The sequence below is a fragment of the Pseudomonas sp. G2-4 genome (assembly GCF_030064125.1).
In the GTDB taxonomy this organism is placed as follows: domain Bacteria; phylum Pseudomonadota; class Gammaproteobacteria; order Pseudomonadales; family Pseudomonadaceae; genus Aquipseudomonas.
Map to the genome: position 1 here is coordinate 801297 of NZ_CP125957.1, position 57671 is coordinate 858967.

The 57671-nt window shown below is 57.6% G+C and carries 49 protein-coding genes, 1 other RNA gene and 1 pseudogene; 22 read left to right on the forward strand and 29 right to left on the reverse strand.

Annotation, left to right across the window (positions count from 1 at the left end):
• Positions 1-63 precede the first annotated feature (63 nt).
• Both QNH97_RS03410 and mdeB read left to right on the forward strand, forming a co-directional pair.
• On the forward strand, positions 64-522 hold the full coding sequence (locus QNH97_RS03410; protein ID WP_283555607.1) for a transketolase: 459 nt from the start codon (positions 64-66) through the stop codon (positions 520-522).
• A 12-nt stretch (positions 523-534) separates the two neighbouring features.
• Positions 535-3231 (forward strand): alpha-ketoglutarate dehydrogenase, encoded by a 2697-nt coding sequence (mdeB, locus tag QNH97_RS03415; protein ID WP_283555608.1) that lies wholly within the window; start codon positions 535-537, stop codon positions 3229-3231.
• Positions 3232-3612: 381 nt separating this feature from the next.
• On the opposite strand, the gene QNH97_RS03420 is transcribed toward mdeB, so the two are convergent.
• From QNH97_RS03420 to QNH97_RS03450, 7 genes are all read right to left on the reverse strand, one after another.
• Positions 3613-4767, reverse strand: coding sequence for a M20 family metallopeptidase (locus tag QNH97_RS03420; protein ID WP_283555609.1), 1155 nt, complete (start codon positions 4765-4767; stop codon positions 3613-3615).
• Positions 4764-6188, reverse strand: coding sequence for a M20 family metallopeptidase (locus QNH97_RS03425; RefSeq protein WP_283555610.1), 1425 nt, complete (start codon positions 6186-6188; stop codon positions 4764-4766). Before QNH97_RS03425 ends, QNH97_RS03420 begins: the two co-directional genes overlap by 4 nt.
• Entirely contained in the window at positions 6185-7174 is a 990-nt protein-coding gene (locus tag QNH97_RS03430; protein WP_283555611.1) for an ABC transporter ATP-binding protein, read from the reverse strand. Before QNH97_RS03430 ends, QNH97_RS03425 begins: the two co-directional genes overlap by 4 nt.
• Positions 7171-8187 carry an ABC transporter ATP-binding protein gene (locus QNH97_RS03435; protein ID WP_283555612.1) on the reverse strand — a complete coding sequence of 339 codons (1017 nt, stop codon included), beginning with the start codon at positions 8185-8187 and terminating at the stop codon, positions 7171-7173. The genes QNH97_RS03430 and QNH97_RS03435 overlap by 4 nt, the downstream gene beginning before the upstream one ends.
• 33 nt (positions 8188-8220) lie before the next feature.
• A complete protein-coding gene (locus QNH97_RS03440) occupies positions 8221-9123 on the reverse strand; it encodes an ABC transporter permease (protein WP_283555613.1) in 903 nt (300 codons plus the stop codon).
• A 9-nt stretch (positions 9124-9132) separates the two neighbouring features.
• Positions 9133-10050 (reverse strand): ABC transporter permease, encoded by a 918-nt coding sequence (locus QNH97_RS03445; protein ID WP_283555614.1) that lies wholly within the window; start codon positions 10048-10050, stop codon positions 9133-9135.
• A 104-nt stretch (positions 10051-10154) separates the two neighbouring features.
• Positions 10155-11675, reverse strand: a complete 1521-nt coding sequence (locus QNH97_RS03450; RefSeq protein ID WP_283555615.1) for an ABC transporter substrate-binding protein — start codon at positions 11673-11675, stop codon at positions 10155-10157.
• A 186-nt stretch (positions 11676-11861) separates the two neighbouring features.
• On the opposite strand from QNH97_RS03450, the gene QNH97_RS03455 reads away from it, so the two are divergent.
• Positions 11862-12779 carry a LysR substrate-binding domain-containing protein gene (locus QNH97_RS03455; RefSeq protein ID WP_283555616.1) on the forward strand — a complete coding sequence of 306 codons (918 nt, stop codon included), beginning with the start codon at positions 11862-11864 and terminating at the stop codon, positions 12777-12779.
• Between the two features lie 79 nt (positions 12780-12858).
• On the opposite strand, the gene QNH97_RS03460 is transcribed toward QNH97_RS03455, so the two are convergent.
• From QNH97_RS03460 to QNH97_RS03485, 6 genes are all read right to left on the reverse strand, one after another.
• Positions 12859-13542 (reverse strand): helix-turn-helix transcriptional regulator, encoded by a 684-nt coding sequence (locus tag QNH97_RS03460; RefSeq protein WP_025211743.1) that lies wholly within the window; start codon positions 13540-13542, stop codon positions 12859-12861.
• 125 nt (positions 13543-13667) lie between these two features.
• Complete coding sequence (locus QNH97_RS03465; RefSeq protein ID WP_283555617.1) at positions 13668-14732, reverse strand: DUF8838 domain-containing protein; 1065 nt, start codon at positions 14730-14732, stop codon at positions 13668-13670.
• Positions 14719-15927: an SDR family oxidoreductase gene (locus tag QNH97_RS03470; protein WP_283555618.1), complete on the reverse strand. Its 1209-nt coding sequence runs from the start codon at positions 15925-15927 to the stop codon at positions 14719-14721. Before QNH97_RS03470 ends, QNH97_RS03465 begins: the two co-directional genes overlap by 14 nt.
• Positions 15924-16358, reverse strand: a complete 435-nt coding sequence (locus tag QNH97_RS03475) for a hypothetical protein (protein ID WP_283555619.1) — start codon at positions 16356-16358, stop codon at positions 15924-15926. The genes QNH97_RS03470 and QNH97_RS03475 overlap by 4 nt, the downstream gene beginning before the upstream one ends.
• 24 nt (positions 16359-16382) lie before the next feature.
• Positions 16383-17312, reverse strand: coding sequence for a permease (locus QNH97_RS03480; RefSeq protein ID WP_025211747.1), 930 nt, complete (start codon positions 17310-17312; stop codon positions 16383-16385).
• 43 nt (positions 17313-17355) lie between these two features.
• On the reverse strand, positions 17356-18204 hold the full coding sequence (locus tag QNH97_RS03485) for a long-chain fatty aldehyde decarbonylase (RefSeq protein ID WP_025211748.1): 849 nt from the start codon (positions 18202-18204) through the stop codon (positions 17356-17358).
• Between the two features lie 158 nt (positions 18205-18362).
• Between QNH97_RS03485 and QNH97_RS03490 the strand changes: the two genes are divergently transcribed.
• The 9 genes from QNH97_RS03490 (at position 18363) to QNH97_RS03530 (ending at position 29216) form a co-directional block, all read left to right on the forward strand.
• Entirely contained in the window at positions 18363-19241 is an 879-nt protein-coding gene (locus QNH97_RS03490) for a phosphate ABC transporter substrate-binding protein (RefSeq protein ID WP_283555620.1), read from the forward strand.
• Positions 19242-19271: 30 nt separating this feature from the next.
• The gene (gene pstC, locus QNH97_RS03495; RefSeq protein ID WP_283555621.1) at positions 19272-20168 is read left to right on the forward strand and encodes a phosphate ABC transporter permease subunit PstC; all 897 of its coding nucleotides are present in this window, start codon (positions 19272-19274) and stop codon (positions 20166-20168) included.
• Positions 20165-21040 carry a phosphate ABC transporter permease PstA gene (gene pstA, locus QNH97_RS03500; protein ID WP_283555622.1) on the forward strand — a complete coding sequence of 292 codons (876 nt, stop codon included), beginning with the start codon at positions 20165-20167 and terminating at the stop codon, positions 21038-21040. The genes pstC and pstA overlap by 4 nt, the downstream gene beginning before the upstream one ends.
• Complete coding sequence (locus tag QNH97_RS03505; protein ID WP_283555623.1) at positions 21041-21895, forward strand: phosphate ABC transporter ATP-binding protein; 855 nt, start codon at positions 21041-21043, stop codon at positions 21893-21895.
• A gap of 80 nt (positions 21896-21975) precedes the next feature.
• Positions 21976-23541 (forward strand): AMP-binding protein, encoded by a 1566-nt coding sequence (locus tag QNH97_RS03510; RefSeq protein ID WP_283555624.1) that lies wholly within the window; start codon positions 21976-21978, stop codon positions 23539-23541.
• 10 nt (positions 23542-23551) lie between these two features.
• On the forward strand, positions 23552-26764 hold the full coding sequence (locus tag QNH97_RS03515; protein ID WP_283555625.1) for an outer membrane lipoprotein-sorting protein: 3213 nt from the start codon (positions 23552-23554) through the stop codon (positions 26762-26764).
• A gap of 9 nt (positions 26765-26773) precedes the next feature.
• Positions 26774-28018 (forward strand): hypothetical protein, encoded by a 1245-nt coding sequence (locus tag QNH97_RS03520; protein WP_283555626.1) that lies wholly within the window; start codon positions 26774-26776, stop codon positions 28016-28018.
• Between the two features lie 251 nt (positions 28019-28269).
• Positions 28270-28740, forward strand: coding sequence for an arsenate reductase ArsC (locus QNH97_RS03525; RefSeq protein WP_283555627.1), 471 nt, complete (start codon positions 28270-28272; stop codon positions 28738-28740).
• 179 nt (positions 28741-28919) lie between these two features.
• Positions 28920-29216 (forward strand): hypothetical protein, encoded by a 297-nt coding sequence (locus QNH97_RS03530; protein ID WP_283555628.1) that lies wholly within the window; start codon positions 28920-28922, stop codon positions 29214-29216.
• 293 nt (positions 29217-29509) lie between these two features.
• Here QNH97_RS03530 and QNH97_RS03535 read toward each other — a convergent pair.
• From QNH97_RS03535 to QNH97_RS03570, 8 genes and pseudogenes are all read right to left on the reverse strand, one after another.
• Positions 29510-29755: pseudogene (locus QNH97_RS03535) on the reverse strand (CopD family protein); the annotation flags it as partial.
• 286 nt (positions 29756-30041) lie between these two features.
• Complete coding sequence (locus QNH97_RS03540) at positions 30042-30482, reverse strand: DUF411 domain-containing protein (protein WP_283555629.1); 441 nt, start codon at positions 30480-30482, stop codon at positions 30042-30044.
• A 27-nt stretch (positions 30483-30509) separates the two neighbouring features.
• On the reverse strand, positions 30510-30782 hold the full coding sequence (locus QNH97_RS03545) for a heavy-metal-associated domain-containing protein (protein WP_283555630.1): 273 nt from the start codon (positions 30780-30782) through the stop codon (positions 30510-30512).
• Between the two features lie 111 nt (positions 30783-30893).
• Positions 30894-33164, reverse strand: coding sequence for a heavy metal translocating P-type ATPase (locus tag QNH97_RS03550; protein ID WP_283555631.1), 2271 nt, complete (start codon positions 33162-33164; stop codon positions 30894-30896).
• 90 nt (positions 33165-33254) lie between these two features.
• Positions 33255-33506: a DUF2933 domain-containing protein gene (locus QNH97_RS03555; RefSeq protein ID WP_283555632.1), complete on the reverse strand. Its 252-nt coding sequence runs from the start codon at positions 33504-33506 to the stop codon at positions 33255-33257.
• A gap of 125 nt (positions 33507-33631) precedes the next feature.
• Positions 33632-34033 (reverse strand): hypothetical protein, encoded by a 402-nt coding sequence (locus tag QNH97_RS03560; protein ID WP_274116606.1) that lies wholly within the window; start codon positions 34031-34033, stop codon positions 33632-33634.
• A 98-nt stretch (positions 34034-34131) separates the two neighbouring features.
• Positions 34132-34527, reverse strand: coding sequence for a hypothetical protein (locus tag QNH97_RS03565; protein WP_283555633.1), 396 nt, complete (start codon positions 34525-34527; stop codon positions 34132-34134).
• A gap of 149 nt (positions 34528-34676) precedes the next feature.
• Positions 34677-34994, reverse strand: coding sequence for a chromate resistance protein ChrB domain-containing protein (locus tag QNH97_RS03570; protein ID WP_283555634.1), 318 nt, complete (start codon positions 34992-34994; stop codon positions 34677-34679).
• A gap of 1040 nt (positions 34995-36034) precedes the next feature.
• Between QNH97_RS03570 and QNH97_RS03575 the strand changes: the two genes are divergently transcribed.
• From QNH97_RS03575 to QNH97_RS03620, 10 genes are all read left to right on the forward strand, one after another.
• Positions 36035-37441 (forward strand): YfjI family protein, encoded by a 1407-nt coding sequence (locus QNH97_RS03575; protein ID WP_283555635.1) that lies wholly within the window; start codon positions 36035-36037, stop codon positions 37439-37441.
• Positions 37428-37781 (forward strand): hypothetical protein, encoded by a 354-nt coding sequence (locus tag QNH97_RS03580; RefSeq protein WP_283555636.1) that lies wholly within the window; start codon positions 37428-37430, stop codon positions 37779-37781. Before QNH97_RS03575 ends, QNH97_RS03580 begins: the two co-directional genes overlap by 14 nt.
• A complete protein-coding gene (locus QNH97_RS03585) occupies positions 37765-38745 on the forward strand; it encodes an integrase domain-containing protein (RefSeq protein WP_283555637.1) in 981 nt (326 codons plus the stop codon). Before QNH97_RS03580 ends, QNH97_RS03585 begins: the two co-directional genes overlap by 17 nt.
• Positions 38742-39011, forward strand: coding sequence for a hypothetical protein (locus QNH97_RS03590; protein WP_283555638.1), 270 nt, complete (start codon positions 38742-38744; stop codon positions 39009-39011). Before QNH97_RS03585 ends, QNH97_RS03590 begins: the two co-directional genes overlap by 4 nt.
• A gap of 486 nt (positions 39012-39497) precedes the next feature.
• Complete coding sequence (locus QNH97_RS03595; RefSeq protein WP_283555639.1) at positions 39498-40925, forward strand: 4-hydroxyphenylacetate 3-hydroxylase N-terminal domain-containing protein; 1428 nt, start codon at positions 39498-39500, stop codon at positions 40923-40925.
• 113 nt (positions 40926-41038) lie between these two features.
• Positions 41039-42259 (forward strand): M24 family metallopeptidase, encoded by a 1221-nt coding sequence (locus QNH97_RS03600; RefSeq protein ID WP_283555640.1) that lies wholly within the window; start codon positions 41039-41041, stop codon positions 42257-42259.
• Positions 42260-42279: 20 nt separating this feature from the next.
• The gene (locus tag QNH97_RS03605) at positions 42280-43311 is read left to right on the forward strand and encodes a pyridoxal-phosphate dependent enzyme (RefSeq protein ID WP_283555641.1); all 1032 of its coding nucleotides are present in this window, start codon (positions 42280-42282) and stop codon (positions 43309-43311) included.
• Between the two features lie 55 nt (positions 43312-43366).
• Entirely contained in the window at positions 43367-43873 is a 507-nt protein-coding gene (locus QNH97_RS03610; RefSeq protein WP_283555642.1) for a flavin reductase, read from the forward strand.
• Positions 43874-43938: 65 nt separating this feature from the next.
• Positions 43939-45795, forward strand: coding sequence for an asparagine synthase (glutamine-hydrolyzing) (asnB, locus tag QNH97_RS03615; protein WP_283555643.1), 1857 nt, complete (start codon positions 43939-43941; stop codon positions 45793-45795).
• Between the two features lie 135 nt (positions 45796-45930).
• Positions 45931-47064 carry an MFS transporter gene (locus QNH97_RS03620; protein WP_283555644.1) on the forward strand — a complete coding sequence of 378 codons (1134 nt, stop codon included), beginning with the start codon at positions 45931-45933 and terminating at the stop codon, positions 47062-47064.
• A gap of 384 nt (positions 47065-47448) precedes the next feature.
• Here the strand turns inward: QNH97_RS03620 and QNH97_RS03625 are convergent, their stop codons facing one another.
• The 8 genes from QNH97_RS03625 to QNH97_RS03660 form a co-directional block, all read right to left on the reverse strand.
• Positions 47449-48705: an integrase domain-containing protein gene (locus QNH97_RS03625; RefSeq protein WP_283555645.1), complete on the reverse strand. Its 1257-nt coding sequence runs from the start codon at positions 48703-48705 to the stop codon at positions 47449-47451.
• A 186-nt stretch (positions 48706-48891) separates the two neighbouring features.
• Positions 48892-49288: a transfer-messenger RNA gene (gene ssrA / locus QNH97_RS03630) on the reverse strand.
• 96 nt (positions 49289-49384) lie between these two features.
• Complete coding sequence (locus QNH97_RS03635) at positions 49385-49675, reverse strand: PA2433 domain-containing protein (RefSeq protein ID WP_283555646.1); 291 nt, start codon at positions 49673-49675, stop codon at positions 49385-49387.
• Positions 49676-49772: 97 nt separating this feature from the next.
• Positions 49773-52640, reverse strand: a complete 2868-nt coding sequence (locus tag QNH97_RS03640; protein ID WP_283555647.1) for an FAD-binding and (Fe-S)-binding domain-containing protein — start codon at positions 52638-52640, stop codon at positions 49773-49775.
• A complete protein-coding gene (locus tag QNH97_RS03645; RefSeq protein ID WP_283555648.1) occupies positions 52637-53308 on the reverse strand; it encodes a LutC/YkgG family protein in 672 nt (223 codons plus the stop codon). The genes QNH97_RS03640 and QNH97_RS03645 overlap by 4 nt, the downstream gene beginning before the upstream one ends.
• On the reverse strand, positions 53305-54762 hold the full coding sequence (locus QNH97_RS03650) for a LutB/LldF family L-lactate oxidation iron-sulfur protein (RefSeq protein WP_283555649.1): 1458 nt from the start codon (positions 54760-54762) through the stop codon (positions 53305-53307). The genes QNH97_RS03645 and QNH97_RS03650 overlap by 4 nt, the downstream gene beginning before the upstream one ends.
• A complete protein-coding gene (locus tag QNH97_RS03655; RefSeq protein WP_283555650.1) occupies positions 54759-55583 on the reverse strand; it encodes a (Fe-S)-binding protein in 825 nt (274 codons plus the stop codon). Before QNH97_RS03655 ends, QNH97_RS03650 begins: the two co-directional genes overlap by 4 nt.
• A 151-nt stretch (positions 55584-55734) precedes the next feature.
• On the reverse strand, positions 55735-57429 hold the full coding sequence (locus QNH97_RS03660; protein ID WP_283555651.1) for a lactate permease LctP family transporter: 1695 nt from the start codon (positions 57427-57429) through the stop codon (positions 55735-55737).
• Between the last annotated feature and the right edge of the window lie 242 nt (positions 57430-57671).

Here is a 57671-nt window from a genome sequence, read left to right on the forward strand (position 1 = left end):
GGCCTCCTCGTCGGCTCGCCGCTCGGAGCAAGCTGCTGCAATCAAACCGCCGGGAGTACCGCCATGCATGCGATATCGCAATCCGCAGTCTGGATCAAGGAACCTTCGGCGGAAGCCGGAGTGGTCATCGTGACCAGCGCCGCGTTGCCCAAATACATGATCGACAAGCTGCACGTGACGATAGATGACTGGGACCAGGTGGCTTATCTGGCCGTCCAGCAATCCGAGGTGTTGATGGCCGACTGGTTGCGGGTCGGGTCCAGCCCGGAGCCGTCTGCCGGGGGCGACGCGTGTTATGCCAGCCAACTGTTGCGCTCCGTCCCCCACGACAGCTTTTTACTGGAAGTCGGCACGGTGCCTGGCCTGACTTGGCTGGGGTCCGTCTGCGGCCACCCGCTGCGCGTTGTCGAACTCGGAACCATAGCCTCATCCACTGCGGCGATGGATCGACAGGTGGAAGAGGTGCTATCGGCGACCCGGAGCCTGGCGAAAAGCGTGCTGCAGGCGCGTGGCGTCATTTAACAGGAGTTGCCTATGAACCAGTCCGATCTCCATGCCCAATGGCCGGCCCAGGCTGTCGAGGATGAAGAAATGGCCGAGTGGCGCGAGGCTTTGCTCTCGGTCGCAGCCCATGGCGGCACGGGCCGAGCCAAACAGATCCTCGACATGCTGCTGGCCGTGGCTAGCACTTCGGGCATCGATTGGCGGCCCAGCCATGGCACCCCCTACATCAATACCATCAGCGTTGAGCAGCAACCGGTGTTTCCCGGGGATCTGGCCATGGAGGAGCGTCTGGCATCGATCATGCGCTGGAATGCCCTGGCGATGGTTGCCCGGGCCAATCACGCCTACGGCGAATTGGGTGGACACATCGCCAGTTATGCCAGCGCCGCGGACCTGTTTGAAGTGGGCTTCAACCACTTCTTCAAGGCGCGCACCCCAACCGGCGGCGGTGACCTGGTGTTCTACCAACCGCACTCGGCGCCAGGCGTCTATGCCCGGGCGTTCCTCGAGGGACGCCTGGAAGAACAGGATCTGCAGCACTATCGGCAGGAGATCGGCGCGCGTGCCAATGGCGCCCGGGGTTTATCGAGTTATCCGCATCCCTGGTTGATGCCGGACTTCTGGCAGTTCCCGACGGGCTCCATGGGGATCGGTCCGATCAGCTCGATCTACCAGGCGCGTTTCATGCGCTACCTGGAGCACCGCGGCCTGCAAAACACCTCGGGGCGAACCGTCTGGGGGGTGTTTGGCGACGGTGAAATGGATGAGCCGGAAAGCATGTCGGCGTTGACCCTGGCGGCGCGCGAAGGGCTGGATAACCTGGTCTGGGTGGTCAACTGCAACCTGCAGCGGCTGGACGGCCCGGTGCGTGGCAACGGTCGCATCATCGACGAACTTGAGGCGTTGTTTGGCGGTGCGGGCTGGAACGTGATCAAGCTGGTCTGGGGTTCCGACTGGGACAGGTTGTTTGCCCAGGATAAGGATGGCACGTTGGTCCGGGCCTTGTCGGCCACGGTCGATGGCCAGTTCCAGACGTTCGCGGCCAAGGATGGGCGCTTCAACCGTGAGCATTTCTTCGGCCAGGACGAAGCCCTGGCGCATTTGGCCCAAGGCCTGACCGACGAGCAGATCGACCGCCTCAAACGCGGGGGGCATGACCTGGTGAAGATCTTTGCCGCGTATCAAAGCGCAATGCTCGAGGGCAAGAAACCTACGGTGATCCTGGCCCAGACCAAGAAGGGCTTCGGTATGGGCGACGCCGGGCAGGGCAAGATGACCGTGCACCAGCAGAAGAAACTCGACAGTGAGGCGTTGATCGCGTTCCGCAACCGTTTCAACCTGCCATTGACCGATGAACAGGCCACCTCGCTGAGCTTCTTCAAACCGAGCGACGACAGCGCGGAAATGCGCTACCTGCATGCACGCCGCCGGGCATTGGGCGGCTACCTGCCTGCGCGCTCTTCGGCCTGCGAGTCATTGGCCGTGCCCGATCTAGACCGCTACGCCGGATTTGCCATCGCCGCCGAAGGCAAGGAAATGTCCACCACCATGGCCTTCGTGCGGATGCTCAGCGGTTTGCTCCGGGACAAGCAACTGGGGCCGCGCATCGTGCCGATCGTGGCGGATGAAGCGCGTACGTTCGGCATGGCCAGCCTGTTCAAGCAGATCGGCATCTACTCCAGCGTGGGCCAGCGTTATGAGCCAGAGGACATTGGTTCGATCCTCAGTTATCGAGAAGCCCTGGACGGGCAGATTCTCGAAGAGGGCATCAGCGAAGCCGGCGCCATCAGTTCCTGGGTCGCCGCCGCGACCAGCTACTCGGTGCATGGCCTGCCAATGCTGCCGTTCTACATCTATTACTCGATGTTCGGCTTCCAGCGCATCGGTGACTTGATCTGGGCCGCGGCGGATCAGCGGGCCCGCGGTTTTCTGCTCGGTGCCACCGCAGGCCGCACGACATTGGGTGGCGAAGGTCTGCAGCATCAGGACGGCAACAGTCATCTGATGGCGGCGATGGTCCCCAATTGTCGGGCTTACGATCCGGCATTCGCCGGCGAGTTCGCGGTGATCCTGGATCACGGCATGCGCCAGATGCTGGAGCGTCAGGTGGACGAGTTTTATTACGTCACCTTGATGAACGAGAACTACCCGCAGCCCAACCTTCCTGAAGGTGTAGAACAGGCCGTTATCAAGGGCATGTATCTGTTTGCCCGGCATGAAGTCGAGGATGCGCGTGGACGTGTTCAGTTGTTGGGTTCCGGGGCCATCCTGCGCGAAGTGATTGCCGCCGCCGAATTGCTGGCGAGCGATTGGGGCATCGACAGTCAGGTCTGGAGCGTCACCAGCTTCACCGAGCTGGCCCGGGAGGCACGGGAAGTGGAGCGCTGGAATCGCCTGCATCCCGGACAACCTGCCAAATGCAGTCATGTTCAAGAATGCCTCCACGACTCGGCGCCCATCATTGCCTGTACCGACTACGTGCGCGCCTTGCCCCAGTTGATCGCCAGTTATCTCAATGGCCATTACACCGTGCTCGGCACCGACGGATTTGGCCGCAGCGATACCCGCAACCAACTGCGCAGGTTCTTCGAAGTGGACCGCCACCAGATCGTCCTGAGTGCACTGACCTCGCTGGTGCATGAGGGGCGTCTGGACGCCAGCGTCTGTGCCGAGGCCATTGAACGCTACGCCATTGATGTTGACGCGGTGGCCCCTTGGGACGCTTGAAACCGGCTCCATCCTGTGAGAGCGAGCTTGCTCGCGATAGCGGTGGATCAGTTACATGGATGTCGGGCTTGCTGGCCTCATCGCGAGCAAGCTCGCTCCCACAGGTTTTTGTGTTGTGTGCAGAGGCTGTGAGCCCCCGCGAGTCCATGTGGGAGCGAGCTTGCTCGCGATAGCGGTGGTTCAGTCGCAGGGATGTCGAGCTTGCTGGCCTCATCGCGAGCAGGCTCGCTCCCACAGGTTTTTGTGTTGTGTGCAGAGGCTGTGAGCCTTCACAAATCCATGTGGGAGCGAGCTTGCTCGCGATAGCGGTGGTTCAGCTACATAGAGACTGGAGACGTGTCCTGCTCTTGCTTTGGACTTTGATCTCGACGCGCCAATACCTCAACTGCTCTCACCAACAGCCAGGATGGTTGCCACCAAGGCCTGGGCGCGAGGCACCAGCGTGTCCAGTTCCAGGTATTCACGATCGGTGTGGACCTTGCCCCCCACCGGCCCGAGGCCACACAGGGTTGGAATGCCCAGGCTGGCGGTGAATCCGGAGTCGGCGCAACCGCCGGTGAACTCGCCTTCGACGCTGAAACCCAGCGCCAGCGCTTTTTGTTGGTAGATGTGCAGCAGCCGTTCGCTGTGATGGGCCTCCATCGGTAGAAAGGTCGTCGCTTCCTTGAGGATGGCGTGGGTGCCGATCAGTTCTTCTTCGGCGACGATGGCCTGGATGGCGCTGAAGATCCGGTCCCAGTGCTTGAGTTCGATGAAGCGCACGTCCAGCCGGGCGGTGGCGCTCGGCGCGACCGTGTTGCTGGACGTGCCCCCGGATATCAGGCCAACGTTAGTGGTGATGCCTGCCGGGTAATCGGTCAAGGCATGCAGCTTGACGATCTTGCGTGCCAGGGCCTCGATGGCGCTGGCTCCGTCGGCATGGTTGACCCCGGCATGCGCCGCGCGACCGCTGACTTCGATGATCAGCGTGGCACCGCCTTTGCGTGCGCTGACCACGTTACCGCTGGCCCGGCCGGGTTCGGTATTGAGCACGGCGCGGGCGGCAAGGGCGGCGTTTTCGATATGGGTTCTGGCGCTGCCGGAACCGATCTCTTCGTCACCGGTGTACAGGACCTGCACCGGATAGGGCAACGGACCGGCGCGCTTGAGTGCCCTGAGAGCGAAGCAATTGAGCACCAGGCCGCCTTTCATGTCGGCGACGCCGGGGCCAAAGGCGAGGTTGCCATCGCAGCTGTAGCCGCGCGTCGCGGTGGTGCCTTTGGGGAACACCGTGTCTCGATGGCCCAGCAGCAACACTGGCTTTGCAGATTCGCCTGGCACTTCGGCCAGTAGCACGTCGCCAAAACCCTCCACCGGCATGCGCTTGAGCAGGATCCCGTCGGCTTCCAGTTCCGCCGCGAGCAGCGCGCCCACCGCGTCGACGCCCGCCTTGTCATAGCTGTTGGAGTCGGTGTCGACGATACGCTGCAGCAGCGCCTCCATGGCTGGGCGCTGGTCAGCAAGCCAGTCCAGCGCCTGTTGTGCCGTGGCGCTCATTGCGCCTGCTCCCGCAACTGATGTTCCTGGGTCAGGCGTGCCGCGTCGTTGCCCAGGTCCCAGAACAGCCCGGCCATGATTTGCAGGCTTTCCTTGACCACCGGTGCCAGCAAGTGCTCGTTCGGTGCATGTTGCGAGCAGGCCGGGTACGAATGCGGCACCCATAATGTTGGCAGGCCGAGCACGTCCGCGAACACATCGTTGGGCAGCGAGCCACCGAGGTTTGGCAGCAGCGCAGGTTTTTTGCCGGTGGTCTGTGCCAAGGAGCTGAGCGCCCAATTGACCCATGGGCTTTGCGGGTCCAGCCGCGTGGCATGCATCACATCGATGCGGCTTTGCTTGACCTCGACATTGCTGAAACCATGGGCATCCAGGTGGGCGCGCACCGCCGGGATAAAGGTCGTGTAGTCGCTGTTCACTACGAAACGGATATGGCAGTGGGCGTTGGCCTTGCCGGGGATTGCATGCACGGGGGCGTCCGGGTTGCCGGTCTTGAAGGCGATGACGTCGAGGGTGTTCCAGCCGAACACTTTTTCGCTCAGCGAGAGCTCGGGGTTACCCCAGTTGGCGTCGATTTCCGGATCGCCCGGTCCGCCACCGACGTCAATGTCGGCCAGTGCCTGGCGAACCGGCTCAGGCAGTGTCTCGGGCATCAGCCCCGCCACTTTTACCCGACCGTGTTCATCGACCATGCTCGCGATGGCATTGGCCAGAATGATGCCAGGGTTGGCCAGCAACCCGCCCCAATTGCCAGAGTGATGAGCGCCTTCGCGCAAATTGACCACCAGCTCGAAGTTGAACACCCCGCGTGAGCCGAGAAAAATCGTCGGTCGTGAGGCCGCCAGGCGCGGGCCATCCGAGGCGATGAAAATATCCGCGGCGAGCTCTTTACTGTGCGCGGCACAGAATGCATTCAAGCCCGGCGAGCCTTCTTCTTCACCCATTTCCAGCAGCAATTTGACGTTGAACCCCAGCTTGCCGTTGCGCGCCTTGAGCGTTTGCTCCAGCGCGGTCAGGTTGATCAGGTGCTGGCCTTTGTTATCCGCCGTGCCGCGGCCGTACCAGCGATCGCCTTCAGCAATGACTTGCCACGGCGACAGGCCTTCACGCCATTGCGCTTCATAGCCGCGCACCACATCACCGTGGCCGTAGCTGAGCACGGTCGGCAGTTCCGGATCCTCAATGCGCGTGGCGATCATGAAAGGGCCGCGCTCTGCCACCGGGTTGTCATAGATCTTGACGCTGAAACCCATCGCCTCGACATGGGGGGTGATGAAGTCATTGAGGTAGCGATACAACTCGGGCCGGCTGTCCGTTGCCTGGCTTTCGGTGTGCAAGGCGACGCTACGTTCGAGCAGATTGAAAAAAGCGCCGTTATCAAATTGCTCGGTGGTGTTGCTGATGGCCAGTGAACGACTCATGAGTGGACAAGCTCCAGTGTTTGGGCAGGAATGTCGTGAAGGTGGCAGCGCACATTGCCGCCGATAATCGGATCATTGGCCGGGTAGGCCGTTTTGCAGGGGGCGAAGCAGCTCGGGCAGCGCGGATGAAAGGCGCAACCGGACGGCGGTGACATCGGATTGGGGAAGGACCCGTGCAGGCCGATTTCGGGAATGCCCAGGCGCGGATCGGGCGTGAGCACCGAATCCAACAAGGCGCGGGTATAAGGGTGGCCGGGTTTAGCGAATAACGATTCGCGGGTGCGTTCTTCGACGATGCGCCCCAGGTACATCACCGCGACCCGATCGGCGAGGTGTTCGATGACCGCCAGGTTATGGCTGATCAGTAGATAGGTCAGGCCGAATTCGCGCTTGAGGTCTTGCAGCAGGTTGAGAATCTGCGCCTGCACTGAAACGTCCAGCGCCGAGGTGGGTTCGTCGCAGATCAACACATCAGGGCGCATGATCAACGCCCGGGCAATGGCCACCCGTTGCCGCTGGCCGCCGGACAGTTGGCTCGGATAGCTGTCGATGACCCGTTTGGGCAGGCCGACCACATCGAGCATCTCCTCGGTCTTCTTGCGCCGCTCGGCGGTGCTGCCAATGTCATGCACGATCAGCGGCAGGGTCACGATTTCGCGCAGCGTTTTGCGTGGGTTCAGCGAGGAATACGGGTCCTGGAATATTGGCTGGATGTGCCGGGACATTTCCTTGCGATCAGTCGCCGCCAGATGTTTGCCATTGACCAGCACATCGCCGCTGGTTGGCGGCAACAGACCGAGCAGCATCTTTGCCAGGGTACTTTTTCCGCAACCGGACTCGCCTACCAGGCCAAGGGTCTCGCCACGCATCAGGCGCAGGGAAACACCATCGACGGCCTTCAGGGTGGCGGCGGGTTTGAAAAAGCCCTTGTTGATCCGAAACTCGCGACGGATGTCGCACAGCTCCAACGCGATGTCTTTTTTCATGACCGTGCCCTCTCTTGAAGGCGAATCGGTGCCGGGGCCGGAGCGGCGAACAGGCAGCGCGCCATGTGGCCGTCCTGTTCGATTTCGGGGATGTTTTGCGCGCAGGCCGCTATCGCCTGAGCGCAACGATTGCGGAATGCACAACCTTGCTGTTCGCCCACCAGGCTCGGCACCAGCCCTGGAATCGAACCCAGTGCCTCACCCGGTTGGGTCCGGCCAGGGATTGGAATACTCGCCAGCAGACCACGGGTGTACGGATGCTGCGGGTTCTCGAACAGTTGCAGGGCAGGGGCGGTTTCGACGATTTCCCCGGCATACATCACCGCGACCCGATCGGCGATCCGAGCCACCAGCCCAAGGTCGTGGGTGATGAAAATCACCGCCAGGCCGAATTCTTTCTGGATGTCGCGGATCAAGCGCAGGATCTGCGCTTGGATGGTCACGTCCAGGGCCGTGGTGGGTTCATCAGCGATGATCAGGTCCGGCTCGCACATCAACGCCATGGCGATGATCACCCGCTGGCGCAGACCTCCAGACAGTTGATGCGGATACTGGCGCAAGCGCTCGGTGGCATTGCTGATTCCGACTTTCTCCAGCATCTGCGCGGCGCGTGCCAGGGCATCCTTGCGTGACACCTTGCGATGCTGAGTCAACACTTCGCTGAGCTGATCGCCAATGCTGTAGGCCGGGTTCAGCGAGGTCATCGGTTCCTGGAAGATCATCGCCAGACGGTTACCGCGCAGGTCGCACATGCGCCGTTCGCTCTGGCCGAGCATGTCGATGCCGTCCAGTGTCAGCCGGGACGCGGTGCGTTTGGCCTTGCGTGGCAACAGGTCCATGAGCGCCAGCGAGGTCAGGGATTTACCGCAGCCGGACTCGCCGACGATACACAGCATTTCACCGCGCTCGACTTCAAAATCCAGACCGCGCACGGCATGCAGCATGTCATCTGGCGTCGGGCTGTTGCCCATGGGGATGTCCACGCGCAGGTTTTCAACATGGAGTAGTGCCATTGTTCGGTACCCTCTATCAGTTACGGCGGTCTATCAGTTACGGCCGTCGGGCAGGATCAGATCGCGCAGGCCATCGCCGACCAGGTTGATGCCCAGCACCAGAATCATCAGGGCGACGCCGGGAATGGCGATGACCCACGGGGAAAAGAACATGTAGGGTTTGCCTTCAGCGATCATCAAACCCCAGGACGGCGTCGGCGGCTGCACGCCAACGCCGAGGAATGACAGGGCCGACTCCAGCAGGATCGCGTGGGCCATTTCCAGCGTCGCGACGACGATCAGCGCGCCGACCAGGTTGGGCAGGATTTCACTGACCAGAATGCGCAGGGTCGAGCAGCCAAGTGCCTGGGCCGATGCCACATATTCAGCGTCGCGAATCTGTTGCACCGAAGCCCTGACCACCACCGCGAAGCGATCCCATAACAGGCAGCCGAGCAGCACGATGACCACTTTCAGTGAACCGCCCATCAGCGAGGCCGAGGCCAGCGCGACCATTACGACCGGCATCGCCAGCCGGGTGGTGATCAGGTAGCTGATAAACGCATCGACCTTGCCGCCGTAGTAACCGGCCAACAGCCCCATGACGGTGCCGATAAAGCCGGAAATCAGCGCCGCCGCAATGCCGATGAACAGTGAAATACGGGCGCCGTAGAGCAATCGCGACAGGTAATCCCGGCCCAGTTTGTCGGTGCCGAGGACGTATTCCCAGGTGCCGTTGGCCATCCATACCGGCGGTTTCATGCGCAGCATCACGTCCTGCGCATAAGGGTCGTAAGGTGCCAGCCACGGCGCGAACAGTGCACCGGCGAAGATGATCAGCAACAACGCCGCGCCGATGGCGAAACCACGGTGACGAAAGCTCTTGCCAAGGACTCGGCCCAGGCTGCTCGGGGGTGGCAGGTAGTCATTGATCGCGAGGGTCGTGGGGGTGCTCATGTAAACCTCCTAGCGCACGCGAATGCGCGGGTCGAGCAGTGCGTTGAGCACATCGGCCAGCAAGGTGAGGATGATGTAGATCACCGCAATCAGCAGGACCACGGCCTGTACCACCGGAAAGTCGTCACGGGCGATGGCGTCCCAGGCGAGTTGTCCGATGCCTTGCAGGGAGAACACCGTTTCGATCACCACCGAACCGCCGAGCATGAACCCGAACTCCACCGCCGCCAGCGCGACGACCGGAATCAAGGCGTTGCGCAGTGCGTGCTTGAACAGCACGCGGGCAGGGCGCAGGCCCTTGGCGCGGGCGGTGCGGATGTAATCGGAACTGAGCACATCAAGCATGCCGGCGCGGGTCAGGCGCATGATTGCCGGCGTCGCGTAGTAGCCCAAGGCAATGGCCGGCATGACGAAGTGCAGCAGGGTCGAGTTGCCGGACACCGGCAGCCACTTGAGCGTCACCGCGAATACCACGATCAACATCAGCGCAAACCAGAAACTAGGCATTGCCTGACCCAGCACCGCAATGCTCAAGGCCAGTCGGTCAACCCAGGTGTCGCGCTTGACCGCCGCCAGCACGCCCAGCGGAATCGCCACCAGCAAGGCGATGCCCAGCGCCATGGCCCCTAGCCCGAGGGTAATCGGCAAGCGGCTGACGACGAGGTTGTAGACCGATTCCTGGAAGAAAAAAGAGTTGCCCAGGTCCAGCCGCAACAAATCACCCAGCCAGTTGAAGTACTGGGTCGGTAGCGGTTTGTTCAAACCGTATTGCACGCGGATCTGTTCGATCTGTTCGCTCGTGGCTTCCGGTCCGCCAATGGCCGTGGCCAGGTCGCCGGACAGGTGCAAAAGAGAAAAGCTGATCACCGACACGGTAATGGCAACGCAAACAGCGATGCCCAGACGGCGCAGAAGGAATCCAAGCATGGCAAGTTTCCTCATATCCAATGGATGACATGGGTGAGGAGGTGTCCTTGGTGCGGGTCAGTCCGCAGCCACGGCACCTCTCGATGAATCCGCTCGGTTACGGATTATTTCCAACTGGACTGGACGAAACGCGGCAGCTCATCCGGGTACGGCGTGAAGGCGAGTTCGGCGGTGTAGGCGTAGTTCATCGAGTAGTTGAACAGCGGCGCCCAGTACGCCTGTTCGCTGATGCGCTGCAACGCCTTGCGGTAGTTGTCCTTGCGCACTTGCGGGTCGAGGGCATTGTCGGCGGCCTGCAACCAGCCCTGGACTTGTGGGTCCTTGATGTTGTCGTCCGGGTTGCCCTTGAACCAGGTACCGGCCGACGCCGAGGTGTCGAGGATCGAGAACGAGCCCCAGGCCTGAAACGACATGGGTACCTTGCCGCCGCGTTGCTGATCGCGCAGGGCGGCGTACTTCAAGTAGCGGAGCTTGGCGTTGATGCCCACGGCGCGCAGGTTACCGATGATGGCTTCGACGTAATCACGGTCGCGATAAGCGAAGATTTCTGTCTCGAAGCCATTTGGGTAGCCCGCTTCGGCGAGCAGCGCCTTGGCCTTGGCCGGGTCATAGTTGTAGACCGTGGCCGCCGTGGTATCGCAGCCGAACTGGCCTGGATAACAGGCAACCTGCAAGGGTTTGGCTTCGCCACCCACCAATTGCGTGGCCAGCGCATTGCGGTTGATCGCATGGTTGATGGCCTGACGCACCTTGAGGTGCTTCATCGGCGAGTTTTCAGTGGAGGTGCCCCGGGCATCAAGAATCAGGAAACCGATGCGCATGGTTTCGCCGCTGGTCACGGTGAGATTCGGTATACCTTTGAGGTCGATTGCCTGATCCGAGGTGACGCGCCAGATCCAGTCGACACCGCCGGTCATCAACTCGGCCAGGCGGGTTTCTGCATCCGGGATTACCCGAAACTTGAGGTGAGCGATATGTGGCTTGCCTTGTGGGCTGTCCGGGAAGTAGTCCTTGTTGATCTCCATGCTCACGCCTTCGCCAGCCACCACCGACACGGCTTTATACGGCCCGGTTCCGATTGGTTTGCGACTGAATTCGGCCAGGCCGACTTTCTCGAAGTACTGCTTGGGGAACATCGGAACGGCGTTGGACAGGTATTCCAGTGCCGGAGGGAAAGGTTTCTTCAAGTACAGGCGGACGCTGTAGTCACCGGTTTTTTCGGCGCTCTTGATCCAGTCTACGTTTTGCACGGTAACGACCTTCGCTTCGGGCGACACCACGTAGTTGAGGGTGAACACCACGTCGTCGGCGGTGAAGGCGTCACCGTTGTGAAATTTGACGCCTTTGCGCAGCTCAAAGTCGATGGTGGTGTCGTCGACCTGTTTCCAGCCAGTGGCCAACATGGGTTGGTATTCGCCGCTGTTGGGATCGCGGTAGATCAGGTTGTCCCAGATCAGCCGGGCGAGAATCACGCCTTCGCGTAAATCGTTGTGATAGGGGCTGATGTTTTCAGGCTCGCTGTCGGAAGCGTAAACCAGGGTGTCGTTGGCTTTACCGGCATGAGCCGGAAAACTGCTGATGAGGCCCATCAGCGCAATACTGCAGGCGAAACCTTTGATGCCCATGCCGTCGTCTCCGTTGGCGAGAGTGGTTGAATCAAAGGGCAGCGAATCGCAAACGCGTAAAGGAGGATAAAAGGATCAGGTCGTGTTTTTTTTGATCTGGACACGAATGTAGGGAAAGGCTATCAATGCCACAAGAATAATATTTCGATACTTCCTTTGCCGAAAAGGCAAACCTTGGGGGCGCCGATGCAGCTGTATGGTGTGCAGTCCACGGCACTGCGCTATTTTCTTGAAGTGGCGCGATGCGGATCGATCAGCGAAGCCTCGGTACGGCTGAACGTCGCGGCGTCAGCGGTGAGCCGGCAGATTTCCAAGCTTGAGTTGGCCCTGGATGCCAGCCTGTTCGAGCGTCGTGCCCGGGGCATGGTGCTGAGCGAGGCGGGCGCGCGACTGGCGGCTTATGCGCGCAAGTCGCAGCTTGAGGCCGAGCAGGTGGTGCTGGAAATCACCGAGTTGCACGGCTTGCAGCGAGGCCATGTGCACGTTGCCTGCTCGGAAGGTTTTGCACTGGAATACATGCCCAGCAGTATTAGCGCGTTCCGGCGTGAGTATCAGGGCATCCATTTCACATTGGAGGTCTGTGCGCCTGCGGATGCGACTGAGAAGGTGCGTTCCGGCGAAGCCGATCTGGCGATGACCTTCAGCCTGACGCCGCAAAAGGAAATCAAGGTCGAACATGTCCTGGGCGGGGCGATTTTTGCCGTGGTCTCCAATTCCCATCCTTTGGCCGGGCGTGAATCTGTCAGCCTCGCCGAGTTGCAACCCTGGCCCATTGCGTTACCCAAGGCCGATACCACGATAAGGCAACTGTTCGACATCTGTTGCGGTGTTCAGGGGTTGTTGTTCGACCCGGTGTTGACCACGAATTACGTTGCCTCGCTCTACAGCTTCGTCCGCGAAGAGGGGGGGATCAGCCTGGCCAGCGAAATGACCTTGCACAAGCAGGTGGCAGACAAGGCACTCCAATGCTTGCCGATCCTGGATGAAGGCATGAAGGCACGGCGCATCGAACTGCAAAGCATGGCGGGACGCAATTTACCGGCGGCGGTTTCTGCGTTCAGGGATTTTTTGATTGCTGGGTTGGCGAAGGCGAAGCGTCGTTGAGAAGACGAGGTGGATTTCAGGCACAAAAAAAGACGTCCGTGGACGTCTTTAGATGATGAAGTGGTGGGCCGGGGTAATATCAAATCGTTGCGGCAACCCTAAGTGCCAACTCTGTTCGGTTTGTCACTTCTGCCTTGCGGAACAACGTATGGATCTGATTTCGGACCGTATTTGGGCTTGAGCCTAGTTCCCGGGCGATCTGCTTGTTGCTGATTCCGCTGGCGACTAGCTTCAGAATTTCAACCTCCCGGGTCGTAAACTGATACCAATCCAGCCCTGCGCCTATCTGCTCGAGTGGTACACAAGGTTGGAAATCGTCAGCTGCGTGAATTTGAGCTGCATGTTGAACAAGTACTGTGACCAGGCTTTTGGCAGTTTCAACGTTGTTCCAGCGCTTAGTCGAACTAACGACTGCAAAGAGAAGGTTGTTCTCGTCGAGGTGGGTGGCGTGGACGGCAAACCTTCTACCAAGGGTCGGCTCCTGTAGGAGCAAGCGGCGTCCTATACACGTGCATTTGCCGAGGTCAATCAAGGACGGCGCTCTCACTGCAGCCCATAGGGCGAGCAGCGAAGCACAGTGGCTCTGCAGCGTTTCGGGCTCTTCGTGAATTTCGCCTTCGAGAAAAAGGATTTTCTTGAAGTGAACGGCGGGGCCATTCACAGAGGCGATACCAATGGCAGTGCAGTCCACGTCCAGGTCTAGAAAGGATGGCGTTCTTATGCTTGTTTGAAGCCCTTGCCAGCTGTTCCTGTCGCTTTCCATATTCGCTCTCCCTGCCCGATGTAAGCACATCAGGAGCCTGGTTTCAGACACCTGATGTGCTTTGGACTTTGATTATATGGCCAAATGGTATCCCTCGCGACAGGCGTCGGCCGATTGGTACTGGTCTAACAACATCCGCTTTCTATGGGGCAGCAAGCAGCTGCCTGAGCGCCTTGAAAAGGAGCCAGCCCTTTGGTCACCTTCGGGTCTCGAAGAGCAGGTGTGTTGCAATCGAAAGGCGCGGCCTGACTCAGCGGTGGCTCGTTCACGCTGCGAAGTCCGAGGAAGGCGCCTTGGTAAGGAGCACGCATCATCAAGTCATATGTCTTTGCACATACAGCGACCCGCTCACCACGACGATACACATGTCCATCATCATCGCGCACTTCAAGCCAAGGACCGCGATAGATAACGGCCTGTCCTAACTCCCAGCACGGGCCTTGTTTACCTTTGTATGCCTTAACGGTGCACATGCGTACTTCAGCATCGCCAATTCTGTCGATAGCGCTTGCTGCCGTTGGCGACCAATGGACGGTGATGCCATGGAAACCGGCTTGTTCGAACGCAGCTATCACAGCCGTTTCTGACGGTAACCGAAGTGGCGCTCCGGCAGGTGCGGACCTGACGGTGTGGTGAGAGGTCAAAGGTTCATCGCCTACAAGTACTGCGCAGACCACGCAACCGGTTAGGTTCAGAGCACGAAATGCTTCCCTCAATACCTGTTTTTCATCCTCAGCATTCACGCGATTGAGGGTGAAGTCCATCAGGATTCGACTGGCCCAACCATCAGAAACAGCGGGCGAGCGCTCAACGCCAAATCGCAGTTTCTCCTCCAGTGCGATGTAACCATCGATGTCACGAATTAAGGCACCCTGGAGTAGTGGCTCAATAATGTTGGCATCACGCGATAAATCAGCAAGTGCCATTAGCCGCACGCAGCGAGCGTTGTCCATCATCGCTGCGCTTTTGCGTAGTTGGCGTGGGTCGCTATCAGCGATGATCAGTTCGCCGCGCATCTTGTCTACACACATAGACAGTAATTGAGAGTACGCACCTCCCCACCAAAGGACACGAGGTGGGGAGTCAGGCTGCTCATCAGCCTCGAGAGCGCCGTTCACTATGGCGGCGGTGTGGGTCAGTTCACGTTGCCAGGGCTCCAGTCGAGAGACCGCGGTATCAAGCATGTTCATTGGCAGAAACGTCCCAGGCATCGAGGTGGTCACGGTATTCAGTGTGAGCAGGCAGATCCGCGCCGAAGCGCTCAAGGTACCGTTGGATGGGCTGAGAGGAACGTATAAATCGGTCTTGGCAGATCTGCAGTGTGTTCAATGTCGTTTCAGTGAAGTTCAGGCCACGTTGGCTCAAAACCTTGAGCCACTGCCGGTCGAATTGCCAAGGGTAGGCACCGATTTCGAGGTTGGTCTGAGCGAACGTCAGGTAGCCTCGCTGGCGAATGTTGATGGCCTTTAGATCAACCGCTTGGAGGCTATCGTAGAAAATCACGGTCTTGGGGCGCGTGACTTTGCAGAACAGCCGCCATAGGTCTTTCATCGACGGACTGGTCTGATCGTCAACGACCAGGTTGACGTATTCACCTTCGGGCACCCAGCGAAACACGCTGGCGATGCTGGCTTGGAAAGCGTCCTGGTGCAGGAGGTTGAGCGCTTGGTCCGTAGCGACCGTATGCAGTTCGGCGTGATGGCGATCGGAGAGTAGCCTTTCGATACCCATCCATTGCTGATAGAGGCCATAGCGCTTACCGCTGTAGCGACCATCAGCAGAGCTACCAATCACGATGGATGGTCTGACGACAAGGAATGGAATGCCACATTCAGCAACTACGCGCTCAGCTGCCCGCTTGGTCAGCGTGTAGTTGGTAGGATCGCTCGGCGGCTCGTTCAGCGCCGTTTCTGGCACTACACCTCCAGAGTAGCCAGCGGAGTAGGCCGTGGAAACGAAGATAAAAAAGCTCACTCCTGCTTGTTTGGCTGCGACAGTAAGCCTTGCAGTGAAATCGACGTTCAGAGCTTGCAGCGCCTCATTATCGAAGTAATCGAGGCAACCTGCGCAGTGGACTACCGTGTCCACATTTCCTGAGCGAAGCATACTTTCCAGCAGCTCTACCGATGCGGTTTCAGCACCCTGCCAGTGAACAGTGGTCACCTTTTTCTCGAATTCGTCAGCACTTCTTCCCAATGCCAGCAGTTCCCGCTGCACTTCTTCTGGAATGCCAACGTTATGGTTACCTCGCCTGGTCGGGATGACCAAGTGATCTGCCCAGTCATCACTAAGCGCTTGAGCAGCCATGAGTGCGCCGAGGAATCCCGTGCCTCCTGTCAGGAAGACGCGTTTTCCGTGGCGTGGGGTCTGGAGAGGCGTTTTCATCGGACCTCGCCACTCGTGGGATTAAGGTTGGTTTCAGAAGCTGCAGCCAGTGCGTTATGAATCATCGTTTGGTCTGGCACTCCACCGTAGGAGATCAGCGTCTGGTCAACAATGACGATCGGGAATGCACTCAGACCATGAGTCATGAACAACTCCGTGACTTGCTGGGCTACCGCGCCTTCTTTTGCGTTCAGCTCTGCGGATAGCTTCGGAAGGATCGATTGCGCAGTAGTCACGGTAATCGTGAGTACCGGCCAGTCCAGCTTGGCCTGCGTCAAGGCGTCACGTGCTGCCGCTTCGATCTGTTCGTCAACCTGCGTAGTGCCGGGCATACAGCAACTTGCAGAGAGCACCACGATAGCTTCGGGCCCCAATGCACGTTTGACTTGGGTGATATCTGCGTCCGAAGTCTTTTTGAAAAAATTGAGCATGTCTTGCCCTCTTTATTTAGATGGTTACAGCACGAGTGCGACAGCCAGGCCAAGGACCAGAGCGCAAACAATGACTGTTAGCGTGTGGGCTATCACCAGGGGGAGTTTGAAAAGCCTGAACAGCAGCATGATCTCGGGAGGACTTGTGCCGATTGCCGCCACCAGAAAGGTCACAAGCGGTCCGACTGGAAACCCTTTCTCGATCAGGGCAAATCCGATTGGCAGCGCTGCTATGGGCGAGATGTACAGCGGTACGCCGACTAAGGCGCATGCCAGATACAGCCAGCCGGCCGGTAGTCGATCGACAAGGCTCATCAGTGTGTCTTTCGGTACGGCACCGTAGATCAAGCCTCCGATAAACAAGCCGATCAGCAGATACGGCGCGACCGTCCGCAACTCCTGCTTGGCCGCAAGCCAAGCGAATCGACTCGCAGGTTGCCAACCGGGCCAAGTTCGAATCCCCTGGCCCAGGAAGGCGGCACTGCTCTTGGGGGCAGGTGCTATCGTCACGTGTCTTGCCAGTCCGAGCCTTCCTGCTGCCACACCAGCAGCGGAAGTCAGTGCCAGGCCGCCGATGATGAAAACAGCGCCAGGGACAAACCCCACAGTGAGGAACAGCAGAATAAACACACCCTCGTTCACTACTGGCGAGGCCACCAGGAAAGCGAAACTGGGCACGAAGCCAACGCCTGCCCTGAGCATGCCGCTCAGCACGGGAATCGTGGAGCAGGAGCAAAAGGGCGTGATGACGCCCCCAACACTGGCGGCAAATGCCGACCGCCAGCCCGAGGACCCAAGTAGCGAGCCTTGTGTCGCTTGAAAGGGCATGCGTTGTTGCAGCATTACCACAAACCAGGTGACCAGCAGGAAAAGCCCAATGAGCAGGGCACCGTCCATGAGCAGAAACTCGAAGAAGGCTTGAATCCCCTGCGTTAACGTTGTGTTATCGGACATATGAGCTCCGCCGGTACTGATGAGAGCGGGCTGATGCAACGCGTCAGGCGTTGGCCAGCCCAGCGTTCATTGACGGGGTGCCGCCATAGGTTTGCATCGACTCGATCAGTGCCGCTGTGACAAGCGGATCGAAGTTCGCTTTATCGAGGGTTTCTACGTAGGTGTCCAAAGCTTCGATGCGAATTTCGTCGATGTCGGTCTTCAGGTCACCCAGTGAAAGAGCGCCGCAGTCAATGTTCAGTCGGTCGCAGAGGAAGTGGCAGCTGGTGCTCACCATGCTGAACAGCTCAGGCATTACACGATGGTGGGCCCATTTAAGGCTTTCATGAACACCTTCCGGGTCTTTGGCGATCAGGCCACGGATACGTGCCAGGCCGATTCCCAGATGCTCCAGTTCGTCTTCCAGAATCTTTCCGGCCAGTGCTGAAGTGTCCGGATCGCCCTGGCGCTGCAGGGTTCGGTACAGCACGATGGCCATGGTTTCGGTCATCAGGTCTTGAATGATCAGGCACGCAGCCAGATCCTTGTTTTGAACAGCCGCGCTGAAGTGGCGGCGGATGTTGAACCACTGCGGCTCCACGATCTCACGCATCACGATGTAGTCGTGGCGTTTGCCCAGGCTGGCCAGCATCAGAATGTGTTTTGATTCTTCGTAGGCTTGTTTGACGGTTTCGATCTTGCTTTCGGTATCTGGCATCAACGGCACCATTTCCGAATAGTTCTCTACCGCCATCACCTCTCCAGCGATTGCGTTTGAAGCGATGTACGCGATCAGGTTGAAATAACCGTCGCTTTTATTGTGCTCAGTGCTCAATTCTTCTCGGCGGTTTACAGCACGTAAGTCAACGGGTACGCGGTGATTGGGCTGGGTGCTGGCAGAAACTTCGTTCATTTTTATATCCTCCCATTAGGCTCAAGGACATTCCCTTGCCGCGCAATTGTCGGGAGGCTGCTGGCGTACAGCCATAGTACATAGCTTCTATTCAACGTTCGGTCCGTTCCGTCTTACGATTAGTCAGATATTGACGCATCGGTCACTCGGTGTGTCCCATGGAAATCGGGGAAGAAATGAATACAAGAACCTGGACGGCCCGGCACGTTGGTGTGCCTGTGCTGTGGATGCTGGGTGCGTTGCTTTGCCTGTCAGGCTGCAATCGTGAGACGGATCAAAAGACTGAAGCGAAGGCCGTGCGTGTCAGCGTCGTGGGGGCCAGTACCATCGCACCGTTGATAAGTGAACTGGCTAAAGCTTATGAGCGAGAGCATCCGGGCATTAGAATCGAGGTCCAGGCCGGCGGCAGTGCTCGGGGGATCATGGATGTGCGCAGCGGTACGGCTGTGCTTGGCATGGTCTCTCGTGAGCTCAAGCCTGAAGAGGGGGATCTGCAGCATGCGCTGATTGCCAAAGATGGCATCGGCATGATCGTTCATAAAAGCAACCCGATCACTGGCCTGACAAAAGAGCAGGTTGTCGGAATCTACACAGGCCGGATCACCCGTTGGAAAGACGTGGGGGGAGACGATTTGCCTATCACCGTCGTGAGCAAGGCAGAGGGGCGATCGACCCTGGAAATTTTCAGTGGGTTCTTTGGTATCCCCTACAAAGATATCCGCGCCCACGTGATTATTGGAGACAACCAGCAGGGTATTCAGACTGTTGCTGGCTCTCCCGCTGCAATCGGCTACGTGTCCATCGGTTCGGCTGAGTATGAAGCCGATCAGGGCGCCGCCATTCGGTTAATCCCTTTGGGAGATCAGATTCCATCGACAGCAGCGGTTGCGTCGGGCGAGTACGCGATCAGCCGGGACCTGAATTTGGTTTACAAAGCGCCTCTCACAGAGCCTGTCCAGGACTTCCTGGCGTTTGCCCGCTCCAATGAAGCAGCAGCCTTTGTGACTCGCATGTATTTCATTCCGGTGACGAAATGACGGCCAGGCGCTGCTGATCAGGCTCTCTCCATGACTTTATTGACAGAAGAGGTGGTCGCGAAGGCCCATCCCGCGAAGCTGCGTGGATGGGCGTTCTGGTCGGCCATGTCCATGCTCGCTCTGATAGGCGCGGCAATCGTGTTTTTGATTGTCGCTTTCTTGTTGAGTGAGGGTTTTCCACTGATCGCCCAGGGAGGGCTTGTAAGATTTTTTACGGACGAGGGGTGGTGGCCGCGGGACGCGAGCTACAACATGGCCCCAATGGTATTGGCGAGCCTTTACTTGACCTTGGGTGCGCTTGTCATTGCAACACCACTGAGCCTGGCCATTTCGCTGGTCACGACATTCAAGGCGCCGCCGCGGCTTGCTCGCGTGCTGCGCAATCTTGTGGAGCTCAGTGCTGCAGTGCCTACCGTGGTGTATGGACTTTGGGGCGTCAGTTCGATCGTTCCGATCGTGAACATCTGGAGCCCGCCAGGTGCGAGCTTATTGGCCGGTATCCTCATTGTTGCACTGATGATCATTCCAACGATCACGGTGTTGACCCAATCGGCCCTTCAGACTGTTCCGACAGCTTATGTACAGGGAGCTACAGCGCTGGGCGTTTCAACCAGCCAGACATTGCTTCGTATTGTTGTTCCTGCTGCCAGGCAGGGCATTTTTTCCGCAATGGTACTCGGTGCTGCCCGAGCAATCGGCGAGACAATGGTGGTGTTGATGGTCTGTGGCAACATTGTGCAGGTACCGACTTCGCTGTTTGATCCAGTACGAGCGTTGACGGCGAACATTGCCTTGGAAATGCCCTACGCGATGGGGGATCACCGCGCTTCCCTGTTCGTAGCCGGGCTGCTGATGTTGCTCTTGGTCAGCGCGTTGGTTGCAGTGGGCGAGTGGATCGGTATGCGTCAGAGGAAGATGACTTCATGAGGCGCTTTCAGGTGTTCGGTTTCGACTTCCGGGATTTCGTCTGGACGTTCGTGATGTATGGTCTGACGTTGACTGCAGTTGCGATGCTCCTGTGGCCGCTGCTAACGGTGTTCGGTAACGGACTTCAGGTGCTGAGCTGGGACTTTCTGTTGGCAAGCCCGGAAGATGCAGGCCGCAGCGGGGGGATCGCCCCCATTCTCGTGTCCACCCTGGGAATTGTATTGGTCAGCTTAACGGCCGCCTTGCCCTTAGCGTTTGGCGTCGCGGTCATGTTGACTGAGGGTTTTAATCCCGCAGGTTGGCCGGCTACGACACTGCGTTGCAGCCTCGACATACTGGCGGGCATTCCTTCGGTCGTATTTGGCTTATTTGGACTCAGCCTGTTCTGTCGGCAATTGGAGTTGGGGTATTCCATTCTGGCCGGCGGGCTGACCTTGGCCTGCATGATCCTGCCCACTTTGGCCCGTTCACTGGCATTTTCCTTGGAGTCCGCAGGTATTGCCCATCGTGCTGGCGGAGCAGCGCTCGGCCTCTCGAAACAGTCAGTTTTATGGCATGTGATGGTACCGGTAGCGCTGCCTGGCATATGCGCAGGTGTGGTGCTCGCATTGACCAGAGCCCTGGCGGAAACGGCTGTACTGCTCTTCACCAGCGGTTATTCCGACAGGATGCCCGAATCGGTTCTCGATTCCGGGCGCAGCGTCTCTGTTCATATTTATGACTTATCGACCAATGTGCCAGGCGGCACCCCTAACGCTTATGGCTCGGCCCTTGCGCTGCTGATGCTTCTGGCCTTGCTCAGCTTCACTGTGCACGCCTTGACTCGTTGGATGCAGCGACGCATGACTGGCAACACGACACGGAGTCTCTGAATGATGAGCAACGATAATAGAGCCATATCGCTTGAACCGTTTGTACGAGCAACATCAAGCGTGCATGGGGCGGTTACCCACTTGAGTACGGGCGCGCAAGGGCATATCGATATCCAAGATCTCTCCGTAAGTTATGGCAAGCGCACAGTCGTTGAGGGCGTGACGTTGCGCGTTCCACGCAATTCAGTCACCGCACTCATCGGTCCATCAGGGTGCGGGAAGTCGAGTTTGCTGTACTGCATCAACCGCCTGAACGATCTTGTGCCCGGCTGCTCGGTAGAAGGCTCGATCAACTTCAGTTGGATGGACAATAAGCGGCTGGCAAAAAACTCGACCCAGTTGCGGCGCCAGGTTGGGATGCTGTTTCAACGTCCCAATCCATTTCCATTTTCGATTCGCAAGAACCTTGAATTCGCACTCAGGCAGCACGGCATTCAAGCGCAGGCCGATATCAATAGCCGCATTGAGTCGTCATTACGGGAAGTGGGGTTGTGGGACGAGGTGCATGATCGACTCGACAGTTCAGCGATGGCGTTGTCGGGTGGTCAGCAACAACGACTGTGTCTCGCCAGGGCGCTGGTGTTGGATCCTGATGTTTTGCTGATGGTTGAACCATGCAGCGCCTTGGACCCGATCTCGACTCAAAAAATTGAAACGCTGATTCTTGGCCTGGCTCAACGACGAACGATCATTCTCGTGACCCATAGCTTGAGTCAGGCTCGCCGTGTAGCAGACCAGGTGGCTGTATTCTGGAAGCTTGGGGAGGTGGGCAAGTTGATTGAATGTGGCAAGGCCAGGGATGTGTTTGAGCGGCCACGCCATGAGCTGACTCAGACCTATTTGCAGTTCGCTTGAATTGAGCAACAGGCGCGTTGCAGTGCCATGGTACATCGGTTCCATTGTGGGGGGAGGGCGGCGATTTCTACTATGAACGCATGAACAAATACTCTCCTGACCCCGAGCAACACCCTACCGCGAGAGTGCAAGCGCTCTCGCTTCATGTCCACGACCTGCTCAAACATGCAGCACAGGTGCATGCAGCAGCAACGGTCACTTCTGTATCGCTGGAGGGTACGGTTGAAACTCAAACCTATGCTCAGCTGGCAAAAACTGCGCATAGCTGCGCCATGGAGCTTCACGCCATGGGGCTTCGGTCTGGAGAAGCACTTGTCAGTTTTGGTTTCAGTTCGCTCGATCAAATGGCTTGGCTTTACGCAGCACTACGCCAGGGCGTGGCCACTCATTTTCTAAACCCTCAACATCACCCAGAAGATCTCGGGCGCTTTCTTCAGCAACTGCGACCAAGCCTGTTGCTGCATGACGCTGTGACGGGGAGCGCTGCCCAGTCATTCGCAGCGTTGGTACCGGGTACCGCGATGCGCGAGATGGCACGGCGGGGCATCGGGAGTGGCAGCGAAAGCGTCGCCGTGGAGTTTGCGGAAAATACGGTATCCCATGTCTGCTACTCATCGGGTACCACAGGCGTTCCGAAGGTTGTTGAGTACACGCACCGTTCAACCGTGTTGCATGCCTGGGCCTGTGCCTTGCCCGACGCAATGGGCTTGAACAGTGCCGATCGGGTTATGCCGCTCATGCAGAATTTCCACGCCAGTGCATGGGGCGCTCCTTTTGTTTGCCCGCTAGTCGGTGCGTCATTGGTGCTCGTACCACCGCATCGCGATCCTGCGCAGTGGTTTCAATGGATCGAGACGCACCGCGTTACGGTCTTGGGGGCAGTCTCTGCACATTGGCTGGCGCTCGTGCGCTACATGCGAACCAACGGATTGAGCTTCAGCACCCTGCGCCGCACGGTTGTCGGTGGTACGCGACTACCTTTTGAAGTTGCTCAGTTCATCCAGGAAAAGCTTGGCGTCGAGGTATGCCATGCCTGGGGAATGACTGAGACATCACCCTTGGCCACTATCGAGCGCTTCGATAGCAGCAAGGCCTCTCTGCGTCACGGCAAACCTGTATTTGGCATTGAATTGGCCGTGCAGTGCGAAGGGGGTTTTTGCTCGACGCAGGGGACTGGTGAGCTGATGGCCCGTGGGCATTGGGTTGCCCACAGCACAGCAAATAGCAGTAGTTGGCTGGCAACCGGGGACTTCGCGACGCTGCACGAAAACTCGGAATTAGAGGTCATCGATCGCATGGAAGATTCGTTGATCGCCGATGGTATCCCCCTCAGTTCAGCCCTTGTGGAGCATCAGGCTCGATTGGTTCCAGGTGTTGCAGATGCAGCATTGCTGGTCACCGATGTTACTTCCGGCAGGAGCGTGCTTGCTTGGGTGGCTATGCCTGAGGTCGATTCCGATTCAGTCACTGCCGAGCTCGAACAAAACCTTTCCAAGACCTTCAACGGGTGGCGTCCGACGCAGTTCACCGTCGTGGATGCGTTTCCGTATACAGCGTCTGCAAAGGTCCAGAAACACCTTCTCAAAGATCACATCGCTCAGTTGTACAAAGGCGATGCGGCTTTGACTCCCACTTCCTCCTGCTGATGCCTGACTTATGACGCAAGTAACGAAAACTGCAGCGGTAGATTCTGTTCACGAAGCCGGCATCAAGAGTTCATTGCCCTTGGAGCGGTATGTGACCTGGGTGGTCGATCATCGGCGTTGGGTCATTGCCCTGATACTGGCTCTATCGGCGTTCTTCGGCTTTTTTGCAGCCAAACAACAAGTGATCATCAACCCTGCCGCAGTTGTTCCGCAGAGCCATCCATACATCAAGGCGACCAACACCATCGAGAGGATCTTCGGTTCGAAGTACCTCGTGGTGATCGGTCTGACCCCAGCTCAGGGCGATGCGCTGCAACCTCAGGTGCTCGAAGCCGTGAAGCGCATCACGGACAAGCTCTATGCCGCGCCATCGGTGACCAAACAGACGCTGCTGAGTCTTTCCTCGCGGCAAGCAAAGAGTATTCGTGGGAACGCCGAAGGGTTTGAGGCCAAGCCGTTGCTCGGTGATCAGATACCGACGACCGAAGAGCAACTGAGTGCCCTGAAGTCGGCCATCGATGCAAACCCGGTTTATCGGGACACCGTAATCTCCAGCGACTGGCGAACAGCTACGATCATGCTGGAGCTCAAGGAAAATCCCAATGGTTTTGGGGCAATGCTCTCGGATGTTCATCAAATCCTGAGCCAGGAGAATACGCCAGGCGTCGAGATCTCCTTGAGTGGCAATCCGGTGTTCCTGCACCAGGCTGAGGTTTTTGCAGATCGAATCAACTGGTTATTCCCCATCGCGGTGCTGGTGATTGGCTTGCTGCACTACGAAGCCTTCCGTACCCGTCAGGGACTGATTCTTCCCTTGGTCACAGCATTGCTCTCGGTGGTCTGGGGCGTCGGTATCATGGGATTGATGAAGGTGCCGATGGATATCTTCAACTCGCCTACGCCAATCCTGATTCTTGCCGTTGCGGCTGGTCACGCCGTTCAATTACTCAAGCGCTACTACGAACACTTCATCGAACTGGTCAACGGGCAGCACATGGCCCCAGAAGTGGCCAACCGGCTGGCGACGATTCAATCGCTCGTGGCAGTGGGACCCGTTTTGGTGATTGCCGGTGGTGTCGCAGCTTTGGGTTTCTTCTCGTTGGTAGTGTTCGAGCTTGAAACCGTCCGGGCCTTCGGTATTTTCACGGGCATCGGCATCCTCGCCGCGGTGCTACTGGAGTTCACGTTCACTCCGGCAGTTCGTGCCAGCCTGAAACCCCCTTCGGCGGCACAGATTGATACCGAGACCAAACCGCGAATTTGGGATCGCCTGAGTGCTCGCATTGCTCATTTGGTAATCACGCCGCGCAGTCGTAGGTGGATCCTGGCGGCCTTCGTCGTATTGATAGGTGTTGCGATTGCTGGCTGGCCCAAGGTGCATGTCGATAACTCGAGCAAGAGTTTCTTCTCTGACTCACTGCCACTGCAGCGGGACGATAACCTGCTGAACGCACAGACTGGCGGTACCAACGTTCTGTATGTAATGGTCGATACAGGGCAGGCCGATGGCGTGAAAGATCCACAGATCCTGAATGCTATCCGGGAGCTCCAGGCTGATGCCGCGAAGCGCTCGATCGTGGGTAAGACCTTGTCCATCGATGACTTTCTCCAGCGCATGCACGGCGCTGCATCTGGGGACACGGGTGCTATTAATCCACTACCTGACGATCGAAACCTGATCGCCCAGTACCTGTTCCTTTACTCGATGTCTGGCGATCCGGAAGACTTCTCGGCGCATGTCGATTATGACTACCAGCGAGCGAAGATCTCGATCATGTTGCGGACCAACAGCAACGCTGAAATTGATCGGCTGGTCAACGAGCTGCGTGAAATTGCGAACCAACGCTTCCCCAAAAATGTAACGGTTTCGTTCGGCGGGGAGGTGGCGCAGACACTGGCAGTCACTGATGTGATGGTGCACAGCAAGCTGCTGAATATCGCACAAATACTCGGTGTTATTTTTGCGGTATCCGTTATCGCCTTCCGTTCGTTCACCGCTGGCCTACTGGTGCTGTCGCCGCTACTTGTGGTCCTTTCGCTGGTCTTCGGCGTCATGGGCTACTTCGGTGTCCCTCTGAACATTCCCAACTCGTTGATCTCCGCCATGGCGGTGGGGATTGGCGCTGACTACGCGATCTATCTCATATACCGCATTGGTGAGTACACAGCCCAGGGCAAGGCCTTGCCTCAGGCCGTAGAAATGGCAATGAAAACCGCGGGTAAAGCCTGTCTGTTCGTTGCCACTGCTGTGGCAGGTGGCTATGCCGTCCTCATGTTCTCCTACGACTATAAGGTTCATATGTGGCTTTCTACTTTCATCGTGCTGGCGATGCTGGCAAGCGTGTTGGCAACCCTGACCCTCATTCCGAGCGCCATTCTGACCTTCAAACCAGCATTCATTTTCCAGCGTCGCTCGGGTGATCGTGGCGCAGTGCTGTTGATCATCCTGGCTGCTATCGGCTTCCTGACTTACTCACAGGTAGGTTGGTCGGCAGAGTTGGAGGCGAAGCAAATCATGGAGCGCAATGCTGCTGTAACTCGCTTCAGCACTTCCACGGCGGATGCAGAGTTTGTGCTGCAGACCAAGGATGGTGGTAAGCGCGTTCGCAAGTCGAACATGGCGTCGAAACTTCAGGAAAATGGGCAAGACACCATGCGTCTGGTCCGCTTCGAAGCGCCGGCAGACATTCGCGGAACCACGACTTTGCTCGTTGAACGCTCGGCCCAGGATGACGATATGTGGGTATACCTGCCGGCGATGAAACGTGTGCGCCGCCTGGTAGCCTCGAACAAAAAAGACAGCTTCATCGGTACTGACTTTAGTTATGGCGATGTCATGGGGCACAAGGTCGGCGACTGGAAGCACACCTTGCTCAGCCAGCAGGCACGTGACGGTGTTGAGCATTACGTCATTGAGTCGGTACCCGCTGAGGATAGCGTCCGCACTAATTCGGGGTATGCCAAACGCATGACTTGGGTGCGCAAGGACAATTTCGCCACGACTTACGTGGAAGCCTCGGATGCTAGTGGACAGCCTTACAAACAATTCTCCTTCGCGGACATCCAGTTGGTTGATTCAGCGAATGGAAAGTGGCAGCCAATGAAAACCGAGGGCAAGAACCTACAGAGTGGGCATACCACTACGATTACTTTCTCCAACTTCAAGGTCGGCGAGTCGCTGAGCGACAGCCTCTTCTCCGCGAACAACATAGCTTCCAAATAAGGAGAGGAGATGAGCGGGTCCTTTTTGCCCTGGTGGCGGGCCGGTGCTGTCGCGCCCCTGATTCTCTGCGCGAGTGCTTTTGCCAGCGCGCCGGAAGTGACAGGTGAGGTCGCTTCAGGCGTGTGGTCATCCAACCGCATGTTGGATGACCAACACGCGGTGTTCTCCAATCGTGCCAAGCTCAAACTGGATTGGCAGGCGTCCGAAAGCCTGCAGTTGAACAGTGAGGTCTGGGCGCTATCGTCTCCGGAGCGTCTGGATGAGAAGCGTGAAGACGCAGGAGTCAATGAGCTGTATGTGAAAAGCAGTGAGACGGTGTGTGCGCCTGCCCTGGGCAAAAAGCTGGTGATGTGGGGGCGTGCTGATGGGATCAATCCCACCGATCAGGTTTCACCGAGCAACTACCGAAGGTTGACCCCTGAGACGACTGATCAGCGCACGGGAAACTGGGGACTGCACCTGGACTGTGAGGTGGGCGCGGGAAAGCTGCAGGTGCATGTATTGGATCGATTCCAATTTAATGATGTGCCGCTGGAGAAGACACCAGGTGTGGTCTTCAGGGAGCAAGATCCAGATGTGCGCCCTACCGTTGCGGTGAAGTATGACGTGCTGGGTTCTGATGCTGATTGGTCGGTGAGTGTCATAGACGGCCATGACTTGTTTCCAACCTTTGCGGTACGAAGTGCCACGCCTGAAGGCATCACGCTCGGTCAGCACGCTACTCGCATGCGCATGATCGGTAGCGACTTCACAATAGTCCGTGGGGAAATGGCCTATAGGGGGGAAATTGCTTGGGTGGATTTTGAGCAGTCATCGAATCCTGCTGTTGCCCGTCGACAGCCCTATACCTCAGCAATTGGTGGTGCTGAGTGGTATGTCGGTGACCGCGAGACTGTTTCGTTGCAGGGCTTTTGGCGGCACTTGAGGTCAGTTTCGAGTCTGTCGAACGACCCGTTGCTTGCTCAGGTACAAGCGGCACAGGCGCTGATCAGCAATGAACTCGACCGTGACCAGTATGGGGTTACGCTCAGGTATGCCAAGCCACTGTTCGACTCAAAAGCCGACCTTGATCTCTTTGCCGTTTGGACTGAGCCCCGCAACGACTGGATGCTGCGAGGAAGACTCAAATACGCATTAACGGATTCGTGGCGGGTGAGCACCGGGTTCGACATCTTCAGGGGGCCCCAGGATTCCTTCCTGGGTCATTTGAGAACCAACTCATTAACGTTCGTTGAGGCAAGTTACAGCTGGTGATGCAGAGGCAGCAGCGCCGTGAAGTCTGGTTTTTCACCATGCAGGCCGCTGAAGCAGGGCACAGCGCTGTGAACTCCGTCGAACTGGCTATCGCTTCTGATGCTTGGGATCGCTCCCTGCGTTCATACTCTCGAGTTTGGAAAAAGTCTTCCGCCGGGTTTTCCGCACCGGCATCGTCCTGACACTACCCATTTGCTTGCCACCCTGGCCGCTTTGGCAATCCGCCTGAGCTTCTGAACCGGAGATACTTAATGAAAGTCTTGTTCATGTGCACCCACAACAGCTGCCGCAGCATATTGTCTGAAGCACTGTTCAATCACCTGGCGCCCGAGGCAATGGAAGCGGTGAGCTCGGGAAGTTTTCCAAGTGGCAAGGTCAATGCTCAAGCGTTGAAGACTCTGGAAGCCGCCGGCATTTCTACCAAAGGCCTATCAAGCAAGGCTTCGGATGCATTTGAAAATGCGCCACCGGACATTGTCATTACCGTGTGCGATCGAGCAGCAGGCGAGGCGTGCCCGATCTTCTTCGGCCCTTCTCTCAAAGCCCATTGGGGCTTGGCTGACCCATCCGTCGCGACCGGTAGCGAAGCGGAGATCGAAGCTGCGTTCCAAGTGACGCTAGCCAAGATCGAGGAACGGGTCCGCGCATTCATAGCCCTGCCTGTAAGGCAAATGAGTGAGGATGACCTCAAAGCAGCGCTCGTCAGCATCGGTAGTCTCTAACGATTGGATTCAAGGGGTTGGAATGAACGACATCTGGCCAAACATTCAACCAGAGCGGGTCGATCTACCCGCCACTGAAGCCAGTCACCATCACTGAGGACGTAACCCTTGTCTCTCGGTTTGACCGCCTGAGCTGGCGGTTGGAGAGGCGGGTGGTTTGTGCGCTCAGAGAACTGCCCATGACACCGTTTGGCATTCTCAAGGTTAGCGCCGGGAGGCTGGGAATACCCAAACGGCTGGGACACAACAAGCTGTTGAGGAGCCCAGTAGCGCTGAAACCCTTGATTTCACTGGGTTTCAGGCACAAAAAAAGACGTCCGTGGACGTCTTTAGATGATGAAGTGGTGGGCCGGGGTAATTTGAATGGGTTCGGTAACTTATTGATTTATAATGTTAATAACGATTTTAATTTTTGGTTGGAATACCAATTGGAATACCGCTCGGTATTAAGGGGCGATCGTCGCGTGCCGCTCTGACGATTTACATGGTCGTGAGTCTGTCTACACAGTCCACTTGGTCTATCGGCCAGGATTAAGCAAAGCCGAGGTACTTCTTACTCAGCCTCTACCAAAAAGGTGAGTGCACCGAAAATCTTTACTCGACCTTTCAATCTGAAGCTACCGAAAATGTAATGAGCGTTTTAGGCACCACGCGTCATATAGGAACATTGTGCAGCCAAACCCTGTGCCCAGAATGTAGTTTCTACGACTGGTTCAGCACGGGGTCGCTCGTTCAAATAGGTACTGAAAATTAGCATTCGCGTTACGGCCTAATCAGTAGACATCTCCATCTCTGGGCTGAGGGTGCCGAGCCAGGCAACTAGAGCCATGATGATCACCGCGATCAACAGCTCTAGAATCACGCTGCGCCGCAAGGCGTTAATGGCGACACTGTGAGTGCCTGTCTGAATGGATCGTTCGAGCAGCGGACTCAGTTGAAAACGGTTCAAGGCCGCAAACATGAGCATCCCGACAAACAAAAAAATCTTTAACGACAATAGGGCACCATAGGTAGTGGTGGTCAAAGTCCGCTCAACAACAGACCTGCGCTGAGTGCTGCAGCAACACTGAAGGCTTTAAGAGATGACATGCAAGGCTCCTGCCTTGCAATTGACCGTCATCCATACCCTACATCTGAGAGTGATCCATTCCCTTCATTCGGCCAGGGCTCACTTCAGAGATTCGGTGCCAGCCGCCATTTTTCGAGCACGATGTCACATCATCTGGCTGCGCTGCGATTGAGTAGCACCCATAGATTTTTCTTGTTGTGATAGGCCGTGCCTGGTTAGCCTAACGTAGTCGTCAATTGCTAGGATAATCGGCGACTACTTGATCGGTACCCGTTAGGGTCTGACCTATCACCTGATACGGCTGTTTGGTTTGGCCGTACTCCATTCCAGGCGAACCAGCGGGCATACCCGGCACCGCAACTCCGACGAGGTCGGGGTGATCCTTCAGGTCGAGAATCTGTGCTACCGGTACATGCCCTTCGACAAACTTTCCGTCAATCATCGCGGTATGACAGGAGGCCAAGCGCGGAGCGACGCCTAGGCGCTGTTTGACTTCGCTCATGTTGGGCTCGACATGGTCGCGCACGCTGAAGCCATTGACTTCAAGATACTTTATCCAGTCCTTGCAGCAGCCGCAGCTAGGATCGCGGTAAACGTCGATGACTTCAGCGGCTTGTGCCGCTCCGGTCATGAGTAGTGTCGTGAACACAGCAATACGCAGACTGGTATTCATGGGAGTTCTCCAGTTTAAAAATAATGCTTACCGGCAGCAGCAACCGCCGCCGTTCCCGCCACAGCCCGAGGTTTTCTTACTCGCTACGCTTTCGACTGTCGCCAGCTGTGCTGGATAGCCCGCGTCCTCCAGAGCTGCAAGCAGCGCATGGCTGTCCGAATCGCCGCTGACCTTCACCCGGCCGGCTTGTAGATCCACTGTTACGTCACTGACGCCTTCAAGTGGGCGCAGCGCTTCGGTGACATGTTTGACACATGAACCACAGCTCATGCCTTGGACTTGCAGTTCAACAGTTTTCATTGGTGACTCCTCACAACAAAGTTGATCATGGAAATGACGCATGAGGCTTTTCTGCGGCGTTGGCTTGTCCTCAACCTTGCTGCCATGGCAAGGTCAAGCGGTCGTTTTCATTCAATCAATGGAAGCCTGGTGCAGACGCAAGGCGTTGAATACCACCGACGCCGAGCTCACGCTCATGGCCAGTGCGGCAATGAGCGGTGACAGAAGGTGACCGGTAAGTGGATAGAACAAGCCGGCAGCCAGTGGGATACCCATGGCGTTGTAAAGGAAGGCGAAGGTCAGGTTCTGGTGCATATTACTCACCGTTGCGACTGACAGGCTGCGAGCACGCAGGATACCGAGCAGATCGCCCTTGACCAGGGTGACCTGAGCGCTGTTCATCGCCACGTCAGTGCCGGTGCCCATGGCGATACCTACATCAGCGCGAGCCAGTGCGGGGGCATCATTAATGCCGTCGCCGGCCATTGCCACGCGGTGTCCGGCTTGTTGCAGAGATGCCACCAGACGTTCTTTATCTTGCGGTTTGACCTCGCCGTGCACCTCCTCGATGCCCAACTGGCGAGCTACCGAACGAGCAGTCGTAAGGCCGTCGCCAGTGGCCATGATGACCTTGACGCCATCCGCCTGCAGACGCTCGACGGCCAGCTTCGTGGTGGGTTTGATGGGGTCGGCAACAGCCAGCAAACCCGCCAGGGCGCCATTGACTGCCAGGTACATGATGCTCGTACCGTCGCCGCGTAGCTTCTCGGCATGTACTTGCAAGCTCTCGGTGGAAACGCCGGCCTCCTGCATCAACGCGGTATTGCCTAGCATCAGGCGGCGACCCTCGACCTGACCGCTTACACCAATACCTGAGGCTGACTCGAAGGTTTCAGGTGTCACCAGTTTTAGCCCTGCGGCACGAGCCTGCTCGACGATGGCGTGGGCCAATGGATGCTCGCTGCCCTGATCGAGACTTGCGGCCAGGCGCAACACTTCATCCTGTGTAAATCCGGGTACGGCCTCGACGCTATGGAATGCTGGTCGACCTTCAGTGAGGGTGCCAGTTTTGTCGACTATCAAGATGTCTATCTTGCGCAGGTTTTCGATGGCGGCGGCATCGCGAAACAATACGCCGCTGCCAGCAGCCTTGCCGGTGGCAACCATGACTGACATCGGTGTCGCTAGGCCAAGGGCACAGGGACAGGCGATGATCATGACCGCGACAGCGTTGATCAGTCCGAACACCCAACTTGGCTCGGGCCCCCACAGCCCCCAGCCGAGTAGAGTCAGCGCGGCGATAGCAATCACCACAATCACGAAGTAACTGGCAATCACATCTGCCAGCCGTTGCATCGGCGCTTTTGAGCGTTGTGCCTGCACAACCATCTGCACAATCTGTGCGAGCAGGGTCGCCGACCCTATCTTCTGCGCCTTCATCACCAGACTGCCGTGGATGTTGAGAGTGGCGCCAATCAGCGCGTCGCCGGCTCTCTTCATGATCGGTATCGGTTCGCCGGTGAGCATCGACTCATCTACAGCGCTTTCGCCTTGCAACACCTGACCGTCGACAGGCACTTTTTCGCCCGGTCGCACACGTAACGTGTCGCCGCTGTGTACGTGTGTCAGAGGGATGTCTTCTTCCGTGCCATCGGCATTGATCCGTCGGGCAGTTTTGGGTGCCAGTCCAAGCAGCGACTTGATGGCAGCCGAGGTTTGCGAGCGAGCCTTGAGTTCAAGCATCTGGCCGAGAAGGGTCAGTGAGATGATCACAGCCGCCGCTTCGAAGTACACACCGATGCGGCCCTCCATCATGAAGTTGCTGGGGAATACATTGGGGGTCAGGGTGGCCACGACGCTGTAAAGGAAGGCCGCCGCCGTGCCGAGGCCGATTAGCGTCCACATGTTCGGACTTCGCTGAATCACCGAACGCACACCACGCACATAAAACGGCCAGCCAGCCCACAGCACGACGGGTGTAGCCAATCCCAGCTCGACCCAATTTTGCGTGGTGCCATGGAACAGCACCAGGGCATGGCCACCCATAGCCAGCACGGTTACGACCACTGTCAGTGGCAATGTCCACCAGAAGCGCCGGGTGAAGTCCTTGAGTTCTAAGTTCTCTTCTTCCTCCAATTCGGGAATCACCGGCTCTAAGGTCATGCCGCACTTAGGGCAGACGCCGGGGCCGATCCGGCGAATTTCCGGATGCATGGGACATGTGTATTCAGCGGCACCCGTTAACGGTTCTGCTGTTGTCTGAGGGATTTGTTCGATTTTCAGTTGAGATATTCGATAACGCTCGGGCGCTGCCCTGAAGGTCGTTTGGCATTTCTGGCTGCAGAACCGGTAGTTTTGCCCCTCATATTCCGTGCTGAACTGGCTGTCGTTACTGACGGTCATGCCACATACCGGGTCATGGGAGCCGGTGGGTTGGGGTTCAGAGTTCTGTATTGGGCCGTGCTCTTGACGAACCTCAGGGGTGTGCATGAGCTAACTCCTGTTCGCATCCTTGGTTGAGACTGAGGTTTCGCCGTGATGACTGTGACCACCGTGGTGGTGCCCGAAAAAATGCATCAGCGGGCACAACAGCAAAATCATATAAGGCAGTAAACCCAGCATATGGCTGTAGTGTTCTCTTGCCAGATAGAACAGCACGATCACCAGCAGCATACCCAGCGCTATGCCGGGTTTGCTCCTCCAAAATGTTGGAGAGGTGTTAGCGGAATGTGGCGAATTCATCATGGTTCTGTACTCCTGAGGGAGTGCTGTTTAGTGATACGTCGTAAAGGTGCAACGGGCGGCAGTTTTACCCTTGGCATATTGGCTAAAGTAAAACCGTCGCTGCATTGCCTACAGGCTTGTGCGCGTCACTTGCTCATCGGCATGTTCATCATGCTCGTTTGCTGATCCATCATTTTCATCATCATGTTCATCATTCCCATCTCCATGCCGTCTTTGTTGCCGTCCATGCCCATGCCCTTGCCATGACAGTTCTTATGCATCATAGCCATGCTGTCCTTCATCGTCTTCATGCTCTCCTGCATGGCGGCGTGTCGCTCGGCAGGGGTCTTGGCGGCGGCTGCCTTGTCGTGTGCAGCCTGCATTTTTTGCATTTGCTCGGTCATGACATTGTTTTGCATCGGCGTAGCTGCTTCGCTTGTCTTGGCGGGCGCGGTCTGCCCCTCCGGGTGATGCTCATCGACTGCCGAGGCGATAAGTGGGCTGCTCACGAGCAGGGTGGCGAGGATAAATTTCAATGTGGCATGCATGGCAATCTCCAAAGGGTGAGGACAACTCAGGTAATACCAAGCCGCGCCAGGTTGGCGCAGTCAGACAGTGCGCCGAAGATCGGCGCGCAGAAGGTCGATTAATCGTTGAAACGGACGAAAATCAGACGTACAGGCGGTCTGGCGGGAGCCGGGCGTCGTAACGCAAGAAAGGCAAAAGCGAAGGGGTTGGCGGGATATAAAATCAGCAACGCAGGGATCAGGAGCAGAAACGTCCAACTGGACAGGTCAAAAATTTTAAGATGGAGCGACGGACTTATAACTATCGCCGCATCGGCGCAGTGCTGAAGGCAATCGAGAGCAGGAGCTTCGTGGTTATCGTGATCTTGCGCGGTGTTCAGCGAGGCATGAGTTGTAGCCGGATTGTTGCTGGGCTGTACCAGACACCCCTGGGTCGCTGCCAGACCAAACGCTAACACCCACAGCACGATGGCGAGGCGTATGAACGCTGGTTGACGATGGCGAAACCAGAACATGGAGAATCTCCGGTACTGATTAACGGGTTTTGATTTTTCAACATACAGCACATCGAAGTGCCAAGGTTGATCCACATCAATTTATGCAGCCGGATGTCGACTCTTGTGGTGTGGTCAAATTGTATGGTCTACGTCGACCTTTCAGATGTTTACCCCTCTTTGTCGTTCTTTACTAGCAGCGTGTGGTGCACTGCCCTTTCATTGTCCTTGTGATTATGCGATTCACCTTGGCATTCCTTGAACCAGGCATAGAGTGCGTCATACACAACCAGGACGTGCGCCAGCATTTCATGGTCGTTAGTAAAACGCTGCGACAGCCCCAACGAGATTGCGTACAACCCAGCTGATTGCGGCGTCAGATCCAGGTGAGAGGTATCTGCCTCGCGTACGATCTTGGCCAGGTGCTGCAACCTCCCAATCAACCAACTTTGATGCTTGAGGCTGTACTTGACGTTTGAGATTTGCATTTCCCGCCAAATCCTCCGATCCAGCGATCTTTGATCGCGCCGATCGGAGGGTTCACTCGCTCTTTCTCGATGCCACCTCGTACCACCACCCCATTTCAAATTTAATTAGCGCCACGCCGGCGTTTACACGTCAGTAATTACTCGCGATTGTTATCGGGGCAGTGTAGTTCCAGCGTCAGAGCGAAGCTTGTCCTGAGGCTATGGCTAGAAAAGTGGCGACACCGGCGACACCGGCGACAACCCAAGCAAGACGGGGCCTGGAGTGTGGCGACAAAAGTGGCGACAGTCGCCACTTTTTGCACGCTTTGGCCGTGACGCTTGACCCCCTTTTCGAGTCGGTATAAAAATTGGCGCACGGATCGCTGTCGTTGACAGCACCAGCCCAGGTAGCCCGAACCTTCAAGGCTACGCCACTTGCGTGGTGGTTCCTCCAAAGTGCGATATAGCGTCCGGCGGCTCGCACGGTCACTCCCCAAGAGTGATGGATGCCTACTCGACTTATCTGTCCACTGCGGCAGACGATGGACTTACCTCGCTGCGCTGCAGCAACCTCACCATTCGGCACATTTCGCTGCGCCAGACCGCGCCCGTCTCTTTCTCTTGGAAAGAGACGGGCGCTCGTACCACCGCTGCAGGACACGTCGTACATGGCATTGCCGCAACTCTCCTCGTGACAATCGATCTGACAACGCCGATTCGTCGCCATCCGCAACGACACAGGCGCCGGTGCCCCAGCCCATGGAAAGGCTGCACCTGACTGACAGTCAGGCATGTCCCAGGTGTCCATGTCTTTGCCTTCTCCCACTCAGGATCTCCAGGTGCCGAACTCGTCAGTCGGCACAGCCTCCGCCCGCCCGCATTTTTGGATGCGCCAAGGAGGCCAGATTCATGGGTTCATGCCCTCGCTCTCGGTTGTAAGGAGCCGTTCGTTCCGCGTCAGTGAACACCTCACAGGCCGCAGGGGCCTTGATCCCTGATAACACTCAACAGCCGTGGCGGGAGTACGTGAGGGCAGCCATCAATCACCGAGGAGAGGGCCCATGCAGCAGTTAGATCCGAAGCTTGAACTACCACGACCACCTCGACCGCTGATTGAGTCGAATTCCTTGGCCCAGCCTTATCCGGTGCAGGCACTGGGTGGGATTCTTGGGCCTGCGGTGGAGCGCATGGCCGAGGTCATCGGCGTGCCCCAGGCGCTGGCTGCACAATCGGTCTTGGCCGCCTCGGCGCTGGCCACTCAAGGGCATGCGGGCTTACAGCTCGACGGGAGAAATTACCCCCTGTCGTTGTACTTGATTACTGTGGCCGCGTCCGGTGATCGCAAGACCGCCACAGACCGATTTGCATTGCTGCCTGCACGGCAATGGGAGCGTGAGCAGTGGCAACGCTACCGCGAACAGCTTGCTCGGTACCGCGCTGCACAGCGACAGGCACAGCGTATTAATCCTGCCGATCCCGATTTTAAAAATGATGTGCTGCGCGACGCGGAGCCCTCGGCCCCTCGGCTGATTACCACCGATCCGACTATCGAGGCCTTAATCAAGGGGCTCTGTCACGATTTGCCGAGCATGGGCCTGTTCTGTGATGAGGGCGGACAATTCCTCGGCAGTAGCACCATGAGTCGGGATAACCGTTTGAAAGCGGTCACGACCTTGTCGTCACTCTGGGACGGCAGCCCGATTGATCGTGCTCGTTCGATGGCCGGGGAAAGCCTGCGGGCCTATGACCGGCGCGTGAGCCTGCACTTGATGCTGCAGCCGTACTTGGCCATGCAGTTACTCAGTGACCCGTTGCTGCAGGGGCAAGGCATCCTCGGTCGCTGCCTGATGACCTGGCCTACCAGCCTGGCCGGACAGCGCAGTTACCAGGCCGTCGACTTGTCCAAAGACGCCGCCCTGAAGCGATATCACCGTCGGCTTTCGGCCCTGTTTTATCAGCCCTGGTCACTTTCCGCTGACGGTGCCTTGCAGCTGTTACCGCTGAGCCTCAGTCCGCTGGCTCGTCGTCGCTGGATTGATCTTCATGATGCCATCGAAGCCCAGATGGGTGAGTTTGGTGAGCTGGCCAGCGTGCGGCCCAGCGGATCTAAGGCCGCTGACAACCTGCTGCGCGTCGCCGGCATTTTGGCCGTGGTGGAGGAGAGCAGTGTCGTGGAGGTCGACCATATCCAACGGGCCTCGACCTTGGTTGGCTACTACCTCACCGAGATCCAGCGCCTGACCGAACGGGAACCGGTGTGCCGGGTAAAGGAAGAGGCGGACCGGCTGTTGCGCTGGCTGCAGGTCAAAGAGTGGAAGCGCTTTAGTATTCGAGACCTGAACCGCAACGGTCCCCGCTTTGCCCGAAAGAGCAGTCGCCATGCCACCAAGCTGTTAGTCGAGCTGCTTGATCATCAGTGGCTGATCACCGACGGCCACACCTTTGAGGTGCGTCATGTTCAATCTTGATGAAGCGTTGCGTAACCATCTGGCTCAGCGCCAAAAGGAGCCGAAAGCGCAGTTTGTCGCCGCTACTGTCGCCACTTTGTCGCCGCCCTCAAAGCCAGGCAGCACAAGGGTTGTCGCCACTGTCGCCGGTGTCGCCACCACCCAAAAAGTTATTGCCTCGACGGCAGCCATCATTCAGCGGTTGAAAGAAGAGGGCGCGCATCTCTACGTCATCAATAACACGCTGTGTTTTCGTCCGACTGATTGGGTCCAGCTCGCCATCGTGAGTGCGAACTGGCAAGCCCTCTTGCGTGATCTCGCCGCAGTCGATCAGGAGCAGAAAAATGGCTCGGGTCGGTAAGCGAGCTGGCCGTAATTTTGGCTTCGGTCGCCAGCTCAGCTATGCCGGACTGCAAGCTTTGAAAGATCTATTTGGCGACGGCCATTTTGCTTCCGTCAAAGCCCATAGTGATCGGTGGCAGGCTTTCGTGAATTGGTGTCGTTCAGAGGAAGGGCCGAGGCTAAATGACGCGCGACAGATCGATCGTGACGTCCTCATGGGGTACGCCACTTATGTTCGTAAGCAGGTTGATCAGGGCAACGTCGGCATCGCTACCGCCCAGAATCGCCTATCCAGCGTGAACCGAACGATGGCCGCGCTGCGCGGTGATCATCACGTCAAAATTTCCAGTCCGAGCAAGGCGCTAGGCCTACAGCGTTCAAGCGTTCGTAGTGAGGCACCGCAAGGCCAAGACCGTGTGCAGGTCAGGCTGATTGTGCAAGCGCTGTCAGAGCGAGGCCAGCAACGAGTGACCGCAATTGTCCACCTGGCCCGGGAAACCGGCATGCGCCTGCGTGAAGCGATCTTGGCGGACCTGCCGCGGCTGCAACGAGAGGCTCAACGACTGGGGAGGATCAATATCCAAGACGGCACCAAAGGCGGTCGATCAGGCGCGTCCGCACCGCGTTGGATTACGGTCACGGAACAAGTCCGCAGTGCCCTCGATAGGGCCACGGAGGTCTCACCCAAGGGCAGTCGGAATTTGTTGGCACCCAACGAAAGCTACAAAGACTTCATACAGACAGTCGTGCGACCGGCACGGGCCCTCCTGCATGAGCAGGGGTTGAAAGGTTTTCATGAGCTACGGGCGGCTTACGCCTGTGAGCGCTATGAGCAACTGACCGGCTGCCCTGCACCCGTGAATGGCGGTCGTTGTCACCGAGAACATCGAGAGCTTGATCAGCGTGGACGACAGCAGATCAGCCACGAGTTGGGACATAACCGCATCGATGTGGTGAGTGCCTACATCGGAGGTCGGCGATGAAGTCCGAGTTCGATATGGTGGTGTTTCTGAGCCCGGTGCTCAAAGGTGCACATGCCACGCGGCAGCGGCACATCAGACAAGCAGAAAGGATGCACGAGTCGATTGGTGAGCGCTGGGGTTGCGCGACTCCTTGGTCTTGGCGGGAAAAGCACGTCAAATGGTTTTTGGAACACTCGCTGCGCTGCGCTGCACCAGCGACCGTCTACTACTACGGATTAACAGCAGAATTGATCCGCCGTAGAAAAGCGCAACTCGTGGCTGTATGAACGTCGTGCGAATGACGCTTTTACATCATGGTGCACCTTTTTGGAATGCAATGGCTCACATATAAACAATTTCGGTGCGACATTTTGCTCGTGCCCCTATTACTGTCCGCTATGAGGGAGTAATAGGGTTTGGAGTCGCTAGTATATTGGCGTTCATCAATAGCGCTTTTGAAACTCTTCCTTCAAAACATAGAGTTGCCCAGCCGAGCTTGCCTTGTTGTGCACTTAAATGGCGCGCAGCTTGTTGAGGAGATGCACCAAAATAGTGATGAAACATGCGGGCTGCGGGAACGTCGAAAGAGTTTTTGGAGGGTGTTGAGATTAAATAAAAAATAGTGAGATTTTTTCTATATAAATCAATGCGATGGACAGTCGGTCTAACAGTCCATAATGCAGATTGGATCCAAAATTGTCTTCGAGGGCTTTACAGGCATTCCAAATCTCAGTAGCTTTTTATGCATTGAGATTTCAATGACAAGGAAAGTTATGAGTAATCCTAGGGACACCTATCTCCAGCGCTTGGTCGCACCTCGAAATATTTGGCTGAATGGTAAAAGGGTCAATAACGTTCTACAGGAGTCTGCCTTTCAGGGGGCTATTGAAAATACGCTGTCCTATTACGATATGTTGGAAAGCCCAGAGTTTCACTTCGACTACAAGGGCAGTCCTGCCGCAATAAGCTTGATGGTGCCAGGCACTGTCGATGATCTGGTTCGCAAACGTAATGCTTATAAAAAAGTGGCTGATAGTTCATTCGGGATGTTGGGAAGAACTCCCGATTTTATCAATGCCGGCTTGAGCGCCATGCGTTCCCATGCGACATTCTTCGGGCGTGATGAATATGCGGACTACTCGGCCAACGTTATTGATTTCTATGACCGTTGTGCCAAGGAGCATTTGTTCGTCGGCCACGGTGCAATCAACCCGCAGATTGATCGTTCCAAGCCCATGGGGCTTCAGTCCAACCTTTATGCCGGCGTCAAATGCGTAAACATCAGTGAGCGGGGGATCGAAGTCAGCGGGGCCAAAATGATTGTGACCCTTGCTCCCATCGCTGATCAATTACTGATCTTCAACATGCCCGGTCTGACTGAGCATGACGCCGATTATGCGCTGGCGTTCGCCGTCCCGACTGATGCGCATGGATTGAAGATCATTTGTCGCAAGAGCCTGGTACATCCCGAATCTTCTGAGTTCGACTACCCGCTTTCGAGCAAAATGGATGAGATAGACGCCTATCTCGTGTTTGATCAGGTGCGTATTCCTTGGTCTGATGTGTTCATCTTTCGCGACATTGCCAAATCCAATCAATTCTACGACGTGACCCGCACCCGCCATCATACTGGTCACCAAGGGGTTGTCCGGGGGCTAGCCAAGGCCGAGCTGCTGATTGGCGTTGCGGACAGTCTTGCTCGAAACCTAGGTCTTTCCTCCTACATTAATGTCCAGGAACAACTGGGGGAATTGACCACCGCCTATGAGCTTATCCGCGGTGCCGTAATGCTCTCTGAACTCGAAGCTCAAGTTGACGCCGAAGGCGTGTGCAACCCAAGTATTCACGCGATCCAGGCAATTCGCTGTCATTTTCCGAAGTGGTACCAGAAAATGTTGCAGACTGTTCAGTCCCTAGCGGCGGGCTCAATGCTGGCCGTGCCTCACGGTGATGATTTTCATAATGAGAACGAAGCCTGCCTGCAACAGGCGTTACAAAATCCGTTTTTGTCACCGTTGGACAGGGGCAAGTTACTCAACTTGGCGTGGGATGTAAGCGGTGATGGTTTTGGTCAGCGCCAAATGATCTATGAAACCTATCATGCTGGCGATCCTATGCGTATTGCTGCAGCGCACTACAGCAACTACAACAAGCAAGCCATGTCGGATTCGGTGGGGCGTGCGCTTAAAGGCAATCACTAAACTTTTATGTGTAGGTGGTCGGCCTGATACGTAATATTAGATTAAGTTTTCAGTCTGGTGTGTGCCTGCGTCGTCGGCTGCATGATATTTAAAATCAAAGGAACTGACTGTTCGTGATCTATAATCTTGGCAAACTCTCCAGTGTCTTGGATTCGCAAGATATTGATATGTTGTTAGTGTCCACTCGCGAAAATATCAACTACTTCACGGGTATCAGGCCCGTGATCAAGGAGTTAAATCCTTATTATGGCGAGTGCTACCTGGTCATTTGTCGTCAGAGTCCAGATGTTGTGCATGTCGTGCATTCTTGTGGAGAGTGCGATCAGATTACCGAGTCTAAAACCTCCATAGGCCTTGTTCACACCTACGGTACTTTCCATCGCGAGTTACCCGATGCCAGCGTGTTGCGCGGGGACGAAGTTGCCATCCATACATGGACCAGCAACTCGGCTCGGCACTTGAATGCCCAGCAGGCGCTTTCTTCTCTGTTGCAAGAATTGGGTGTTACACCGTCGACCCGGATCGGTTTTGACGAGGACGGTATCGCCCACTCCACCCTGGCCTCAATGCAGGAACAGTTCGGCCGAGACACTCTCGTTCTGGCATCAGCACTGATCCGACAGATACGCCGCGTCAAGACCCCTTATGAGGTCGAGATGCTGACCTTGGCAGCCCGCTGTAACGAAGCGGCGATCAAGCAGGTGACAGACGCGGTGCATGTGGGCATCAGCGAGGTGCAAATCGGCAAGATCTTCGAGTCCGCCGTAGTCGGCCTTGGCGGCCGACCTGAGCTAACGATGATCAAGATTGGTCGTGAGGCCGTCGGCGGGCAGCGCCAACAGCGGGCAGACATTACCTTGCAACGTGGCGACCTGCTCTGGTTCGACTCCAACACCCGATATCAAGGGTTCTGGGCAGACTTGGCGAGGGTCTACGCCTATGGCGATGTCACCGATGCGACTGCCCGGCGCTATGCCGCGTTGCGTGAAGGGATGCTGCACGCTGGGCGGTTGATCAGGCCCGGGATGTCCGGCAAGGACGTTTTCAACATGACCATGGAGTGCGTGAGAAGCAACGGATTTCCTGCATACAGGCGTCATCACGTCGGGCATGGCATAGGCCACGAGGCCTATGAGCGGCCGATCCTGGCGCCTGGCGAAGACGCGCAGGTTGAGCAGGGCATGGTGATCTCGGTAGAGACGCCTTATTACGAGTTTGGCCTGGGAGCCTTGCACCTTGAGGATCCATTACTCGTCGGTGTTGAGGGCAATACTTTTCTGACCAAGGATCCGTGTCCCGAGCTTGGGATTATCGCTACGTCATCGTTTCGATAGGAAATGAAGGGAGTCGCCTCGTGAAGAGCATTTTGGAAACCATTGGATCGTGTCCAGTCCTTGAGCTTTCCCACTCGCTGGTGCCCAGCGGCAAGAAGCTCTATTTGAAGCTGGAGCAATTTAACCCCAACCACAGCATTAAGGACCGGACCGCTCTGGGCCTGGTGCTGGCGGCCCTGGAGTCCGGCCTTTTGGCGCCTGGTGGCACCTTGATCGAATCCACCTCCGGCAATCTCGGCAAATCCCTGGCGATGATTGGCGCGGCGATGGGCTTGAAAGTGATCGTGGTGGTCGACCCTAAGGTTAGCTCTAGTGCAATCAATTGGTACAAAGCCTATGGCGCGCAGGTTGACTTGGTGACAGCGCCGGACGGTCAGGGAGGCTATCAACGGGCGCGGATCGAAAGGGTCCAGCAACTGCTGCACGAGTACCCCGGTGCCTACTGGCCCAACCAATATGACAATCCGCATAACCCGGCTTATCACGAGAAGGCCTCGGCCAAGGAATTCGCCAGTCTCGATTACGACGTGTTAGCCGGCTGCGTCAGCACGGGTGGGCATCTGTCCGGTATCGCCAGGGGTATCAAGCTCGAACGCCCGCAGGTCAAGATCCTGGCGTGCGATGTGGTGGGGTCTGCGGTTCTGGGCGGGGCATTTTCGCCTTACTTGCTCAATGGTGTCGGCCTGGCCTGGCGTTCGGCCAATACCCACCTGGATTGTTTTGACTACCACAGCTTGATTGATGACCACCATGCGATCTCGATGTGCCGGATTCTGGCCCGTGAAAACGGTTTGCTACTGGGCGGTTCGGCGGGGCTGGTGGCCTACGGCGCGCTGCAATGCCTGTATGGCTCCTCGGCGAAAAGTGTCCTGGCAATCATGCCTGACAGCGGCACCAACTACCTCGATACGCTGTATGACGACCGTTGGGTAGACGAAAAACAGATCCAGTTGTACGGCGTCGAGGCACTGCGCCAAGACCTGCAGGCCAGCGAGTTCAAAAGGTCCAGGCCGGGAATGGACGCCGAACACTTGGCTTCGATGAGCTATTGAAGCGCAACACCTCCCTTTGCGTTTCGTTTGTACTGTTCATCCATGAGGATGCTGCATGTTTGACTTCATTCAGACCGAGGCCATATCCCGGCAGGATTATCACGACGGCATGGCTAGGCTCGCGGCAGGCGTTTGCATCATCACCACGCGCATCAATGGTTGTCCTGAAGGCATGACTGCCACGTCCGTCTGCAGCGTATCGGATGCGCCGCCGACGTTGCTGGTGTGCCTCAATCAACGGTCGAGCACTTTCCAGGCGTGTCTGCAGAGCGAAATATTAAGCGTCAATGTGCTGGGCCCCCATGCCGCTGAGCTGAGCGAGATATTCGCCAAACCCCGTAGCACTGTCGAAAAATTCTCTTTTGGCCAATGGCATACCGGGACCACAGGCTCGCCCTTGCTCACGGATGCGTTGGTGATTTTTGATTGCCGGATTGTCTCCACTCACCGTGTTCACTCCCACGGAGTGCTGTTCTGCGAGCCCGTGACTGTGCAGGTAGGTAGCAAGCAGGAAGGGTTGGGCTACTTCAACCGGCGCTTCATTCGCATGGCGGCGCTATGAGCCGGCCTGCGCTTTTTTAGTTGTTCGATGCTTAACGAGTTTCCCTTACACCAGGAGATAACACTATGTGCGGAATGGCGGGTTGGCTTTCTTACTCAAGGGATCTGAGGCTGCACCGGGACACTGTCCAGCGAATGACCGATACCATGGCCCTGCGCGGTCCTGACGGTGAAGGCTTGTGGATCGAGGGGCCAATTGCCCTGGGCCATCGACGGTTGTCGGTGATCGATTTGGAGGGAGGCAGGCAACCTATGGCTGCCAACCAGCCGGGTCACGACAACGATGTAGCCGTCATCAGCTATGTCGGTGAGGTCTACAACTTTCGCGAGTTGCGTGCTGAGCTGGTGAGCAAAGGGCATCATTTCAAAACCAACAGTGATACCGAAGTGGTGCTGCGGGCCTATGTTGAATGGGGGGAGCAGTTTGCCGAGCGCCTGAATGGCATGTACGGTTTTGCCTTGTGGGATATACGCAAACAAGAGCTGCTGCTGGTCCGTGACCGGATGGGCGTTAAGCCGCTGTTCTACTTTCCTACCGCTGATGGCGTGATCTTCGGCTCGGAGCCCAAGGCCATCCTGGCTAACGCCCTGGTGCCCCGGCGAATCCAGGCCGACGGCATGCGCGAGCTGTTGGAACTGGTCAAGACGCCAGGGCAGGCGATCTTCGCAGGCATGCGAGAGGTGCTGCCAGGTGAGATTGTCAAGGTCAACCGCGATGGCATCAAGACTCGCCGTTATTGGCAACTAGAAGCCCGCGAGCACGGTGATTCGCTGCAGCAAACCATCCAGCACACCCGTGATTTGCTCGAAGACATTGTAGATCGCCAGATGATCACCGATGTGCCTCTGTGCGTGCTGCTGTCGGGCGGTCTGGATTCGTCGACCATTACATCCCTGGCCTCTAAAAAGCTGTTGGCCCAGGGTAAGGAAAATGTTCGTACGTTCTCCCTCGACTTCAAGGACCACGGTGAAGAGTTCGTCAGTGATGGCTTCCGCCTTACCCCCGACACACCCTTTGTCTGGGACTTGGTCAAGTGGGTGGACTCCAATCACGGCCAGATCATCCTAGACAGCCGAGAGTTGGCCGATCCGGCATTGCGTCTTGCCGTCGTCCGCGCGCTTGACTTGCCGCCGGCCTATTGGGGGGACCTTTATCCTTCGCTTTACCGCCTGTTTGAGGAAGTGCGTAAACAATCCACGGTTGCACTGTCTGGCGAGGCCGCAGACGAGGTATTCGGTGGGTACCGCTGGTTCCATGATCCGGCTGCCATTCCCGCCGATACCTTCCCATGGATGTCTACGGCGACGGTCAAGTTGTTCGACGGCAAGAACCTGTTCGATCAGGGCCTGCTGACGAAACTGGATATGCCCGCTTTCGTGCAAGACAGCTACCACCAAGCACTCGATTCGGTGCCGGAATTGCCGGGAGAGGACGCGACCAACCGGCGCATGCGCCAGATCACCCATATTCATCTGACGCGTTACGTGCAGTCCCTGCTGGACCGTAAGGACCGTATGAGCATGGCCGTGGGGCTCGAACTTCGGGTGCCTTTCTGTGATCACCGGTTGGTGGAATATGCCTTCAATATTCCCTGGGAAATGAAAACCTTCGATGGACGGGAGAAGAGTATCTTGCGTGCGGCGGCACGGGACTTGCTGCCGGATTCCATCGTGCAACGTATCAAAAACCCTTATCCAGCAACCCAGGATCCGGCCTACGAAAAAGAATTGCGTTCGGCCATGTCCAGTATTGCGGCGGACCCGAATGCACCAGTGCGCCAACTATTGGACCTGGGCCGAGTCAAGGACACATTGGGCAGGGAGGCGGGGAAAGTCTCCCCGTTGCACGAACGAATGGGCATGGAGCGGGTGGTGGGCATGAACAGTTGGCTCGCCGAGTATGATGTGTCCGTGGATATCTAACGTAGAAGGTGTCGAACCCATTCGCGCCGCGCCAGTGACGCGGTGGGTTCACGATGACTCAGCAGTGAACAAGGAGGGACATTACCGATGGTCAGCTCAGCCTTGCGGATATGGTGTGCAGTCAGTGTGCTGTGTATGGCCTCATTCACGATGGTGACGTCCGAGTTTGCCCCTATTGGTTTGTTGTCGCAGATATCATCTGACCTGGGTCAAACCCCGTCCACCGTCGGGCTGACGGTGACGTTGTACGCATGGATTGGGGCTGCCAGCGGCTTGCTATCTAACTGGCTGAACCGCTGGGTTCCCCGCAAGACGCTGCTGATCGCGTTGATGCTGATACTGGCCGTATCCAACGGCCTGGCGGCGTTATCCCCCGAATTTTCGACGCTGCTAGGCGCGCGCGCCTTCGGCGCATTGGCTCATGGTGTGTTTTGGGCAATCGTGGCTGCCACTGCCGCGCATATTGTGCCCCTGCATCGCATGGGGCTAGCCACTTCGATCGTGTTGGGCGGAATTACGATCGCCACGGTCATGGGCGTTCCGTTGATCAATCTGGTGGGCCAATACGATGGTTGGCGCACGGCCTTTGTGTGCCTGGCGTTGATGTGTGTTGCCAGCGCCGGTGCGATAGCACTGGTGCTTCCCTCCATGCAGATTCATTCGCTTGCCAAGGGTGTCGGGTTTGCAGCGGTACTGCGGCGTAAGGATCTGTTGATCACTTACGTCATCACCGGGTTGACTGCGGCTGCGCATTTTGGTGCCTACACTTTCGTCGAGCCGTTTATTGGCCAGGTACCTGGGATTACGGCGTACTTGATTGCAGTCTTGCTGTTCGCCTTCGGGGCCGCAGGTTTCCTGGGCAATCTGCTTAGTGCGCTCTTTATTGATCGCTACTTGAGCGCTTTCATTCTGATAGCGTTGATTGCGATGGCATTGGCCTTGGTTACCTTGGGCATTTACGGTCCTCTTCTGGGTATCGTGCCGGTGGTTGTCTTGCTGGTGATCTGGGGTGTGGCCATTTCCGCTTTGTTTACCGGCCTGCAGACCTGGGTCTTGAGGATTGCCGGTGATCACACGGTACCGGCCACAGCAATCCATACAGCTGTACTGAATAGCGCGATCGGGCTGGGTGTGATTATCGGCGGAGGAGCGCTGAATGTGGCCGGCTTCAAGGGGGCGATGTTATCGGCCAGCGTGGTGATTGTCCCTGCCATCGTCCTGATGGTTGCCGCAGGAGTTCGCGCTCGGACAGAACCCGTGTTCTTGTGAAGCGGGAGGACGTGGATATCTTTGGCTAATATCTCAGTTGCAAAGGCTTAGGCGGGCAGATTGCCCCTTCAAAACGGTCACCAGCCTGCAAGTGGCCACCGGCGTGTGCTTAGGTATCATCTGGGCTATTAAAACCGTGATCGCGGGATCCTCGAGCCGGAACAGTTGGGTCATCGGCGGAGGTTGGAAATTGCTCTACCCCTCCTTGAGGTGAGTACGGCTTTTACAATAGGTTTAGGTGTTTAGCCGTTCGCCGTCTTTTAAAAGTAAGCCCCTGCACACGGGAATGCGGAGCCTTCCCGTGTGCAGGGGCTTGGCATGAGTAGCACAGGCAAGCAGACGATTTGGCGACAGTCGCCAGCGCTACCGCCATCCAGTGATCCCTCAGCGTATCGGGACGACATTGCGGCCCCTGGTTTGATTGATGGCAGATGCCGACAGGCTGCCCGTGGCCGCTTTCTGGATATGTTCACTCCACCAAGCCATCATCGGACGCCGGCGTTCGATGTAATTCGCCCGGTTGTAGGCGCTTCGAACTTCGTCTTTATCGACATGCGCCAGCGCGACTTCGATTAGCTCCGGATCCCACCCATGCTCGTTCAGGATTGTGCTGGCCATGGAGCGCATGCCGTGGCTGACCAAGCGATCCTGGAAACCCATCCGTTTCAACGCCATGTTGGCTGTCTGGCTATTCGCGTGGGTGCGCGGGTTTCTATCTGACGGGAACACATATTCCCTGTGGCCGCTATGGGTCTTGAGTGTCTCCAGTAACGCGAGTGCCTGTTCAGTCAGCGGGATGGTATGCGGGCGACGCTTTTTCATGCGCTCCGGTGGGATGGTCCAAATGCGTTTGTCGAAATCGATGTCTGTCCACCGAGTGGTGGCTGCCTCGACAGGGCGGGTCATAGTGTGTAGCTGCCATTCGATCAGGCAGCGCGTGACTCGCTTGATGCTGGCATTCGCGATCTCCATCATGAGCTCGGGGAGCTCGTCAGGTCGTAGCGCGGCCATGTTCTCTTTCTTGGGTTTCTTGAAAACCGCCCGGATGCCGCTGAGGGGGTTGGCAAAGATCATCCCGGAATTGACCCCGTAGGTCATGATCTCGTTAAGGCGCTGGCTTACCCGCTTCACGGTCTCGAGGCTACCTTTGGCCTCAATCGGACGAAGCAACTTGATGACCATCGGGGCATTTACTTCCGACAACGGCGTTGATTTCATGCTCGGAAATACATGCAGCGTGAGTGAGCGCCAGATGTCTTCGGCATACGCTGGCGTGACGGAATCCTTCTTCAGCTCGAACCAGGCGGTGGCCACGTTCTCGAAGGTGTGTTCCGTTTCTGCTCGTTTGGCTTCCTGCAGCTCATTGCGCTGAGCTTTTGGGTCGATGCCCTGTGCAAGCAGCTCTCTGGCCTCAACGGTTTTCTTCCTCGCTTGCGCAAGAGAAACCTCGGGATAAGAGCCGAGTGCCATGTTGATTCGATTCTTGGTGACGGGATGCCGGTAGTTGAAATTCCACTGCATTGAGCGATTGACCCTGACTCGCAGCTGGAGCCCGTCGCCATCCGTGAGGACGTAATCCTTATCTTTCGGTTTGACCGCCTTGAGCTGGCGGTCGGAGAGGCGGGTGGTTTGAGCGCACATGAGAAGTACTCCATGACACTTTTGGTATTCCCAAGATTAGCCCTAGGTAGCCGGGAATACCATTGGGAATACCAAACCGCCTGGAACTCAAAAAACCTGGAAAGCCTCCAGCAGCCCTGAAACCCCCGTATTTACTGGATTTCAGGCACAAAAAAAGACGTCCGTGGACGTCTTTAGATGATGAAGTGGTGGAGCCGGGGGGATTTGAACCCCCGTCCGCCAGTACTCCGCTGTCGGTACTACATGCGTAGCCGTGTCTATTAAGTTAACCCTCAGCGACCCGACGGGCAGGGTGCTTTGGGCGAGTTGTGTAAGTTTTAGCCGATTCGTCCACAACGTACTGCACGGCGATTCTGTTCTATATGACAATCACTTTGGGTTTACAGACATCCCCTAATGATTGCTGGACCCGAAGGTACCAGAAGCTCAGGCGTTAAGGCTGCTTACGCAGCGATAGCGTAGTCCTGGCCGTAGTTTTCGTCATTGGCAACTATAGAAGTTGCAACAGTGGATTTACGAGTTCTGTTACCAACTCGGCATGCACCTAGAGTTTCGCAACCAGCGTCGAATCCTAAACGGCCCCGAACCTGTCGCTTCGTGAATCTACTGAAGCGGCAGGCATTTGCAGTGTACGCCAATACGCGGCAGAGGCCAACCCGAAGGTTGGCCGGACGCGAGATTACGGCTGATCGCCCTTGGTATTGTTCTGCAGTTTCTGGAGCGCCTGGGTGGTCAGCGAGATGCAGTTCTTGGTGCCTTCCTCGGTGCCTTTGGCCTGCTCGGCCGTGGCCTGCCCGACGGTGGCGTCAGTATCGGCCTTCAAGCTTTCGCTCATTTGCTCGGTACTGACTTTGGCGTCCTTGATTTTCTGCAGATTGATCTGGCAAAGGTCTGCCTGGCTATCTGCAAACACCGGAGAGGCCAACAGCGCAGCGGAAATGAACAAGCCAGCAAATGCAATGTGCTTCATGTGTATCTCCTTGAACGTATGGTCTCGGTGCTGTCGGAGGATCACGGACAGGCCCGAGTCTATGAGGGGCCCAACGGAGTAGGGCCTATTCAAGGGACTACAGCGAAACGCAGGAATTCGATTTTTCTTCGAATCCTGTAATACCTCCCTCGGCGTCGACGGGTTTGCGGCGGGTGACGCGGTCTACCAGATACACCAGTCCGTGGTAGTCGATTTCACCATGGCGCGTCAGACCAATCTCGCACGTGCGACTGGTGGAAATACCCTCGGTGCAATACTGAACCGCGTCCTTGAGCGTTCGCAGTGAGTGGGCGTTGAGCTCCGGCGTGGTGAAACCCTTGTCGCCGGCAAAACCACAGCAATGGATACCCTCCGGAATCACCACGTGTTTGCTGCATTTGCGCGCCAGGTCGATCAGTGCCTGGCTTTCGCCCAGGTGCTGGGTGCTGCAGGTGACGTGCACCGCAATCGGCTCATCCTGTGGGGTGAACTCAAGACGCTCCATCAAATGCGTACGGATGAAGCGCACCGGATCGTACAGGTCCAGTCGGACATTCCCCAGGTCCTGGACCAGGCGCAATGTGCAAGGGCTGGTGTCGCAATAGATCGGATCAAGCCCGCCGCGACTGGCATGCAGCAGTGCGCCGATCAGTTCCTGGCGTTTGTGCTCGGCTTGTTCGACGTAGCCTTTGGATGCAAAAGGCTGGCCGCAGCAGAGGCTGTCCACATTGTCGGGAAAGATGACTTGATAGCCGGCTTTTTCCAGCAGTCGTTGAGTCTTTTCGTACAGCGACATCTGCTCTTTATCCCCGGCCGCCGGGCCCATGACCCGCGACACGCAGGCCGCCAGGTACACCACCCTCGGACGCTCGTCCGACACGGCAGGGCTGAAACGGATGGCTTTTTCCGGCTGGGGCATGGCGCTGGTCCACTGCGGAACCTGGCCCTTGGACAGCCGCGTCAGCGATGCCGACAGTTTCGCCAGCCGGGGAGCCCCCAGCAGCATGCGCGCACCGTTGGCGACGTGCAGGGCAAAGCGCGCGCCTTGCAGCGTGGTAGCGAAATTTCCTTCGATCCAGTTGGCGGTTTTAGTCTTCGTTGCCTCACGGCTGCGAAGCTTTTTCACCAGTTCGCCGGTATTGATACCTACCGGACAACGTTGCGCGCACAGGCCTGTCGCGGCGCAGGTGTCGATGCCCTGGTATTGATAGGCCGTTTCCAGGTCCGATGTGTCAACGCCCGCGCGCTTCTTTGCCTGGATATCCCGCCAGATCACGATACGTTGGCGCGGACTCAAGGTCAGGTCCTTGGACGGGCACACGGGTTCGCAGAAACCGCACTCGATGCACTTATCCACAATCTCATCGGCGGCCGGCAGGGGCTTGAGGTGCTTGAGGTGGATCTGCGGATCCTCGCTGAGCACCACGTCCGGGTTGAGAATGCCGTTAGGGTCGAGCAAGCGCTTGAGCTGCCACATCAATTGATAGGCATCGCTGCCCCATTCCAGCTCGACGAACGGCGCCATGTTGCGGCCGGTGCCGTGTTCGGCTTTCAGCGAACCGCCGAACTCTACCGCCACCAGCTGTGCTACGTCGTCCATGAATGCCTGGTAACGTGCGACTTCTTCAGGGTTGTTGAAGCCCTGGGTGAAGACGAAGTGCAGATTACCTTCCAGTGCGTGTCCGAAAAGGATCGCTTCGTCGTAGTGATGTTTGTCGAACAGTTCGATCAGGCGATTCACGCCAGCGGCGAGTTGCTCCACCGGAAAGGTCACGTCTTCGATGATCACCGTGGTCCCGGTTTTGCGGACTGCGCCTACCGCCGGAAAGGTGTCTTTGCGGATGGCCCAGAGCCGGGCGTTTTCCCTTGGGTCTTCGGTAAAATCGACCTGTTTTTCCACCGGGAACCCGGCCAGGGAGGCCATGATCCGGGTCAGTTGCTCCTGTAGCAAAGACGAAGACGCGGCGCGGGATTCGATCAGCAGGGCGCAGGCATTGATCGACAGGTGTTGTACGAAATCCGGCATGCCCGGTTTGTCCTGTACCGAGCGCAGGCTGCGCCTGTCCAGCAGTTCCACGGCCGATACCGGTTGGCTTTTCAGCACGGTGACCGCGTTGCAGCAGGTTTCCACATCCGGAAAGACGATCAGTGCCGACGCCTTGTTGGGATGGTCGATGACCGTGTTGTAGGTCACCGCGCTGATGAAGCCGAGGGTGCCTTCGGAGCCCACCAGCAGGTGGCTCAAGATATCCACAGGTTCATCGAAATCCACCAGGGCATTGAGTGACAAACCGGTGGTATTTTTCAGACGGTATTTGTGGCGAATTCGTGCGGCGAGTTCGGTGTTGGCGCGGGTTTCGCGACCCAGGGTCGCCAAGCGTTCCAGCAGTTCGCCATGGCTTGTACGAAAAGCCGCCACGCTGGTGTCGTCTTCGGTGTCGAGACGGGTGCCATCGGCCAGTACCAGGCGGATGCCGGCCAGGGTGTGATAGGTGTTCTGCGCCGTGCCGCAGCACATGCCGCTGGCGTTGTTGGCGACAATACCGCCGATCTTGCAGGCGTTGATCGAGGCCGGATCAGGGCCGATCTTGCGGCCGAACGGTGCCAGCCAGGCGTTGGCCTGGGCGCCGATCACGCCGGGTTGCAAACGAATCTGCGTGCCTTGCTCGCGGATCTCGCGACCGTTCCAGTTATCCCCCAGCACAATCAGCACCGAGTCGCTGATGGCCTGCCCGGACAGGCTGGTGCCGGCGGCGCGGAAGGTGACGGGTACCCGGTCGCGCTGGGCGAGCTGCAGCAGTGCAATCACTTCATCTTCGGATTCGACGCGTACCACCAGTTTCGGAATCAGCCGATAGAAACTGGCATCGGTGCCGAAGGCCAAAGTCGACAGCGGATCGTCGAAACGTCGCTTGTGCGGGATCAGCTGTTGTACATCGCGCAGGAAAGGGGCTGGAAGGCTCATTGGTCCTCCAGAATCAAAACCACCAGATCCTTCGGGCCGTGCGCGCCGTAGGCCAGGACTTGCTCGATGTCGGCGGTTTTCGAGGGGCCCGACACCAGCAGGGCGTTGGTAGGCATGCCCTGGGCCCATTCGAACTCCTGTTGCACTTCATAGAAGTTGTCGCGAATCTCGCTGGCCTTGAGCAGGGCGAAGTGCACCGGTGGCACCAGGCTCATCAGGCGGGGTTCTTCCCGCGTCGGCCAGAGAATCAGGCTACCGGTCGCGGCGATGGCGCCGAGGGTTCCGGTCAGGCTGGCGGGTGTGTCGTTGAACAGTTCGGCTTTCCATTCCTCCACCGGCCGGTCGTAAGCCTTGAGGGTTGGCAGGTCCGGATTGGTCGCCCAGAACTGTGTGATTTTTTGCCCGTGTGCGGTGGTCGGGGCGATGAGCAGGCTCGGCAGCTGACGGTCGCGCAGTAATTGCGCCAGCAGGGCCGGCCAACCTTCATCGGAAGTCAGGTGGATTTCGGTGTGCACCGCTTCCATCAGCTTGCGCAACTGCGGGATGTGTTCTTCCGGCGCGTAGCGGTAGGTTTGCGTCACCAGTTCGACATCGAAATTGTCGGCAACGGGGGTGGCGCCCGTCAGGCTTTTACGCAATTTGGCGAGGATATTTTCCTTGGCGCTCATCGGCGGTCTCCCTGCTGGTTCAGGTGTTCGCGGGCCAGGTCATGCAATGAGCGGGCGGCGGGTTTCGGGGCGCTGTGGTTTTGGGTCCAGGGGCCGACGTTGTCGGGCGTCAGGGCGCGCAGGCGCGTGGCGAGGAAACCGAACAGCCGATACAGGCGTGGTGAGCTGTTGAGCCAGGCCCAGGCATTCCAGATGAAGCGTTCCTTGGGCGAGTATTTGCTGCCCTGGCCGCGCATCACTGGGTTCGGGCTGCCCGGCGCCTTGACGTTTTCTTCCCGCAGCCGCCGCAGCAGCGCGGGGATCGGGATTTTCACCGGGCAGACTTCACCGCAGGCGCCGCACAACGAAGACGCGCTCGGGTGGTCCGGCACTTTGGCCAGGCCGACCATGTGTGGTGTGATGATTTTTCCGATGGGCCCCGGGTAAACCTCGCCGTAGGCATGGCCGCCGATTCGGGTATAGACCGGGCAATGATTCATGCAGGCGCCGCAGCGGATGCAGTTCAGGGTCTGGCGCAGTTCACTGTCGGCAAACGCCTGGCTGCGACCGTTGTCCAGCAGCACCAGGTGGACTTCCTGGGGGCCGTCCAGTTCGTCAGCCTTGCGCGGGCCGGAGATCATGTTGACGTAGGTGGTGATCGGCTGGCCGAGGGCCGAGCGGGTCAGCAGCGAGAGCAGCGGCACGACATCGCGAAGGTTCTCCACGACTTTTTCGATGCCGGTGACGGCGATGTGCACCGGCGGTACCGTGGTGGACATCCGGCCGTTACCTTCGTTTTCCACCAGCAGCAGCGTGCCGGTTTCGGCGACGGCGAAGTTGACGCCCGAGACGCCGACGTCGGCCTCGAAGAATTTCTGTCGCAATACCTTGCGACCGATCTGAATGAGTTGGTCAACGTCCTTGGTGTACTCCACGCCGAGTTTGTCGTGGAACAAGGACGCGACCTGACCGGCGTTCTTGTGGATCGCCGGCATAATGATGTGTGAAGGCTTCTCGTGATCGAGCTGGACGATGTACTCCCCCATGTCGGACTCAAGACTTTCAATGTCCCGGGCCTCGAGGAAGTGGTTCATCTCCATCTCTTCGCTGACCATCGATTTGCCCTTGATCACTTGCCGCGCCTCGTGAGCACGGATGATCGAGAGGACGATGCCATTGGCTTCGTCCACCGTCTCCGCCCAGTGCACATTCACACCGTTGCGGGTCAGGTTGGTTTCAAGTTGCTCGAGCAGGTCGGGCAGCTTGGATAACGCACGGGCGCGGACGGCATTGCCCAGCACTCGCAAGTGTTCTCTTTCGTGGGCATCGCTGAAGGACGTTGCCCGCTTGGTCATCAGTGAATCCATCGCACTGCGAAAGTTGTTTCGCAGTTGCGTGTCGTCCAGGGCCTTGTGGGCTCGGGCGCGAAAATCCTCTTGCACCTCAACAGTCGGGATCAGCGTCGGCGTGCTCATGCCACACCTCCGGTACGCTGCCAGAGGAAACTCGCCAGATGCTGGCCCCGTAGCGCTTCCTGCTGTTTCTCCAGTGCGCCGTTGATGTTCATCAGGCAGCCACAGTCGGCGCTGACGACCTGATGGGCGCCGGATTCCTTCAGCGCTTGGGTCTTGTCAGCCACCATCGCTCCGGAAATATCCGGCATGCGCACGCTGAACGTCCCACCAAAACCACAGCATTCGCTCTCATGACTGTGTTCAACGCGCTCCACGTTGCGCAGCTGCGCCAACAACGCGCGGCCATGCAGGTGGGTGTTCATTTCACGTCGTGCCGAGCAGGACGTGTGCAACGCGATCTTCACCGGTTTGCCGCTGTCCTGAAGCTGCACCTTGCAGACAAACAACAGGAACTCGGCCAGTTCATAGGTCCGGGCAGCCAGGGCCTGGACCTGCTTGAGCGTGTCGGGCTCGTCCTTGAACAGGTCGGCGTAATGCTCGCGCAACATGCCAGCGCAGGAGCCCGAGGGCACCACCACCGGATAATCCCCGGCAAACAAGGCCAGTTGCGCCCGTGCCACCGTCCGCGCCTGCTCGGTGTAACCCGAGGTGTAGGCCGGCTGACCGCAGCAACTTTGCCCTTGCGGGTACTCCACCCGGATGCCTTCGCGTTCCAGCAGGTGAATCGCATCCATCCCGGCCTCGGGATAGAACAGGTCCACCACACACGTTCCGAACAGGTAGACCCGTTGCGGTTTTTCGCTGGGGTACTGCCGAGGCTCGGGCAATGGCGGGGCGACACGGGTCGCGTTCGGCACGGCGTTGTAAAAAAGCTCGCTCATCAGGCGTGTCTCCGGGTGGTCCCGGTTATCCGTCCGCTGAGGCTGCTGAAATATAGACAGGAAATCTTTCAGCAGCCTTGCAGACCCGGTGATCAATAGCAGACGCCGAATCGAAGTTCGGCGTCGGTTTTTTCGCTGTTGCCTGTCGTACTCAGTGCACCAGCATGCCGGTTAACCAGTAGGCCTGGGCCAACGTGATCAAGCCAACGATCGTTGCAAAGAATAGGCTGTGTTTGAGGGTGAAACGGAACAGATCCGATTCCTTGCCCACCAACCCGGTTGCCGCGCAGGCCACCGCGATCGATTGCGGCGAGATCATCTTGCCGGTCACGCCGCCGCTGGTGTTCGCTGCAACGAGCAAGGTGTCGTTGACGCCGATCTGGTGCGCGGTGGTGGCTTGCAGCGAACCGAACAACGCGTTGGACGACGTATCGGAACCGGTCAGGAATACGCCCAGCCATCCCAGGAACGGCGAGAAGAACGGGAACGCTGCGCCCGTGCCAGCCAGCACCAGGGCCATGGTCGATGACATACCCGAGAAGTTGGTGACGAAGGCGAATGCCAGCACCATACCGATGGACAGGATCGGCCAGCGGAGTTCGTAGAAGGTCTCTTTTAAAGTGGTAAGACCAGTTCTAAGGTTGATCTTCAGCACCAGCATCGAGATCAGCGCCGAGAAGAAAATCGCCGTGCCGGTGGCTGAAATCGGATCAAGCTTGAACACGGCCGGAATGGCGGTGGGGTTGATCACGATTGGAGCGACTTTGATCACCATCTGATCCAGGTGCGGGATGGCGAAGTTGAACACCCAGCCGTACATCGATCCGCCCGCGGCGAACATCGCCTTGAATGGCTTCAGGGTCCAGATCGTCACCAGCACGGTGAGAATCAGGAACGGCGACCAGGCCTTGATAATTTCCCCCAGGCTGTAGGGCGAAGCCACGGTGCTGCGAGGCTGGCCGAAACCGCCGACACTGGCGGTGATGGCTGCGCTGGATGTGGCGCCGGCAATCTGCGCGCCGGCGGTGCGCTTGGGTTGCCAGACTTTCAGAAACAGTGTGAGGGAGACCAGGCTGGCCAGGGCCGAGGTGATGTCCGGCAGTTCTGGGCCGATGAAGTTGGAGGTGAAGTATTGGGTGATGGCGAAACTCAAGCCTGCCACCAGCGCCGCCGGCCAGGTTTCCCGCACGCCGCGCAGGCCGTCCATCATGAACACCAGCCAGAACGGCACGAACAGCGACAGCAATGGCAGTTGGCGACCGGTCATGGCGCCGATCTTGAACGCGTCGATCCCGGTGACCTGTCCGGCCACGATAATCGGAATACCCAGCGCGCCGAACGCCACCGGGGCGGTGTTCGCGATCAGGCACAGGCCGGCGGCGTACAGGGGATTGAAGCCCAGGCCGACCAGCAGCGCCGCTGTGATCGCCACTGGCGCACCGAAGCCGGCGGCACCTTCCAGGAATGCGCCGAAGCAAAAACCGATCAGCAGCACTTGCAGGCGCTGGTCATCGGTAATCGACAGCACCGAGCTGCGGATCACTTCGAACTGGCCACTCTTGACCGTCAGTTTGTACAGGAACACCGCGGCGACGATGATCCAGGCGATGGGCCACAGGCCGTACGCAAAACCATAACCGGCGGCGGCGAACGCCATGTCGGCAGGCATCTGGAACGCAAAGATCGCCACGGCAATTGCCAAGGCCAGGGTGATACTGCCGGCCACGTGCCCCTTGAGGCGAAACACCGCCAGGGCCAGGAAGAAAAATACGATGGGAATGACGGCCGCAAGTGCGGACAAGCCGAGGCTGCCGAGCGGGCTGTAGAGCTGTTGCCAGGTTTGCATAGTGGGTGGGCCCCTAATTGTTGTTGGTCAGGCACTGCCAGCGCTTTGGTTAATTGGTAATACCAATTTACATTCGCTGTTGGCTAGGGTAAAAGCCTTGGTTGTCGTGTGTCAATTTGCCGCCCTGAAACTTTCGTCGAATAAGCGGTGCAGATGGCATCTGATCCGTTTGCACCAACGGCTTTTGCTGGGTGTGAACAACGCCCGGATGGGCCAGAATAGAGAGCCCGGCGAGCCGTCGG

Excerpts from the sequence above, each read along its gene's own strand:
- QNH97_RS03520 (WP_283555626.1), top strand. The coding sequence starts at position 26,774 with ATGAGCGGGTCCTTTTTGCCCTGGTGGCGGGCCGGTGCTGTCGCGCCC.
- QNH97_RS03590 (WP_283555638.1), top strand. The coding sequence starts at position 38,742 with ATGAAGTCCGAGTTCGATATGGTGGTGTTTCTGAGCCCGGTGCTCAAA.
- mdeB (WP_283555608.1), top strand. The coding sequence starts at position 535 with ATGAACCAGTCCGATCTCCATGCCCAATGGCCGGCCCAGGCTGTCGAG.
- QNH97_RS03575 (WP_283555635.1), top strand. The coding sequence starts at position 36,035 with ATGCAGCAGTTAGATCCGAAGCTTGAACTACCACGACCACCTCGACCG.
- QNH97_RS03645 (WP_283555648.1), bottom strand. The coding sequence starts at position 53,308 with ATGAGCGCCAAGGAAAATATCCTCGCCAAATTGCGTAAAAGCCTGACG.
- QNH97_RS03610 (WP_283555642.1), top strand. The coding sequence starts at position 43,367 with ATGTTTGACTTCATTCAGACCGAGGCCATATCCCGGCAGGATTATCAC.
- QNH97_RS03655 (WP_283555650.1), bottom strand. The coding sequence starts at position 55,583 with ATGAGCGAGCTTTTTTACAACGCCGTGCCGAACGCGACCCGTGTCGCC.
- QNH97_RS03555 (WP_283555632.1), bottom strand. The coding sequence starts at position 33,506 with ATGATGAATTCGCCACATTCCGCTAACACCTCTCCAACATTTTGGAGG.
- pstC (WP_283555621.1), top strand. The coding sequence starts at position 19,272 with ATGACTTTATTGACAGAAGAGGTGGTCGCGAAGGCCCATCCCGCGAAG.
- asnB (WP_283555643.1), top strand. The coding sequence starts at position 43,939 with ATGTGCGGAATGGCGGGTTGGCTTTCTTACTCAAGGGATCTGAGGCTG.
- QNH97_RS03475 (WP_283555619.1), bottom strand. The coding sequence starts at position 16,358 with ATGCTCAATTTTTTCAAAAAGACTTCGGACGCAGATATCACCCAAGTC.
- QNH97_RS03420 (WP_283555609.1), bottom strand. The coding sequence starts at position 4,767 with ATGAGCGCCACGGCACAACAGGCGCTGGACTGGCTTGCTGACCAGCGC.
- QNH97_RS03620 (WP_283555644.1), top strand. The coding sequence starts at position 45,931 with ATGGCCTCATTCACGATGGTGACGTCCGAGTTTGCCCCTATTGGTTTG.
- QNH97_RS03585 (WP_283555637.1), top strand. The coding sequence starts at position 37,765 with ATGGCTCGGGTCGGTAAGCGAGCTGGCCGTAATTTTGGCTTCGGTCGC.
- QNH97_RS03560 (WP_274116606.1), bottom strand. The coding sequence starts at position 34,033 with ATGCATGCCACATTGAAATTTATCCTCGCCACCCTGCTCGTGAGCAGC.
- pstA (WP_283555622.1), top strand. The coding sequence starts at position 20,165 with ATGAGGCGCTTTCAGGTGTTCGGTTTCGACTTCCGGGATTTCGTCTGG.
- QNH97_RS03455 (WP_283555616.1), top strand. The coding sequence starts at position 11,862 with ATGCAGCTGTATGGTGTGCAGTCCACGGCACTGCGCTATTTTCTTGAA.
- QNH97_RS03635 (WP_283555646.1), bottom strand. The coding sequence starts at position 49,675 with ATGAAGCACATTGCATTTGCTGGCTTGTTCATTTCCGCTGCGCTGTTG.
- QNH97_RS03570 (WP_283555634.1), bottom strand. The coding sequence starts at position 34,994 with ATGCAAATCTCAAACGTCAAGTACAGCCTCAAGCATCAAAGTTGGTTG.
- QNH97_RS03625 (WP_283555645.1), bottom strand. The coding sequence starts at position 48,705 with ATGTGCGCTCAAACCACCCGCCTCTCCGACCGCCAGCTCAAGGCGGTC.
- QNH97_RS03540 (WP_283555629.1), bottom strand. The coding sequence starts at position 30,482 with ATGAATACCAGTCTGCGTATTGCTGTGTTCACGACACTACTCATGACC.
- QNH97_RS03650 (WP_283555649.1), bottom strand. The coding sequence starts at position 54,762 with ATGAGCACGCCGACGCTGATCCCGACTGTTGAGGTGCAAGAGGATTTT.
- QNH97_RS03465 (WP_283555617.1), bottom strand. The coding sequence starts at position 14,732 with ATGAACATGCTTGATACCGCGGTCTCTCGACTGGAGCCCTGGCAACGT.
- QNH97_RS03660 (WP_283555651.1), bottom strand. The coding sequence starts at position 57,429 with ATGCAAACCTGGCAACAGCTCTACAGCCCGCTCGGCAGCCTCGGCTTG.
- QNH97_RS03410 (WP_283555607.1), top strand. The coding sequence starts at position 64 with ATGCATGCGATATCGCAATCCGCAGTCTGGATCAAGGAACCTTCGGCG.
- QNH97_RS03440 (WP_283555613.1), bottom strand. The coding sequence starts at position 9,123 with ATGAGCACCCCCACGACCCTCGCGATCAATGACTACCTGCCACCCCCG.
- QNH97_RS03515 (WP_283555625.1), top strand. The coding sequence starts at position 23,552 with ATGACGCAAGTAACGAAAACTGCAGCGGTAGATTCTGTTCACGAAGCC.
- QNH97_RS03550 (WP_283555631.1), bottom strand. The coding sequence starts at position 33,164 with ATGACCGTCAGTAACGACAGCCAGTTCAGCACGGAATATGAGGGGCAA.
- QNH97_RS03525 (WP_283555627.1), top strand. The coding sequence starts at position 28,270 with ATGAAAGTCTTGTTCATGTGCACCCACAACAGCTGCCGCAGCATATTG.
- QNH97_RS03450 (WP_283555615.1), bottom strand. The coding sequence starts at position 11,675 with ATGGGCATCAAAGGTTTCGCCTGCAGTATTGCGCTGATGGGCCTCATC.
- QNH97_RS03545 (WP_283555630.1), bottom strand. The coding sequence starts at position 30,782 with ATGAAAACTGTTGAACTGCAAGTCCAAGGCATGAGCTGTGGTTCATGT.
- QNH97_RS03490 (WP_283555620.1), top strand. The coding sequence starts at position 18,363 with ATGGAAATCGGGGAAGAAATGAATACAAGAACCTGGACGGCCCGGCAC.
- QNH97_RS03510 (WP_283555624.1), top strand. The coding sequence starts at position 21,976 with ATGAACAAATACTCTCCTGACCCCGAGCAACACCCTACCGCGAGAGTG.
- QNH97_RS03595 (WP_283555639.1), top strand. The coding sequence starts at position 39,498 with ATGAGTAATCCTAGGGACACCTATCTCCAGCGCTTGGTCGCACCTCGA.
- QNH97_RS03505 (WP_283555623.1), top strand. The coding sequence starts at position 21,041 with ATGATGAGCAACGATAATAGAGCCATATCGCTTGAACCGTTTGTACGA.
- QNH97_RS03485 (WP_025211748.1), bottom strand. The coding sequence starts at position 18,204 with ATGAACGAAGTTTCTGCCAGCACCCAGCCCAATCACCGCGTACCCGTT.
- QNH97_RS03530 (WP_283555628.1), top strand. The coding sequence starts at position 28,920 with ATGACACCGTTTGGCATTCTCAAGGTTAGCGCCGGGAGGCTGGGAATA.
- QNH97_RS03425 (WP_283555610.1), bottom strand. The coding sequence starts at position 6,188 with ATGAGTCGTTCACTGGCCATCAGCAACACCACCGAGCAATTTGATAAC.
- QNH97_RS03565 (WP_283555633.1), bottom strand. The coding sequence starts at position 34,527 with ATGTTCTGGTTTCGCCATCGTCAACCAGCGTTCATACGCCTCGCCATC.
- QNH97_RS03470 (WP_283555618.1), bottom strand. The coding sequence starts at position 15,927 with ATGAAAACGCCTCTCCAGACCCCACGCCACGGAAAACGCGTCTTCCTG.
- QNH97_RS03435 (WP_283555612.1), bottom strand. The coding sequence starts at position 8,187 with ATGGCACTACTCCATGTTGAAAACCTGCGCGTGGACATCCCCATGGGC.
- QNH97_RS03430 (WP_283555611.1), bottom strand. The coding sequence starts at position 7,174 with ATGAAAAAAGACATCGCGTTGGAGCTGTGCGACATCCGTCGCGAGTTT.
- QNH97_RS03580 (WP_283555636.1), top strand. The coding sequence starts at position 37,428 with ATGTTCAATCTTGATGAAGCGTTGCGTAACCATCTGGCTCAGCGCCAA.
- QNH97_RS03640 (WP_283555647.1), bottom strand. The coding sequence starts at position 52,640 with ATGAGCCTTCCAGCCCCTTTCCTGCGCGATGTACAACAGCTGATCCCG.
- QNH97_RS03445 (WP_283555614.1), bottom strand. The coding sequence starts at position 10,050 with ATGCTTGGATTCCTTCTGCGCCGTCTGGGCATCGCTGTTTGCGTTGCC.
- QNH97_RS03480 (WP_025211747.1), bottom strand. The coding sequence starts at position 17,312 with ATGTCCGATAACACAACGTTAACGCAGGGGATTCAAGCCTTCTTCGAG.
- QNH97_RS03460 (WP_025211743.1), bottom strand. The coding sequence starts at position 13,542 with ATGGAAAGCGACAGGAACAGCTGGCAAGGGCTTCAAACAAGCATAAGA.